This window comes from Coleofasciculus sp. LEGE 07092 (assembly GCF_015207375.1).
In the GTDB taxonomy this organism is placed as follows: Bacteria; Cyanobacteriota; Cyanobacteriia; order Cyanobacteriales; family Coleofasciculaceae; genus LEGE-07092.
In genome coordinates this window covers 1-50,322 of record NZ_JADEWY010000035.1, presented here as the reverse complement: position 1 = coordinate 50,322, position 50,322 = coordinate 1, and the positions used below count along the sequence as shown (strand labels likewise).

37 protein-coding genes are annotated in these 50,322 nt (G+C 43.4%); 27 read left to right on the top strand and 10 right to left on the bottom strand.

Annotated features, from left to right (window positions below; all coding sequences use genetic code 11):
* Nucleotides 1-164: 164 nt before the first annotated feature.
* Nucleotides 165-1,265 carry a tocopherol cyclase family protein gene (locus tag IQ257_RS11045; RefSeq protein ID WP_193873426.1) on the bottom strand — a complete coding sequence of 367 codons (1,101 nt, stop codon included), beginning with the start codon at nucleotides 1,263-1,265 and terminating at the stop codon, nucleotides 165-167.
* Nucleotides 1,266-1,665: 400 nt separating this feature from the next.
* On the opposite strand from IQ257_RS11045, the gene IQ257_RS11040 reads away from it, so the two are divergent.
* From IQ257_RS11040 to IQ257_RS10940, 21 genes are all read left to right on the top strand, one after another.
* Nucleotides 1,666-2,307, top strand: coding sequence for an SH3 domain-containing protein (locus IQ257_RS11040; protein ID WP_193873427.1), 642 nt, complete (start codon nucleotides 1,666-1,668; stop codon nucleotides 2,305-2,307).
* Between the two features lie 543 nt (nucleotides 2,308-2,850).
* Nucleotides 2,851-4,692: a fatty acyl-AMP ligase gene (locus IQ257_RS11035; protein ID WP_193873428.1), complete on the top strand. Its 1,842-nt coding sequence runs from the start codon at nucleotides 2,851-2,853 to the stop codon at nucleotides 4,690-4,692.
* Between the two features lie 178 nt (nucleotides 4,693-4,870).
* Entirely contained in the window at nucleotides 4,871-6,679 is a 1,809-nt protein-coding gene (locus tag IQ257_RS11030; protein WP_193873429.1) for an acyl-CoA dehydrogenase, read from the top strand.
* 7 nt (nucleotides 6,680-6,686) lie between these two features.
* Entirely contained in the window at nucleotides 6,687-7,085 is a 399-nt protein-coding gene (locus tag IQ257_RS11025) for an acyl carrier protein (RefSeq protein ID WP_228060618.1), read from the top strand.
* Between the two features lie 151 nt (nucleotides 7,086-7,236).
* The gene (locus IQ257_RS11020) at nucleotides 7,237-8,700 is read left to right on the top strand and encodes an MBOAT family O-acyltransferase (protein ID WP_193873431.1); all 1,464 of its coding nucleotides are present in this window, start codon (nucleotides 7,237-7,239) and stop codon (nucleotides 8,698-8,700) included.
* A complete protein-coding gene (locus tag IQ257_RS11015) occupies nucleotides 8,700-9,662 on the top strand; it encodes a hypothetical protein (RefSeq protein ID WP_193873432.1) in 963 nt (320 codons plus the stop codon). The genes IQ257_RS11020 and IQ257_RS11015 overlap by 1 nt, the downstream gene beginning before the upstream one ends.
* A 121-nt stretch (nucleotides 9,663-9,783) precedes the next feature.
* Nucleotides 9,784-10,809 (top strand): hypothetical protein, encoded by a 1,026-nt coding sequence (locus tag IQ257_RS11010; protein ID WP_193873433.1) that lies wholly within the window; start codon nucleotides 9,784-9,786, stop codon nucleotides 10,807-10,809.
* A 38-nt stretch (nucleotides 10,810-10,847) separates the two neighbouring features.
* Nucleotides 10,848-12,164: an NAD(P)/FAD-dependent oxidoreductase gene (locus tag IQ257_RS11005; protein ID WP_193873434.1), complete on the top strand. Its 1,317-nt coding sequence runs from the start codon at nucleotides 10,848-10,850 to the stop codon at nucleotides 12,162-12,164.
* Between the two features lie 48 nt (nucleotides 12,165-12,212).
* Nucleotides 12,213-14,078 carry a DCC1-like thiol-disulfide oxidoreductase family protein gene (locus IQ257_RS11000; protein WP_193873435.1) on the top strand — a complete coding sequence of 622 codons (1,866 nt, stop codon included), beginning with the start codon at nucleotides 12,213-12,215 and terminating at the stop codon, nucleotides 14,076-14,078.
* Nucleotides 14,079-14,105: 27 nt separating this feature from the next.
* Nucleotides 14,106-15,587 carry an MBOAT family O-acyltransferase gene (locus IQ257_RS10995; protein ID WP_193873436.1) on the top strand — a complete coding sequence of 494 codons (1,482 nt, stop codon included), beginning with the start codon at nucleotides 14,106-14,108 and terminating at the stop codon, nucleotides 15,585-15,587.
* Nucleotides 15,588-15,602: 15 nt separating this feature from the next.
* Complete coding sequence (locus tag IQ257_RS10990) at nucleotides 15,603-16,832, top strand: hypothetical protein (RefSeq protein ID WP_228060617.1); 1,230 nt, start codon at nucleotides 15,603-15,605, stop codon at nucleotides 16,830-16,832.
* Between the two features lie 16 nt (nucleotides 16,833-16,848).
* Nucleotides 16,849-18,048 (top strand): hypothetical protein, encoded by a 1,200-nt coding sequence (locus IQ257_RS10985; RefSeq protein ID WP_193873437.1) that lies wholly within the window; start codon nucleotides 16,849-16,851, stop codon nucleotides 18,046-18,048.
* Nucleotides 18,049-18,065: 17 nt separating this feature from the next.
* Nucleotides 18,066-19,745, top strand: coding sequence for a hypothetical protein (locus tag IQ257_RS10980; RefSeq protein WP_193873438.1), 1,680 nt, complete (start codon nucleotides 18,066-18,068; stop codon nucleotides 19,743-19,745).
* Nucleotides 19,746-19,827: 82 nt separating this feature from the next.
* On the top strand, nucleotides 19,828-20,799 hold the full coding sequence (locus tag IQ257_RS10975) for a glycosyltransferase family 2 protein (protein ID WP_193873439.1): 972 nt from the start codon (nucleotides 19,828-19,830) through the stop codon (nucleotides 20,797-20,799).
* Between the two features lie 85 nt (nucleotides 20,800-20,884).
* Nucleotides 20,885-21,880 carry a glycosyltransferase gene (locus IQ257_RS10970; RefSeq protein WP_193873440.1) on the top strand — a complete coding sequence of 332 codons (996 nt, stop codon included), beginning with the start codon at nucleotides 20,885-20,887 and terminating at the stop codon, nucleotides 21,878-21,880.
* Between the two features lie 2 nt (nucleotides 21,881-21,882).
* The gene (locus tag IQ257_RS10965) at nucleotides 21,883-22,593 is read left to right on the top strand and encodes a class I SAM-dependent methyltransferase (RefSeq protein WP_193873441.1); all 711 of its coding nucleotides are present in this window, start codon (nucleotides 21,883-21,885) and stop codon (nucleotides 22,591-22,593) included.
* Nucleotide 22,594: 1 nt separating this feature from the next.
* On the top strand, nucleotides 22,595-23,125 hold the full coding sequence (locus IQ257_RS10960; protein ID WP_193873442.1) for a hypothetical protein: 531 nt from the start codon (nucleotides 22,595-22,597) through the stop codon (nucleotides 23,123-23,125).
* Nucleotides 23,126-23,385: 260 nt separating this feature from the next.
* Complete coding sequence (locus tag IQ257_RS10955) at nucleotides 23,386-24,228, top strand: hypothetical protein (protein WP_193873443.1); 843 nt, start codon at nucleotides 23,386-23,388, stop codon at nucleotides 24,226-24,228.
* A 39-nt stretch (nucleotides 24,229-24,267) separates the two neighbouring features.
* Nucleotides 24,268-25,932: a hypothetical protein gene (locus IQ257_RS10950; protein ID WP_193873444.1), complete on the top strand. Its 1,665-nt coding sequence runs from the start codon at nucleotides 24,268-24,270 to the stop codon at nucleotides 25,930-25,932.
* A 91-nt stretch (nucleotides 25,933-26,023) separates the two neighbouring features.
* On the top strand, nucleotides 26,024-27,583 hold the full coding sequence (locus IQ257_RS10945) for a hypothetical protein (RefSeq protein WP_193873445.1): 1,560 nt from the start codon (nucleotides 26,024-26,026) through the stop codon (nucleotides 27,581-27,583).
* Nucleotides 27,584-27,675: 92 nt separating this feature from the next.
* Nucleotides 27,676-28,014 carry an SMR family transporter gene (locus IQ257_RS10940; protein WP_193873446.1) on the top strand — a complete coding sequence of 113 codons (339 nt, stop codon included), beginning with the start codon at nucleotides 27,676-27,678 and terminating at the stop codon, nucleotides 28,012-28,014.
* A gap of 28 nt (nucleotides 28,015-28,042) precedes the next feature.
* On the opposite strand, the gene IQ257_RS10935 is transcribed toward IQ257_RS10940, so the two are convergent.
* Nucleotides 28,043-28,960, bottom strand: a complete 918-nt coding sequence (locus IQ257_RS10935) for a lysylphosphatidylglycerol synthase transmembrane domain-containing protein (protein WP_193873447.1) — start codon at nucleotides 28,958-28,960, stop codon at nucleotides 28,043-28,045.
* A gap of 365 nt (nucleotides 28,961-29,325) precedes the next feature.
* Here IQ257_RS10935 and IQ257_RS10930 point away from each other — a divergent pair, with 365 nt between their 5' ends.
* The 4 genes from IQ257_RS10930 to IQ257_RS10915 all read left to right on the top strand — a co-directional run bounded on the left by IQ257_RS10930 (nucleotide 29,326) and on the right by IQ257_RS10915 (nucleotide 35,944).
* Complete coding sequence (locus IQ257_RS10930) at nucleotides 29,326-30,243, top strand: glycosyltransferase family 2 protein (RefSeq protein ID WP_193873448.1); 918 nt, start codon at nucleotides 29,326-29,328, stop codon at nucleotides 30,241-30,243.
* A gap of 113 nt (nucleotides 30,244-30,356) precedes the next feature.
* A complete protein-coding gene (locus tag IQ257_RS10925; protein WP_193873449.1) occupies nucleotides 30,357-32,291 on the top strand; it encodes a hypothetical protein in 1,935 nt (644 codons plus the stop codon).
* Nucleotides 32,292-32,422: 131 nt separating this feature from the next.
* On the top strand, nucleotides 32,423-33,913 hold the full coding sequence (locus IQ257_RS10920) for a hypothetical protein (RefSeq protein WP_193873450.1): 1,491 nt from the start codon (nucleotides 32,423-32,425) through the stop codon (nucleotides 33,911-33,913).
* A gap of 345 nt (nucleotides 33,914-34,258) precedes the next feature.
* The gene (locus IQ257_RS10915) at nucleotides 34,259-35,944 is read left to right on the top strand and encodes a glycosyltransferase family 39 protein (RefSeq protein WP_228060616.1); all 1,686 of its coding nucleotides are present in this window, start codon (nucleotides 34,259-34,261) and stop codon (nucleotides 35,942-35,944) included.
* 517 nt (nucleotides 35,945-36,461) lie between these two features.
* Here the strand turns inward: IQ257_RS10915 and IQ257_RS10910 are convergent.
* A complete protein-coding gene (locus IQ257_RS10910) occupies nucleotides 36,462-38,537 on the bottom strand; it encodes a cation:proton antiporter (protein WP_193873451.1) in 2,076 nt (691 codons plus the stop codon).
* A 261-nt stretch (nucleotides 38,538-38,798) separates the two neighbouring features.
* On the opposite strand from IQ257_RS10910, the gene IQ257_RS10905 reads away from it, so the two are divergent.
* The gene (locus IQ257_RS10905; protein ID WP_193873452.1) at nucleotides 38,799-38,999 is read left to right on the top strand and encodes a hypothetical protein; all 201 of its coding nucleotides are present in this window, start codon (nucleotides 38,799-38,801) and stop codon (nucleotides 38,997-38,999) included.
* 105 nt (nucleotides 39,000-39,104) lie between these two features.
* On the opposite strand, the gene IQ257_RS10900 is transcribed toward IQ257_RS10905, so the two are convergent.
* The gene (locus IQ257_RS10900; protein WP_193873453.1) at nucleotides 39,105-40,157 is read right to left on the bottom strand and encodes a GDSL-type esterase/lipase family protein; all 1,053 of its coding nucleotides are present in this window, start codon (nucleotides 40,155-40,157) and stop codon (nucleotides 39,105-39,107) included.
* A 132-nt stretch (nucleotides 40,158-40,289) separates the two neighbouring features.
* Nucleotides 40,290-41,789, bottom strand: a complete 1,500-nt coding sequence (locus IQ257_RS10895; RefSeq protein WP_193873454.1) for a glycosyltransferase — start codon at nucleotides 41,787-41,789, stop codon at nucleotides 40,290-40,292.
* Between the two features lie 151 nt (nucleotides 41,790-41,940).
* Between IQ257_RS10895 and galT the strand changes: the two genes are divergently transcribed.
* A complete protein-coding gene (gene galT / locus IQ257_RS10890) occupies nucleotides 41,941-42,942 on the top strand; it encodes a galactose-1-phosphate uridylyltransferase (RefSeq protein ID WP_193873455.1) in 1,002 nt (333 codons plus the stop codon).
* A 93-nt stretch (nucleotides 42,943-43,035) separates the two neighbouring features.
* On the opposite strand, the gene IQ257_RS10885 is transcribed toward galT, so the two are convergent.
* The 5 genes from IQ257_RS10885 to IQ257_RS10865 all read right to left on the bottom strand — a co-directional run bounded on the left by IQ257_RS10885 (nucleotide 43,036) and on the right by IQ257_RS10865 (nucleotide 49,943).
* A complete protein-coding gene (locus IQ257_RS10885) occupies nucleotides 43,036-44,511 on the bottom strand; it encodes a sensor histidine kinase (RefSeq protein ID WP_193873456.1) in 1,476 nt (491 codons plus the stop codon).
* A gap of 209 nt (nucleotides 44,512-44,720) precedes the next feature.
* On the bottom strand, nucleotides 44,721-45,677 hold the full coding sequence (locus IQ257_RS10880) for a lysylphosphatidylglycerol synthase transmembrane domain-containing protein (protein ID WP_193873457.1): 957 nt from the start codon (nucleotides 45,675-45,677) through the stop codon (nucleotides 44,721-44,723).
* 41 nt (nucleotides 45,678-45,718) lie between these two features.
* A complete protein-coding gene (locus IQ257_RS10875; RefSeq protein WP_193873458.1) occupies nucleotides 45,719-47,311 on the bottom strand; it encodes a hypothetical protein in 1,593 nt (530 codons plus the stop codon).
* Nucleotides 47,312-47,379: 68 nt separating this feature from the next.
* Nucleotides 47,380-48,339, bottom strand: a complete 960-nt coding sequence (locus IQ257_RS10870; protein ID WP_193873459.1) for a glycosyltransferase family 2 protein — start codon at nucleotides 48,337-48,339, stop codon at nucleotides 47,380-47,382.
* A 71-nt stretch (nucleotides 48,340-48,410) separates the two neighbouring features.
* Complete coding sequence (locus IQ257_RS10865; protein WP_193933038.1) at nucleotides 48,411-49,943, bottom strand: hypothetical protein; 1,533 nt, start codon at nucleotides 49,941-49,943, stop codon at nucleotides 48,411-48,413.
* Nucleotides 49,944-50,322: the final 379 nt, after the last annotated feature.

Here is a 50,322-nt window from a genome sequence, read left to right as displayed (position 1 = left end):
GAGTAACACCTCAAAAATTTTCTTGTCTCCTTGTCTCCTTGTCTCCTTGTCTCCTTGTCTCCTTGTCTCCTTGTCTCCTTGTCTCCTTGTCTCCTTGTCTCCTTGTCTCCTTGTCTCCTTGTCTCCTTGTCTCCTTGTCTCCTTGTCTCCCTATTCCCTAAATGTCAACACACAACCCAAGGAAACTTAGCGCTAGAGTACCAAGGTTCTGACCAGGGTTCACCGCCAACTTCCAATCCACAAACAGAACTATTTGCTTTCAAAATTGTTTGAGCTCTTTGCCCGTGTCGCTCTCGCAGTTCCAGGGTAAGCTGACCATGCATAGTATCGCGGCAAATGAAGATTAAACCCTGTTCGGTTGGAGCGCGGAGGGGTGTACCTGGTCGATCCGTTGTGCCAGTTAACTCCACTTCATATTGGGAATTTCGGGCTTGCATCTGCCAGCCTCCCCAAGGTTGAATCTGCCAACTCACTTGTGAATTCCAAGGAACAAATTCATAGAACTTTCCTCGGTAGTGAATGCCAATCAAAGCGGCTGATTCCATCCACCACAGCACACCTCGCCTACCACCGCCAGCCGTGAGAGCCAAGTCGGGTTCGCCATCAAAGCTGTTGCAATTGAGCCAGAACCACTTCTGAGGAAAGGAACGACCCCAATTTTTTTCGCCGTAGGCAGGAGCATCGGTAAATTCGTACAGCTTGCCATTCCACTCAATCGAGCCACTTGCCAAACCGTGTGCCATCAAAATCTGCCATCCCGGTTCAAAGATTTCAAACGAAGAAAGCAAACCTGCCGTTGATTGCTGGGGTGCATCCTGATTTGCCCAACCATAGACTGGCGCGATCGCATACTGCCAGCGACAATACTCGTTGGTGCCGGGATCACGAATCATGCCTTGATGCCAAGTTGCTGTAGCTTGATACCCTTCTCGGATATGAGCCTCGAATTTGGCAGGAGGCAGGTATTGAGGGGGTATGTCCAAGTCAGTTCTGCCCCAATGTCCCAAGGCTAAAGAGTTTGAAGACGCCCAAAACTGCTCGACGTTTGGAAAAGTACGGCAAAGATAACCATCATTAGGACCAAGAATTTGGGCAGCGCCACCGCTATGAAGTCTGCCACCGATGGGATCTTCAATGGAATACATGAAAGCAAAGGTTTGACCCCTATTGGGCAGAGTGACGCGGTAGTACCATCCTTCAAAGAAGCGATCGCTACTACCATCCCAGTGATAACCGCTGTGAGGGGTTTGCCGAGAATTTGCCATTTTTCCTTAAGAGTGTGAAACCACAAGCACATTCTCTCAATGTGCGTCATAACGAGTGATTCGGCTACTCATACTGTTTGATCCCTCCTCTTGTGACGCTGGGCATGAAGAGCATGAAACCGTCTTAGCTAGACGTCCGGATTCGACAGTGCGATCGCCAATTCACTGATAAATTCTTCTTTTGTCGGTGATTTGCATTCCTCTTTTCTGTATGCTATGGGCTAGGAGAATTCCACGAGATTCAGTCTCTCACTTCAACGCCATGTCTTGTAGAGTCGGGCTATCAATATCTTTGAGTCTAGTGCCAGGGATCTTTTAAAAACCCGAACCTGGCAGTTGAAGGTTTGAGTTGGTGGAAGTCTCTCGCACAAATTTGTTGGTCAGATGAGGAGTTTATCCAATGAAAACAATGAATTACTGGGGTAAATCTGCCGCCGTATTAGCGTTTGTATTTAGTGCTGTAGGGGGTCTAAACGCTCCTGTCAGTGCCGTTAACAGCAATCCCACAGATAATGCCATTCAAGCATCAGAACCTGCTTTATTTGAGACTCAGGGCAACGTTCAACTTGCACAGGCGGGACTTATCGGACAGTGTCGTGCTGTTAAAAAACGGATTTTTATTTACACAGAGCGTTCCACCTCCAGTCGAACGATTACAACCTTAGCGTCCAATGAAGAGGTGACGCTGGCTGGTAATGGCAATGGTGGATGGATCGCGATCAGTTCGCCAGAGACAGGGTATGTTCAGACAATGGATCTCAAACTCTGCCAAAACGCCAACCAACCCGACACCAACACAATGGCAGACATTTGCCGCCGAGTGGCTATTCCACAAGGTTTGGCTGTGCGCCGAAATCCCTCCCTTTCTGCTGCAAGGGTTGGGGGAGTCTTCGTCGGAAAAACCGTCCAACTGGCTACGCCTCGGCGCTCTGAAAAAGATAACCAAGGACGTACATGGATTCAGATCACCGAACCTATTGACGGGTGGATTTCTAGCGGTTTTCCGGAGGGGAATCTTACTGCTCCCTCTGCTTGTCCTTAGGGCAAGCTGGTCTAGGTTTATACTCAGATCTTGCACCCTTCTCTTCTCAACAAGCTACACAACCCGCCCAGAGTTAAAACTCTTGTCCAGTCCTAGGCAGACGAATGCAAGCGATGAGACCGTGGTTTTAACCACTGGCAGATTGGTGCAAGATCTCAGTTTATAGCGCTTTTGCATCTATGCCCCCTTTCTGGGGGCGTATTCGGTAGGGAAACTGCCGAAACTTTATCAAAACTTCATATAATAACAGTTTTAGTCAAAAATATTACGCCATAATGATGATGATGTACAGCAGCTAAAAAAGAAGAATCATGTTGCTATTCACTATCAATTTTTAAGTTTAGTTAAGAGTTTGTTGGATAAGGCAGCAGTGAGAGTACTAGCTATTCCTGAAAAGAATATGTCAAGATGCGGTCAATAAAGGGCTAGCCATTCCCCAAAAGAATATGCCAAGATGCAGCCAATCACTTTTTCTTTTTAAAGAGCGATCGCAGCATCGTCTGTCTTAACCTCCGGTTAAAAATCTATAAAAACACTATAAAGATGCTTCAAACCCCTGCTAATTCAACTGTTCCAACAGGTGAATCTTCTACCCTAATCGAGCTGCTACGCTGGCGAGCCATCCATCAAGCCGAGCGGGGAGCTTATACCTTTCTGATTGATGGCAAGACCGAAGGTTCATCCCTAACCTATGCTGAACTGGATCATCAAGCCAGAGCAATCGGAGCTTGGCTGCAACACCACAGCGCCCCCGGAGAACGAGCATTGCTGCTCTATCCCCAAGGATTGGAAGTAATCGCCGCATTTTGCGGTTGTTTCTACAGTGGGGTTATTGCTATCCCCGTGCCGCCTCCTGACGGTGGGCGAATGAAGCGCACATTACCGAGATTGCGCTCCATTGTCAAAGATGCTCAAGCCTCTGTAGTGCTGACTAACGCTCGCATTCTTTCCCTCTTAGAAGACGTTCGCGACGAGTTTCCAGAATTCGAGGAGATGCGCTGGCTCGATACCGAACAGATGGATCTGCAATTGGCAGAGGAATGGCAAGATCCTAAAGTTAACAGCGAACAAATCGCTTATCTTCAATACACCTCAGGTTCGACCTCCACCCCCAAGGGCGTGATGCTCACCCACAAAAACCTGATGGTCCATTCAGGCTATCTCCAGAAAGCCTGTGGGTATGATTCAGACAGCGTTACAGTAAGCTGGATGCCTTACTTCCACGATTACGGGCTGGTGGAAGGACTGATGCAACCACTCTACAACGGGACGCCCTGCTATGTGATGTCACCCTTTGCCTTTATCAAGCAACCCATTCGCTGGTTGGCTGCCATTTCGCGCTACAGGGCAACCCATAGCCAAGCCCCTAACTTTGCTTACGATTTGTGCGTTCGCCGAGCTAAACCCAAACAACTCGAAGCATTAGATCTGAGTAATTGGCAGGCAGCAGGCAATGCCGCCGAACCCATTAATCCCAAGGTAATGGAGAGTTTCTTTGAAACCTTTCAACCCTGCGGCTTCCGTTGGAATGCCTTTGCTCCCGCTTACGGATTGGCTGAAGATACCCTATTAGTTTCCACCAGTCCGTTGCTAGAACCCCCAGTACTCTGCTTCGTTGAGGCAGCAGCGCTGGAAAGAAACCGAGTGGTAGCAGTTAGTCAACCTCGAGAGGGAGTGCGCGCAATAGCTGGGTGCGGTCGTTTGGTCTGCGATACTCAGGTAGCCATTGCCGATCCTGAAAAGCACACCCGCTGCGCTCCCGATGAAATCGGCGAGATTTGGGTGAAAGATCCCAGTGTTGCTCAAGGCTATTGGCAGCGTCCCGAAGAGACAAAAGAAACCTTCCAAGCTTACCTAACAGATACAGGAGAAGGTGCTTTTCTACGCACAGGCGACCTGGGATTTCTCAAAGAGGGTGAGTTGTTTATCGTCGGTCGGATCAAAGATTTGATCATCATCCGAGGCACGAATCACTATCCTCAAGATATTGAATGGACGGTGCAGCAAGTTCACTCAGCGCTGCGTCCCGACTACGGTGCCGCATTTTCTGTCGATGCCAGCGGTGAGGAACGATTGATTATTCTTCAAGAGGTGGAACGCCGCACCCAAGATGTAAACTTCGATGCAATCCTTACTGACATTCGTCAGGCAGTGGCAGAAGAACACGAACTCCATGCCTATGCTGTGGTATTGGTCAAACCCGGAAACATCCTAAAAACCTCAAGTGGCAAGATTCAGCGCCGTGCGGCTCGAGGAAACTTCTTAGCAGGAGAACTCGGAGTACTAGCAGATTGGAGCGAGAATCCCAAATTCACAGCTAAATTCCGCAATCTCCAAGGAGAAGTAGACTCTTTAGCACAACAAGTGCAAACAATCAAACCTTAGTTGCTAGTCATATAGCATTTCCGAGTCTGGAGAGGTACACCCTGATGAAGGCAGGGAGTAGGGAGTGGGGAGTAGGGAATGGGACTGTACCTCCTGTAAATGAGAACCGCTATAAACTATCTGTTAGTAGTAACGAACCCATGACTAATGACTAAGTAACGAATAACTGGAGAAATCAATGCATCAACTCAAGCAGTATCGCCTCGCTGAATCCCTAGAGCATGATTTGGGATCTCCTGATAATCCAGAGAGTATCATGTCCTTCAAACGGGTGGTTGAACTGGATGAACGGGAAGAGTTTCCGGAAGCGGAAGTGAACTGGCTCTACAACTGGAAGCTACAGCATTATTACATCCCCGTTGATTGTGGCGGAGAGTTTACCTCCTTTGAGGAATTCGTCGCCTTTGTGCGGGTGCTGTCGCGGCGTGACCAAAATTCGGCGATCGCATTTACCACCATGTTTTGGTCGTTCCTAACCTGGATGGCAGGCACAGAGGAACAAAAGCAGAAACTAGCCAGTTTCATGAAAAACCACAATGGAACCATGTGCCTTGCCTATTCCGAACGGGAACATGGCAGCGATTTGATTGCTGGTAATGTCACAGCTACCAAAGTTCCTGGCGGTTATCTCCTCAACGGGGAAAAGTGGCCCATCAACCGCGCCACGCGCTCAGGAGTTACCTTTGTGCTGGCTAAAACCAGCGAAGAGGAGGGAGCGCGGTGTCTATCATTATTTATGGTGGATAAAAGCCAACTCGACTCGGCAACTTATTACAATCTGCCCAAGATTCTCACCCACGGAATTCGCGGTGCGGATATGAGTGGGATTGGGTTTAAAGATTGCTTTATTCCCGAAGAGATGCGGTTGAAGGAAGAAGGAGCGGGTTTGGAACTAGCCCTTAAGGGCTTTCAAATCACGCGGATGTTGTGTTCGGCTTTTTCTCACGGTGCCGCCGATACCGCCTTGAGAACGACCCTGAAATTTGCCCTGAATCGCGTCATTTATAACAAAACTGTTTTCGATATTCCCCAGCCTCGCCAAACCTTAGTAGATGCGTTCTTAGATCTTTTAATCTGCGATTGTGAAACCATTGGGTCAGCTAGAGGATTTCACATTATCCCAGAGCAGTTTTCCGTCTGGGCAGCCGTAGTGAAATACTTTGTCACCATCCAGTTAGAAACAGTAGTTAATAACGTTTCGGTGGTGCTGGGTGCTCGTTTCTATATGCGGGAGGAACATGATTGGGGTATTTTCCAAAAGATGCTCCGGGATAATTCCATCATCAGTATGTTTGATGGCAGCAGCGTTGTTAACCTGCATGCCCTGCTCCTCCAGTTTCGCCAAATCACTAAATATCGGGCGAAACGAACTGATAAAACGATGGAAGGCATCCAATCCCGTCTAGAAACTATCTTTTCCCTAGAACAATCCGTGCCACCTTTTGAGCCAGAGAAACTCCAGCTATTCGGACGGGGAGTTGATGATGTGTTGCAAGGGCTAGAAATTGCCCTAGGGCAACTGCAAGACTTAACAACAGCGTCTGATGTCGATGCGGAAGTCTTGGATAAGATTGGGATGCTAACCAGCGCTATCCTTGAAGAACTCAACGCCCACGACCAACTCATTGCCAATTCAGGCTTTGAATATGGTCACGACCAATCCCCTGAGTTATTTGAGGTAGCAAAGAAATACTGCACCCTACATACAGCCGCTGCTTGCGTTCATATGTGGATTTACAACCGGAAAGTGTTAGGTGACTTTTTTGCCAAAGGCGAATGGTTGGTACTCAGTCTCCATCGGCTGCTAAGTCCTTGGCGGACTTTGCCAGAGGTCGTTTCTCCGGCTTACATTGAAAATGTTGCCCAACAATTAATCAAGCTGTACCAGGAAAACAAGATGTTTTCCATCGTCCCCTTTCAACTCGCTCAAACTGAAACACAAGAGGATAAGATTGATGCAACTTCAGAACTCCAGCTCCAAGCCTGATGAGGTTATGCTTGAAAATTCCGTAGAAAATAACGGCACAAATCTAAAAACGGCGTCCGTTGAAGCGATTCAAACCTGGCTAGTTAATCAACTCGCCGAGCAACTGTCTCTCGACACCAAAACGATTGATGTCCGTGAACCCCTGACCCGCTACGGTCTGGACTCCATTGATGCGGTGACAATGGTTGGTGATATGGAAGATTGGCTCGAACTAGAGTTACCTTCAACGCTATTTTGGGACTACCCCACCATTGAAAAATCCGCTCAATACTTGGTTGAAGAATTCGATGTCTCAGCCGCATTGAATAAAACCGAACCCGTGGTAGCAGCAGACACACCCAAAGAAACCGCCGACAAATCCGCTAAAGGTTGGGGTGGATTTTGGAAAGGGGTTGGCGGCAAATAAATCCTACCCGTGGGAAAGTCTGGAGGAAATTAACTCGCTTACCTCCAAGACTTCCCTCTCTATTTTCAAAGCGACTGGAAGGCAATTACTCATCCGTTACATCCGCTAGCAAATCCGCTGCCACGCTTAAAACAGGGGAGGAAACTGTTAATTGAATTTTTCTGATTTTTCCTTCTGGTGGGTGCTGCTCCTTTACTGCATTCCCTTCTTTACGATTCGCTACATCGGCAAGTCCCTGAAGCTGTGGCGAGACTACTTTGACACCGTCGGGCTGACGGTCATGTCGCTGCTGCTGTTTGTCAATGCCAGTCGCTCTAGCTTTCTTATCTTTGCCGCTGAACTGGTTTTTAACTACTTCATGGTGCGGCAGATGCAACAGCGTCGTGGTGCGCAAGCCAAGCTGATTGCTGCTGTCGTAATTATCATCGATATTGGTATTCTTGCCTACCTGAAGTACTTGACATTTTTCGTAGAAGATGTAATAGGACTGGCGGTAGGAAGTCCAATGAACAATTGGCACGACAATTTTCCCCTACCAATTTTTCCGCAGATTCCGCCGGGAGTCTCCTTCTACACCTTCCAGATGGTGGCATTTGTCGTCGATTCCCTCAAACCCAAGTATAAAAAACCGATTGGATTCATCGATTACATTAACTTTATTTCGTTCTTCCCCCAGATTGTTGCCGGTCCTATCGAGCGTCGTGCCGATTTGCTGCCACAAATTCAAGCCTTCCGCTTCAAATTTACGGTAGAAAATTTTGAGGAAGGGTTGAGGTGGTTGTCGTTGGGATTTTTCATGAAGTTGGTGCTAGCGGATAACTTAGCCCCCTATATCAACTTACAAGAAACCGCCAATGCCTGGATGGTCTGGTTCTTTGCCTATTTGTTCACCCTCCGGATCTATTTTGATTTTGCTGGCTACAGCTTTATGGCGCTTGGTGTAGCCAGAATCCTAGGTATACGGCTAACCATTAACTTCCTCGCCCCCTATACTTCAGTGAGCATCCAGGAATTTTGGCGGCGCTGGCACATTACCCTGAATAACTGGTTTCGGGATTATGTTTTCTTGCCCCTGATGGGTTCTAAGAAGCAATGGGCTGCCTTTTTCCTATTTATTACCTTTACACTCTCTGGCTTCTGGCACGGTGCTGCTTGGAATTTCATCATTTGGGGTGCTTACCACGGCGCTTTGCTATTGCTGCTGCGATACACGGGCAGACCGTTTCAACGCTTGATGGGGAACTATGCGTCCCGTTCTCAGTTTATATCTTGGGCGCTGACGTTTGGGGCGGTGACGCTGGGTTGTCTGTTCTTTATGGAAATCAATATCAGCCGACTGCTGCTGAAGATACAAACAATTGTTACTCCTTGGGCTTATTCCTTCTCTAACTTGGGCGATTTCTTGAGTTCTTATAGCTTCAATGAAGGGGCTGCCCTAATTTTTACCCTGGTTCTTGCCAATGGGGTGTTATTTATGGAACATCTCGCCGTCTGGCAAAAACGGAAGCTTGAATATGAATTGCTGCTATCCCCGTGGGTATCGCGGATTTTATTGGGTTTAACCATCTTATTAGCAGCGAATGAGCCTTCTAAGTTCATCTACTTTGAATTCTGATGTGGAAACCTTTAAAGCTAACAAGTTGGTTGGCGGTAGCGGCGGTAGCTTGGTCTATTGGTTACGTTTACAACGTGCGCTACGGTGGCGAGTTGAGCTGGCTGCGGATGATGTACGAAGAAAAAATAGCGCTGGCTGACCAAATCGAAGCCCCAAGACGCCTGCTGATTACTGGCGGTTCGGGAGCGCACTATACGATTAATTCAGAGTTGCTTGAGCAGGAATTGGGTATTCCTGTCTTGAATCTAGGAATTGATGGACCAGTGGGTTTAGATGTTATCCTCCCTAGCATTCTGGATAAAGTTCGCCCTGGTGATATTGTTCTGCTGATTCCTGAGTACTTGATTTTGTGGTCTGAAGATGGATTGGGCGATCGCTCTGCTCAGTTTGGTATGGCAATTGGACGCCCCGGTTTGGGAGGTATACCGCCGAAGCAGTTAGCACAACAAGCTCTGCTGCTCGGAACACCGACGCTGAGAGCAGCAACGAAGTCCGCCTTTGAAGTCATCCAAACCGGAAAAATGACCGGCTATTACTCCGATCCGGTGGATGAGCGGGGAGACCCCACGGTGACGAAAGAACGCACGGGTAAATGGTGGGAATTGCCGATTAACGAACCCGCATCAAAGCACACCATACAACGAATTGCTAAATTCCGGGAAGAGGTAGAAGCAAAAGGGGCAACCTTAGTTCTGTCACTGCCTTGGGTCTACGCTCGTACCGATGAGAAATCGGTTAATAATGTTAAAAAGACGGCAGAGGAACTCGCCAAAATTGCGCCGTTAATTTATGACAAAGAGTCACTAAACATGAAGACAGACTCCAGTTTGTTTGCCGACACTCACTATCACCTCTTGCCTGAATCTAGGGAAATTAGGGCAGAGGAGATAGCTAAACAGTTAAGAGCAGTTATCGGCATGCAACGAGAGGCACCGGATTCGTCAAAGAAACTGCCGCAATAATACACGAGCACTAATTCCAAGTTGGGATTGGGTGACTTGTAGTGATTGATTAGCTTTTACGTTTTCATTATCAAAGTGTCAAAATAGAATGTTGAAACTTTTAAAGTTTACGACTTGGATAATGGTTGTGGTTTTAGCTTGGTCTTTTGGGTATCTGGGCAAAATTAACGATGGTGGAGAATTAAGCTGGGCTCGTTCGATCTATAAGCTAAAGGCTCAAAAAGCTAATAAAGCTAAAGGATCAAGACGGGTGCTAATCCTTGGTGGTTCTGGAACCCACTTTGGTGTTAATGCACAGCAAATAGAGCAAGAACTCGGCATTCCAGTATTTAATATGGGTGTGCATGGTTCTCTGGGAATAAACATCATTCTTGATAGTATTTCTGGTCAAATTCACCGTGGCGACTTCATCGTTGTTATTCCAGAATACGCTATTCTCGAAGATGAGGATGGGATTGATAGAATGGCTAGCCCGTTTGGAATAGCGATTGGACGCCCTGGTTTGGGAGGCGTACCTTATGAAGAGTTAGCTGAAGATCTTTTGAATGCAGGTAATCCAGGTCTAAAATATGTCACGAAATCAAGTTTAGATTTTATTCGACAAATCAAAAACCCGCGTTACTACTCAGATCGGCTTAATGCCAATGGAGATCCTGTTGATCTGAAACGACGAATCGTTGAGCCAGCAGTACTTAATATTCACTTATCCGCCTATGCTTGTCTGCGTCTTAAGAAATTTCGTGACCAATTGGATCGTTCGGAAGCAACTCTGATATTGGCATTACCATGGGTGTACACTAATATTGATGAGAATACGCTTGTTAATGCTAAAAAAATTACAGAGAAATTGCTCGAAATTTCTCCAGTTATCTATGACAAAAAATCATTCAATTTGAAAAATGACTCTACCTTGTTTGGTGATACAGTCTATCACCTGAATGATAAAGGGATAAAAATCAGGTCATTGGAACTGGCACAACAGTTAAAGCAAGTCCTTAAAGCGGAACTAGGTGTACCTAATTCTAAAAGTGGACGGAGTGGACGGAACTTTCAAAAGCAGTTCCTACCCCAACAATCGACTAGCGCTGACATCCATGTCGATTTAGTGCAAAGCAGACGAGCGATCGCGGATTGCGAATGCTTGTAAATTTAACAGGGTGGAAACAGGGTGGAAGTTAGGCAATCATGAACTACAAGCTAGACAACCAAAGGTTCGGTCAACCGTTCCGCTCTAATTCTGCCCTGAATAACAATGAAGCTCCTACGCGCATCTGCATCCTCGGTGGCGGTTTTGGGGGACTTTATACGGCGTTGTACCTGCAACGCTTTCACGCTTTATCAAATCGTTGTCAAATTACCCTGATTGATCGCAAAGACCATTTAGTATTCACCCCGTTGCTCTACGAAGTGATTACCAACGAACTCCAACCTTGGGAAATCGCCCCCACATTTAAAAAACTGCTCATTAACACAAATGTAGCTATTTGTAAAGGCGTGGTTCGGGGTGTCGATCTAGAAAATCGCCAAGTCACGTTCCAGCACGAGGAAGTTGGGGAACTTGACCCAAACCCAACGCTGCTAACCTACGACTACCTGGTGTTGGCAGTGGGAGCTGAGATGCGGTTGGATAGCGTTCCTGGTGCTGCCACCTACGCCTATCTCTTCCGTACCGTCACGGATGCCGAACGTCTGAAAGAACGGTTGCGAGTTTTAGAATGTTCCGATCAACCCATTATTCGGGTTGCTGTTGTGGGTGGAGGTCCGAGTGGGGTAGAGTTAGCCTGTAAACTTGCCGATCGCTTGCCGAAACGGGGACAGGTACGACTGATTGAGAGAGGAACAGAGCTACTCAAATCCTTTTCCCCCTACAGTCGGGCAGCCGCTTGCCGCGCCTTGCACAAGCGACGGGTTCAGCTTGACTTTGAAACTAGCGTTGAAGCTATAGAATCAGACCAAATCACCGTAGTCGATAACAAGGGTAAGACTCAGACGCCCGTTGATCTCGTGCTGTGGACGGTGGGGACTCGCTCGATCGATTGGGTACGCTATCTACCTTGCGAACACAATAGCCAAGGTCAGCTCATCGTTCTTCCTACTTTACAGTTAGCTGATTATCCAGAGGTATTTGCTTTAGGAGATATCGCAGAAGTTCAAAATGCCAGAGGCAAGCGCATACCAGCAACGGCGCAAGCAGCTTACCAACAAGCTGATTGTACAGCGCGAAACCTCTATCGGGCGATCGCAGGCAAACCGCAAGTCCGCTTCCGCTATCTGCATCTGGGAGAGATGCTGACATTGGGAAAAGGTGCAGCCGTTGTCTCTAGCTTTGCACTTAAGGTAGACGGTCGATTGGCAAGCATCATCAGACAATTTGTCTACCTCCAGCGCCTACCAACCCTGCGCCATCGCCTCCAAGTCTTGAGGTATTGGATTGGCAAGTGGTTGACAAAACTCATCTTTCCTCGTCGAAGGTCTAGGAATCACCGACGGCACAATCGGTAATCTCTCTTTCCCCTAACTTCTAACTCCTATTTGCCCATCTACCCTCTTATGAATGCTAGTAAACAAAAACCTAAAACTAAGTTAGCGACCAAACTGAAGGAACTATTTGGGTTCGATTTGCGATCGCTAGCTGCCTTTCGTATTGGTATAGCCCTAATCCTAATTGCCGATTTGATTATTCGTTCCTCGGATATTAATACACTTTATTCAGATACGGGAGTGCTACCCCGGACTGCCCTGAACGATATCATCAAGCCCTGGTATTGGTCAGTGTATTCGCTCAGTGGTCAACCATTGGTTCAAACCCTTGTATTTTTACTAGCGGGATTAATTGCGGTAGCCTTGTTGGTAGGGTATCGCACTCGGCTGGCTGCGATCGCGTCGTGGGCAATGCTGATTTCCTTGCACAACCGCAATCCGGCAGTGCTGTTTGCTGGGGATGATATGCTTCGCGCCCTAATGTTCTGGGCGATGTTTTTGCCCTTGGGAGCCTGTTACTCAATCGATAGCGCCCTCAATACATCTACCAAACCGTTACCCAAACGCATCCTCTCCGGTGCAACCTTCGCACTAACTCTGCAAATTTGCTACGTCTACATATTTTCCGCCGCCTTTAAGACGACTAGCCCGACTTGGTGGCCCGATGGGAGTGCAGTTTACTACGCTTTGAGTTTCGACCAGTACGCTGTTCCATTGGGTCAATTCCTACTGAACTTTCCCCCCCTGTTAACCGCTTTCACCTTTGCTACGTTGGTTCTAGAGTGGCTCGGACCGCTGTTTCTGTTTGTTCCCTTCCGCACTACCTTTTTCCGTTGCGCGACGATTGTCACCTTTATCCTCTTACATCTGGGGTTCGGATTAACGCTTCATATTGGTTTGTTTGCAGCCCTTGGTATGTTTACTTGGCTGGTGTTTATTCCTACTGAGGTTTGGGATGGTTTAGCCAAAAGGGTGCGTACTCCTCAAAGAGCTGGGCTGGCGATTTACTATGATGCAGACTGCGGCTTTTGTAAAAAGGTCGTTTACCTGATTCGCACGTTCCTGATTTTGCCGAAAACCCCCCTGCTGATGGCTCAGGAGCAGGAAGACGCTTCAATTTATGCTGATATGCAGGAGAAAAATTCCTGGGTGGTTGTAGATTGGCAGGGGAACAGGCGTTTTAAATGGGAAGCGATCGCTTATGTCGTTAGTCTCTCACCTATGTTTGGGTTTCTTGCATCTGTTCTCAGATGGAAACCGTTCATGTCAGTGGGGACGAAATTTTACGAGACTATTGCTTCTAACCGTAGGGCTGCTGGCACATTCACCAAACCGTTAAAATTCCGTCCCCTTGAGGTGCATTCTTCAGGACTTCTGAATGCAGTAACGTTGCTCTTGCTCGTTTACACTACCGTTTGGAATGTCAGGATTTTATCTGAGAGAGCTTTAAGTAAAGAAAGTTTTGCCTATAAAACGCTGCATCGAAGGACGTTTAATTCTATTGACTGGATTAGTCGCCTGACTCGGTTAGACCAGTCTTGGAGTATTTTCGCTCCGGGTCCTCCCAGAGATGATGGCTGGTATGTAATGTCTGGCAGGCTTGAGGATGGCACGGAGGTGAACCTTCTCGACGAGGGCAAGCCCGTAAATTGGAATAAGCCGACGATTCGGAGGCGAAATGTCACCTATCGGAATATGCAATGGCGCACCTACTTTATCAACCTCAATCGCGGTCTGGGGCAGAAACTTATCCCCTCTTATGGGCAATATCTATGCCGCGACTGGAATGCTCGGCACCCAGAATCAAAACAGCTCAAGAGCCTTGAGATTTACTTTATGAGTGAGAGGACAGTGCCACCGGGGGAAACTCAGGATGTGGAGAAGACTAATCCCTGGCAGCAGCCTTGCTCCCAGGATTCTCTAGAAAATGAGTGAGGACTGTACAACACTTTTTAGAAAATAATGCTATTCAATTCCTACGTCTTCATTTTTATCTTTTTACCCATTACCTTAATCCTCTTCTTTGGTTTAGTCAGATTTCGTTTAACCAAAGCTGCTACAATTTGGTTAACGGTAAGTTCTCTAATTTTTTACGGATACTGGAATATTGCCTATCTCCCCCTTCTACTCATTTCGATCCTCTTCAACCATCAAATGGGCAAAGCTATCGAAAGTGCTAAACCCAGGGAGAGGCAAGCAAAAAATTTACTTTGGATAGGAATTATTGTTAATATAGCTATTATTGCTTATTATAAATATGCCAATTTTTTACTATCCTCTGTTAACGGTGTTTTCAATACCAATCTAACAAGGCTTGAAATAATACTGCCTCTGGGCATTTCATTTTACACTTTTACTCAAATTGCTTATTTAGTTGACGCTTATCGGGGTGAAACAAAAGACTCCAACTATGATATTCTAACCTACAGCTTATTTATCAGCTACTTTCCCCAACTCATTGCGGGACCAATTCTGCGTCATGATGAACTCATCAATCAGTTCCGTCAGAAGCGACATTTCATTTTTTCTCAAAAAAATATGGCTCTAGGCTTAACTATGTTTAGTCTAGGACTGTCAAAAAAAGTCTTGATAGCGGATAACATATCGCCTTGGGTAGCACCCGTTTTCGATAACCCTGATGCAGTTAGTTTCATTGAAGCCTGGGTAGGGGCTTTAAGCTATACCTTTCAACTTTATTTTGATTTTTCGGGTTACTCCGATATGGCTATTGGCTTGGGGTTGATGTTCAATATCCGTCTGCCGATTAATTTTGACTCTCCCTATAAATCTACTTCCATTATTGAGTTTTGGCGGCGCTGGCATATTACTCTATCCAATTTCCTGCGGGATTACCTATATATTCCCCTCGGTGGTAGTCGTCGGGGAGAAGTCCGGCGCTATACGAACCTCTTTATCACTATGCTACTAGGCGGGTTGTGGCATGGTGCTGGTTGGACTTATGTGGTGTGGGGTGGGTTACATGGAATATATCTATCGGTTAATCATTGGTGGCGTAAGTTGAACATTCCGTTGCCGAAGCTAGTAGGATGGGCTATGACATTCTTTGCAGTTGTTGCCGGGTGGGTATTATTTAGATCCAAAAGCTTGCCTGCTGCCACGGAAATTCTCCAAGCAATGGTTGGCATGAAAGGGATTGTACTGCCCGGTGAAGCTCAAGGTAAGTTATCGATACTGACGCAATTTGGATTGCAGCTTAAGTCTTGGAATGATTTAGTTTACCTACCAGAGGTAAATGGCAGCAAGCTCGTGAGTATACTTGTTTTAGTTGGACTAACGCTATGTGTTACTTTACTCCCCAATACACAGCAAATCCTGCGGAGATTGAAGCCAACGTGGTGGTGGGCAGCTTGGGTGGGTGTCCTTGCTAGCTTTTCTTTACTGTCACTCAACCGTGTATCTGAGTTTCTTTACTTCCAGTTTTAATCTATCTCAGCCTCTATGAGTACATCCCGTCAGTTGAAGTCAGGTTCCTCAAAAGTTTGGTCGGAACCCAGAAAACCAACTTCTTGGGTTAAAAAATATCGCCGATTTAATGTAAGCTTTCTGATAACTGCCTTTGTTCCTCTGCTTTCTGCTGGCTTATTCAATATTGCTATCGATCCCTATGGGGTTTTTAACAGTCCCAAATTGGTGGGTTTGAATCAGCTAAAGCCAAAAAAAGACAACAATGACCGAGTGTATAAAGCTACTGATATCATCAAGTTAAAACCTGTGACAGTTCTTTTAGGTTCCTCCAGAGCTAAACAGGGTCTAGATCCAAAATATTCGGCTTTAGCCAATAGTCAAACTGCTTATAATATTGGACTTAATGGTGTAAATATTTACGAAGAATTACGCTATCTACAACACGCAATTGCTAATCAACCTAATTTAAAATTAGTAATTGTCGGTGCTGATTTTTTCTCCTTCAATTCTCACCTTGCCAATCCACCTGTTTTTTCTGAAAGTCGATTAGAGAAACAGCATATTACTCTCCAAGATGCTGTCAAATTTGGATTCTCAATAGATGCTTTATCTGCAAGCGTAGAAACCGTGACAGCCAGCAACAAAACTCCAAATCAAAAAAGTAGTGACTATCTAGGATTTAGTCCTTATAGCGATGTTAATAAAGCAGAAAACGAGTGGAGATTTAAAGTAGGTATTAATGACTATTTTCAAAATCACGATAACTATGATTTATCGAATCAATACCTAGATGATTTTAAAAAAATTGTTGATTTATGCCAGCAAAATAATATAAAGTTAAAAATTTTTATATCCCCATCCCATGCTACCCAATGGGAAGCGATTCGCGCTACGGGACATTGGCAAACATTTGAAGAATGGAAACGCCAACTTGTCAAAATTGCTCCAGTTTGGGATTTTTCTGGTTATAACAGTGTCACCACAGAACCCATTGGCTATGACATAGAAAACTATACCGATAATTCTCATTACACTTCAAAAGTTGGCACTTGGGTTCTCAACCGCTTGTTATCTTACCAAACTGAGCAGGTTCCGAAAGATTTTGGTGTTCTTATCACGCCCAATAATATTGAAGCTCATTTAGCTAAAATCCGGGTTAATCGTGATCTATGGGCAAGGAAGTATCCTGACGAAGTCCAGCTAGTTCAAGATATAAAGCAAGAGTACGATGCTAATCCGTTGTCAGGACTAAATAAGCAATAAAAAAGAAGGGTTATTCATGAAGTTTTCCTTAAGTTACCCGAAAAAGCTATCTAGAAAAGCTTTGTGTACGCACTCTAAATTTTTAAGTTATGGAAAATTTAACTTTCTTGTTATTACTATTGCTTTATTTCCAGGATTTTTTGTAGGTATATTCAATATCATCATTGACCCCTACGGTGTTCTGAATAGTCCAACTGTATCTGGTATAAATCGATTAAAACCTGAGCAAGATACGCATAATGGGTTATTTAAGTCTGTTGAAGTTATGCGTCTTAAGCCAACAACAGTTTTACTAGGATCATCTAGAGTGGTACTTGGTTTAAATCCAAAGTACCTAGCTTTACTAGCTAACCAACCTGCCTACAATCTGGGAATACCAGGAGTCCATATCTATGAAGCAAAACATTATTTTGAACACGCACTCATTAATCAACCTAAATTAAAGCAAGTTATCATAGGAATTGATTTTTTCATGTTCAATAACACTAATTTTAGTGATAATTTATCTATTTATGATAAAAATTTAGTTGGCAAGTCTCAAATACCCTTACAAAGATTATTAGATGTAGTTTTTTCCATTCAAGTTTTTCAATCAAGCCTTATCACACTAGAAGTTAACCGTGAAGATTTAGCTAGTCTGCCATACTATTCAAATGGAATGCGTAATGTTAGCCCTAAATCCAACCCCAAACCGATGATAGATAATTTTAAAATAGATATCGGCAATTATTTAAACAACGAAAATTATTATAAAAATTACAGTTTAACTCAGTCTTCAATCAAAGAGTTTAAAAAAATAATTGATATATGTAAGCAACGAAATATACAAGTCAAAGTATTTATATCTCCCGAACATACTGCTCAATTAGAAGCTATTCGCGTTGCTGGACTGTGGACAGTTTTTGAGGAATGGAAACGTCAAGTCAGTAGCATCACACCTGTATGGGATTTTTCAAATCTCAATAAGATAACAACTGAAGCCATTGGTAATGATATGAAATATTTTTTAGATGGTACTCATTATAGTAAAGAAGTTGGTGATTTGATTCTCAACGACGTGCTATCTTATCAACAAGAGAAGGTTCCCAAGGGATTCGGTGTTCTCATCACATCAGAAAATATTGAACTCCACCTCGCTAAAACTCGTGCCGACCATGAAATATGGGTAAAAAACAACCCTGATGTGGTGAAGCTAGTGCAAGACCTAAAGCAGTAATTTTAAACACAGGAAAGATGGATAGAAAATATCAAAAGCAACATTATTTAATTAAGGCTGTTTTTTGGGCGATCGCTGTAGTTTTTGGTAGCCTGCAAGCTTGGTCTAATCGTTACAACCTGTCATCAGGAGATGTCATTTCTTATTTGGACATTGGCGATGCTTACTTACGGAGAGATTGGGATATTGCCATCAATGAATATTTTAGTCCTGTTTATTCGTGGATTCTAAGCTTTTTCATATCTATTTTAAACCCGTCTTCTTATTGGGAATTCTTTGCGATTAAGTTTGCGAACTTTGTTATTTATCTAGTTAGTTTAGTTTGCTTCGATTTTTTTCTTTCTGAATTCCTTTTGTACTACAAAGAAAAAGTATCCAAAGCTCCAAGCGATCGCAACTTGATCATTCCATACTGGGCGTGGATAGCATCCGGTTACACTTTATATCTTTGGTCGGCTCTACAATGGATAGGGATAGGCAATGATACTCCTGATATGTTTGTAGCTGCCTTAATCTACTTAGCGGCAGCTATAGTGCTGCGTGTCCACACGCGGTCAGATAGTTGGTGGAATTTTATTGCATTAGGAGCTGTTGTTGGACTTGGTTATCTGACCAAAACATTCATGTTTCCCATGGGTTTTATATTTATAGGAACTTGCTTTTTTTCTGTTGGAAATATCCGACGAGCATTTCCGAGAGTATTAGTGGCTGTGTTAGTTTTCGCTCTTCTATCAACTCCTTTCATTGTTGCCATTTCCACAACTAAAGGGTATTTTACCTTTGGAACGACTGGAAAATTGAACTATGCCTGGAAAATCGGCGGAATACCTCCTATTTATTGGCAAGGTGATCCTCCTGATAGTGGCATTCCCAAGCATCCTGTTAATCAAATTTTCAAGAATCCGGATATCTATCAGTTCGAGACTCCTTTCGAGGGTGTAACTCTGCCGATAGGCTATGACCCATCTTACTGGTATGAAGGGGTAAAGCCTAAAATTAACCTGCAAAAGCAGGTGGAAATTATCTGGAGTCATGCTATTGAGTATTACCGTATATTTTTGGGATTTTTAATATTTGGCTACCTCATTCTTGTTTTTGTGGGGGGTAGGCTCGGGTTGGCAATTAAATCTCTGATAGAAAACTGGAGATTACTCATTCCTGCCTGTGCAGGTTTAGGTAGCCTGATGCTGGTACACGTCAGACCCAGGCTTATTGCTGGACTGGTTGTACTCTTATTTGCTGGAGTCTTTTCCAGCGTGCGTCTGCCTAATTCTCAAGAGTCGAAACGATTAGTTGCTGGTATGACCGTTGGTATCCTGTTTATGCTTGGAGGACAGTTTACCGATCTGTGGCAACATCCTGGAGAACCTATTGACTGGAAGATTGCTCAAGGCTTGAATCAATTAGGAATTCATGCCGGAAACAAAGTTGCCGCGATCGCGCTGAGGGGAGAGAACGGAACGAAAGACTATTGGGCAAGATTAGCAAGAGTGACGATTGTCGCGGAATTGCCTGATGCTAAGAGCTTCTGGAAAACAGACACGGCGACTAGAGCTGAAGTTTACAAAGTTTTAGAAAGGACGGGAGCTAAGGCGATTATTCAAAAGCGAGGAGTGAATACGCCAGAGTATATGTCTGCCAATGGCTGGCAAGAAATTGGTAACACTGGCTACTATGCCTATTTGTTTCCAAAGTAAGTAAATTTGCCCTCTATCAGAAAGCAAAAATCATGCTATATTCTGTTGGTAAAGCGAATCTAATATAAAAGAAGGTAATGATATGCTAGAGTATTTATCTAAAAAAAAGATACCCTCTCTTAAGAGCTATAGCATTGCTGTTCTGCTTCCGTGCCACAACGAAGCCCTAACCGTCGCCCAAGTCGTCACTGATTTTCAGGCTACACTTCCAGAAGCAAAGATCTACGTCTACGATAATCGATCGACCGACAGTACGGCAGAACAGGCAGCGGCGGCTGGTGCTGTGGTTCGGCGTGAACCTAGGTTAGGAAAAGGTAACGTGATCCGGCGGATGTTTGCGGATATTGAAGCAGACATCTACATCATGGCTGACGGTGACAATACCTATGAGGTGGGAGCAGTGCGGCGGTTGGTGGAACACTTGTTAGTTGAGCGGCTGGATATGGTTGTAGGCGTGCGTCGCACAGCAGCAGGTGAGAGTGCTGCTTATCGTCGTGGTCATCGGAGCGGTAATGTGTTTCTTACTGGCTTCGCTAAATTCTTGTTTGGAGCGCGGCTGTTGGATATGCTTTCGGGCTATCGAATCTTTTCGCGCCGATTTGTCAAATCGTTTCCAGCACTTTCCAGTGGCTTTGAGATTGAAACGGAGTTCACAATACACACGCTAGAACTGAAAATGCCGTTTGCCGAAGAGCCGACGTTATATATTTCCCGACCACCCGGTTCACAAAGCAAACTAAAAACTTTTAAAGACGGCTGGCGAGTTTTAGGCACTGCATTGTTATTGTTTAAGGAAATCCGACCGTTCCTTTTCTTTGGCATCATTTTCTTGATGCTTTCGCTCACCTCCCTAGCTCTAGGCATTCCCATCGTGGAAACTTTTCTAGAGACAGGATTAGTCCCCCGATTTCCCTCCGCCATCCTAGCAGCTTCCATTATGTTGCTAGCTTTTCTGAGCCTCACCTGCGGTCTGATCCTGGATTCAGTAGCCCGTGGACGGCGAGAGGCAAAACGTATTGCCTACCTTGCCTATCCCCTACCTGAACTTGACTGAATCCATTAAAGAAGGTGCCGTTGTAGAGTGCTGAGTTTGTAAAGTTTGGATTTATTAACCCACCTTATTTTTATTCAAATAGGTAATGGAAAAAATCAAGCAGAAAGATTTACCAGGTTGTTCGATTGTAATTATGATTCCAGTTTTTAACGACTGGGATTCATTAGAACTTTTGTTAAATCATCTCGATCAAGTCTTTGAGTATACAGACATAGAGGCTCAAATTTTTGTGGTAGATGATGCATCAAGTATTTCTGTTAGAAAAAATTTTCCAGACTCAAAACTCCAAATCATTAAAAAACTTGATGTTTTGAAGCTAAAGAGAAATCTGGGGCATCAAAGAGCCATTGCTGTAGGATTAGCTTACATCGAAGCTCATATAAACTGCCAAGCGGTTGTTGTGATGGATGGAGATGGTGAAGATGCTCCTAGTGATGTAATCAAACTGATTGGAAAATGTCAAGTTGAAGGATACAAAAAGGTCGTTTTTGCTAAAAGAAGCCAACGCTCTGAAAGTTGGTTGTTTAAATTTTTTTATTTATGTTATAAATCGCTTTATAGATGGCTAACAGGTTCCCAAATTAGTGTAGGTAATTTCAGTATTATCCCCTATGAACTGTTACGCCGACTTGTTATCGTTTCAGAGCTTTGGAACCACTATTCTGCTGCTGTGTTTAAAGCCAGAATTCCCCACACAGAAATCTCTACCAGACGCAGTCGCCGTTTAGCAGGAGAGCCAAAGATGAACTTTGTATCACTTGTTATGCATGGTTTAAGCGCTATTTCAGTCTACGGAGATATAGTTGGAGTCAGGTTACTGGTTGCAACTTGTCTACTTATAGGACTTTCTTTTATTGGAATTCTGACTATTATCTTTATCAGGCTTGCCACTACTTTAGCAATTCCGGGTTGGGCATCTTACATGGTATCACTATTTTTTGTGATCCTCATGCAAGCCATTATGGTATCCTTAGTTTTTGTCTTCATAATTCTTAGTACTAGGAATTCTTTAAGCTTTATACCCCAGCGGGATTATCACTATTTCGTTTTGGAGTTACAGGAAGTTTTTTCTATCCAATGAAAATGACTGGTTATTCTTATCATGGCTCAGAACTTGCTCTATTTAAAGAAGCTCGAAACTGGAAAGCTTATTATCGACAGTTCATTAAAAACTATCTAGGTACTGAGGTTCTAGAAGTGGGTTCCGGAATTGGTTCGACAACTGAGTTACTCTGCCAAGGAAGCCATAAACGTTGGGTTTGTCTTGAACCCGATCCGATATTAGCAGGACAATTAAAGCAGTCGATTGAAACTGGTCGTTTACCAGAATACTGTGAGCTAAAACCAGGTACTCTCCTAAATATCAGTCATTATGAAAGATTTAATACTGTTATTTATATTGATGTATTAGAACATATTAAAGATGACCACGCTGAAGTTAAACTTGCCTTAAATTACTTGAAAGATGGTGGATTTTTAGTAATTTTAGCTCCAGCTCATCAATGGCTTTTTACTCCCTTTGATGAAGCTATCGGTCATTATCGTCGATATAGTCGCAATAGGTTATCGGCACTCGTTCCGAAAAATCTCAAATGCATCAGTATCAGGTATCTAGACTCTGGGGGACTAATCGCTTCAACAGGCAATCGTTTTTTACTTAAAAGCAGGATGCCTAACAAGAATCACATAGTTTTGTGGGATAAAGCAATGATACCTCTGTCTAAGGTACTCGATCCCTTGTTTCACTATTTAATGGGTAAATCCCTACTGGGTATATGGCAAAAGAAGGTTTAATATGCAGCTAATTATTAGTTATAGCCTCAGTTTAATTATTTTATTTTCACTCTGCATGGTAATTTTCAAATGCTTGTCAAATTGGACAATTGTAGACAGACTTATTGCTTCTTTTTTTTCAGTCTTATTTTTGGCGTTAATCAGCTCAGTAGTGATAGAAATTTTGTCTCTTCCGTTTGATATCTGGAATAACAATCGTCTGACACCAGCCTTTGCACTAGCCTATGGTTATAAATTTTTTAATGCTCTGGAAAGTGAGCCTATCCTGAGTTGGATGTATGGCCCTATTGCAGCAATTTCTTATTTACCAGCCACGCTAGCTAATTCACCTACAGTTGCTATTAGGTGGGCTGGACTCATTTCTACACTATTTTTCTTTCTTCCCATACTTTGTTTTTCTATTGGCACTGTTACTCAGGTGAAGATTATTAAACATCCTTGTTTATCTGCAAGAATTTTTATTACTTCTTTCTTACTGGTCACTATTATTCCGCTTTTAGCATTCACGCAGATGCAGCATCTTTGGGAATAGCGGGTATGGCTTGTGCAGTCCTATACTGTAGAAACTCTAAAGAGGATAAATGGCTATTATTATTTTCAGCTACGTTAGCTGCATTATCAATTTGGACAAAGCAAAATTTATTACCTTTACCCTTTGCTTTATGAACTTATGTTCTAATAACTGATGGATACAAAAATTTTAAAAAATATAAAATATATTTTTTGATTATATTCACAGCTATATCAATTGTTTTCATTTATTTATTTGGAGGAAAATATTTATATTTTACTATGATTAAATTTCCCAGCCTTTGGCCCTGGATAAGCTCATTAGGACAATATGGAAATCCTGAAATTTTAACTGGAATTCAATTAGTTCAACGAATAAAGGTTTTGTGCCTAGCAGCTTACGAATTAATTCAGTTTTGCCTACCATTTATATTTATAATAGTTTTATGTATTGGGTTGAAACTTGTAAGCTGTAAAACTAAAAATAGTATGTCTATTGGAGAATGGTTTTGTTCTAATCGCTGGTCAATATTGATTTTAGTAACTATGTACATGATTCCAATTTCATTGCTTAGTCGAGTGAAGTTTGGTGGAGCCACTAACTCGCAAGCTTCGACCGTATATTTTCTAGTCTGCACTGTTACAGCTCTTATCAATGATTCTGTATTCAAGTTTAGCTATAATCGTTTGGATTTTTTCCACATCTTAAAAGGACTAAAAATTTCAGTTTTATCTATAGCTGTATTACTGGCGACTACAGTTTATCTTCATGCACCTAACAAAATCTATCGTGAGTTGAATAGATATTCAAAGAATCCAGTAGAATTAGCATACAGATATACCTTAAAGCATCCTCATCAAATCTACTTTCCACAAATACCCTTGTCCATCCTTATGGCAGATGGTAGACTCTACCATTCTTTTAACGGCTTGTGGGATAGAGAAAAAGCCGGATTAAAATTAAGCAATGATCATTTCCAAGCGTACATCCCGTCCAAGCTACAGGTAGTTGCTTTCTATCATCCAAAAGATATTGAAGTAGTCATGGGTTATCTTCCAAACTTTTCAAAACAAACTACTGTTGATACACTGCCTAAATGGGTTATCTTCACTAAAGAAGAATGACTATTAAGGTTTTTAAACCAAGAAGAACAAATAGAACCTATGTCAGCTATGCAAACCAATTTAGTGAAACTTATTTCTAAAATAACTGTTTATAAAAACGTAGTTTTAAAAAATCCATTACTGAAAACAGTACTTATCATTTTTTTAATCGCTACGATAGGGATATCGACAGTCGGTCATTATGGTATATCCTGGGACGAGCCTCTGTATATAAAACACGTACTGTGGAATTATGAATCCATTCGGAAAAAGCAACCCCTTCAAACTAATCCAAGTAACTTAAAATACTACGGTGTGGTATTGGATGTTGCGGCAGAATCACTCTTTCAACTCAAGCATGGTTTGAGCAGCCACATACAAGTTAATGCAGAGAGAGTTTTTTTCAAGCACTTATTAACCTTTTTATTTTCTCTTTTTGCTTATGTGTCAGTTGCTGGTATAGTGGGTATACTCTGCGGTTCAAACTACGCTTGGATTGGGCCTCTTGTTCTAGCACTTTTACCTCGTTTTTGGGGACATAGCTTCTTTAATCCCAAAGATATTCCATTTGCTACTCTCTTTGCTCTCTCTACCTGGCTAAGTGCTTATATAGTTAGTCAATACTCGAAACTCCATAGAGTAATCAAATTTGGCTTTAATCGCATTTGTATAACTACCATTCTCTTTGGTATTCTGGTCGGTTTACTAACAAGTGCTAGAATTGGAGGATTTGTCTTTTTAGCTTTTGTTCCGTTTACCTATATACTCCTAAAACTAGAGGAGAGACAAATAACTCGATATACATTCAAAAATATTGCAATTGGCTGGATATTAATAGTTATACCTTGGGCAATTGTAACTACTGTATGTCATCCGGCATCTTGGTCAAATCCTGTGAGATGGTTTTTTGAGAATGTAAAATACAATTCTCAACATGCTTGGGGAGGAACAGTTTTATTTGATGGTCAGTTTATACCAGGTCATCAATTGCCTTGGTTTTATCTTCCTCGCTGGATTACGATGACTGTTCCCGAAATGTTGCAAATCCTTTTCCTTCTTGGTTTAGGTTTAAGTTTATACAAATACTCAAAATTTTCCGTTCTGCAAAAATCCTGCTTTATCTTAGTATTTCTTCAAGTTTTCTCTCTACCGCTTTATGCAATTCTGAAGGGTTCAACCCTGTATGATGGTGTGCGTCAATTCCTTTTTATTCTGCCTGGAATTGCCGCGATTGCTGCTAGTTCAATAGGATGGCTATATCAACATTTATTTAATTCAAAAATTATTCGACTGTTTTTCGTAGCTTTGATATTTAGTTTATTTTTACAAGTTTCTTCAGATATGGCAAAAATTCATCCTTACGAATATATTTATTTCAATCGTTTATCTGGAGGTTTAACAGGCGCAGTTGGTCGATACGAAACCGATTATTGGGGATTAAGTATCCGTGAAGCAATGGAGTGGATTAATAAAAATTCCCAGGCTGGTACACAGGTTTTAGTGGCTGGTCCTGTAGAGTCAGCCAGGGTGTTCGCTAAATCGGATTCTCCCGTAATTGGGATACTTAACCCTAAAGGTAAAATCGAAATTCCCAATATTCCTAAGCCCTACTACTACTTGGCAGTTCCCAAGTGGGAACTTCAAGAAGCTTTTCCGGAATGTCAGGACGCTTATAAAGTTGTGAAGCAAGGTGTACCGCTGACGATAGTTAAACTATGTAACTGAAAAAGAGCCAAAGTTGTATATTTCGGTATATCTATTGGTTGGAGACGTAAAAATATCTACGTGAGCATAGTAAGTAACCGTAAATTAACAGATGAAGACTCTTACAAAGATAACCCTGATTGCATTATTATGGATTACTGCAATCAACTCAGGGACACTCGGCACCCTCGATACTGACATCCGATTGCAGATGGCTCATGCTTGGTGGACAGGTACTGAAGAAGTACAAATATCTCCAAATTATAAACTCAAGGTACGGGGCGACATTCAGGCTGGAGTGATTGGGACTGGAGGAAAGCGTTATATAGCTTACGAACAGGGACAGTCTTTGTTGATGCTCCCTGGAGATTGGTTGGGAACTCAGCTTCATCAATGGTTCCCTAACATACCGTCAAAAACGCTGCGGGATTTGACCGTTAACTTCCTAATTTTTATCCCGTTAAATGTTGCAACTGTAGTCGCTTGTTTCTGGTTGCTCAGACTTTTTGACTTTGAAGAACGGATTGCAGGGTTAGCGAGTCTTGCCTGGTTGCTTGGTACTACGGTCTTGCACTATGCCCAAGTGCATCAGCATAACAACCAAGTGTTGCTTTTTGTCATCATTGGTTACGCGGCTGCTTTAGCTTATGTGCGAAGTGGGCGTCCTCGCTTTGCCCTAATCAGTGGGCTAGCCTTGGGGGGTACTATGCTTATTCGCATTACCAGTCTTATTCATGTCTTGACTGTCGTACTCTTTTTGATTGGCTGTATCGCCTATCAAAATCGCGATAAGCTTAAAGTTATAAAAACAGCCGGATTATGGATAGTTGGTTTTATTCCCTTTTCTCTGGTAGGACGAATTTTTGATTACCACCGTTACGGTAGCTTTTTAGCAACTGGCAAGAGTGTAGAGAAAAAGCAATTGTTTACCGATCCTATGTGGGAAGGACTACCCAAGCTCCCGGATAATTATCCCTTAATCAATGAACCCTATATTGGTATTTTAGGGTCGCTCTTTTCACCCGAAAAAAGCATTTTTATTTACGACCCATTACTGTTGCCTTGTTTGGCATTAGGAATACTTCTTTGGAAAAAGCTTTCTCCATTCATGCAATGGTATCTGATTACTGGACTTTTAAACCTGGGCTTACATTTAGCTGCCTACAGTCGGTTTTTTTTCTGGCACGGAGATTCTGCCTGGGGTGCCAGATATCAAGTTACCTCTATTCATCTGTTACTCATTCCGCTGTTAGGTTTGTTTGTAGAGCGTCTTCTATCGGCTAGAAAGTTAACAACATGGCTAATGCAGGGAATACTGGCACTAGCTATCCTTGTGCAGATCGCTTCAGTTACAATGCCAATGAATTTGGAGATTTATCAGAAACAGTTAGGGGTTCCAGGGACTCGATTTGACTTTCGTTTAGGTCAACGCTTTAACAATATAATTTGTCTAGTTAACGGTTCATTTTCTCAAGGGTGTGTAGATAGAAATCCTGCAAAGAAGCGTTATCTGGAACACTTGAATCACTTATTCTTTCTACCCTTTAATTTTAGTCAAAAGGCAGCATTAAATTCTAGATTAACTAAATTTCTACAGGTTTTATTGATAGTATGGGTGTTAGTCATAGCTTTAGCGATTGGCAGTACTTTAAGATACTTGTATTGGGAATAATAGTTCTAGTCTAGGGTGAAAATAGCGTTTTGGTAATAAGTAAAAATTTTGCAATTTAATCATAATTAAGAAAATTCAGGTAATACTTGGTAATGAAGAATAATTTGTTTTTGCTCCTTCTAATTTTAATATCAGTATTTCTAAACACAGCGGGGCAGAGCCTGCTGAAATTGGGATCAGGTCAAAATCCCCTCAACCTCTATTTGTTTGGTGGTCTTCTCGCCTATGCTTTAAGTACAGTTTTCTATATCCTTATTTTAGGAAAATTAAACTTATCCTTAGTTTACCCAGTTGTTATCGGTTTAACGATTACTTTTACTACCCTATCGGGCGTATTTCTTTTAAAAGAACAAGTTACTCATATCCACTGGGTCGGGATTGGTTTAATGTTGAGTGGAATTGCCGCGATCGCTTTTGGAAAAGTTTCCTGACTTCATCCCAATAATAACCCTGTAAGCTCTAAAACCGTTCGCTTAACATTGCCATCCCAGCCGCTGCTACTTCTGCCAGAATGCTGACTATCCGAAACAGGGCAACAACAATCAGAATCAAACCAGCAGAAAATTCTTGATCTAAAAGAGCGATCGCTGTAGCTTCAAAGACTCCCAGACCTCCAGGTGCTCCTGGAACAATCAATCCCAGCAGCCATGCAAGGCTAAATGCACTCAGCAACTGAGGAATTTGACCGGGACTCACCGATGTCAGTGCCATGATGGTAACTACGAATCCAGTCCCTCGCAGTCCCAAAAAGCCCATTTCACCTAGCAACGGCAACAGGGGATAACGTTCGATTTGAAGCGTGTCAATGTCGCTCAACTTTCCCTTCACTCGGTTTAAAGTTTTAATCACTGGGTTGAGAACTCTCGGATGAATTCCCACCAAAACTACAGCTAAACTCAGAATTTTCAATACCGACATCCAGGCATTAGAAACTTCCATCCACCCCAATCCACTGCTAATCAAAGCGATCATTAATGCAGCAGCAGCCATCAATAGCGGTTCTAGCAATACGCTGAGACTTGCACCTCCTAAAAAACCTCCCGCACGGGTGACTGCTGAAATGCGTCCGTAGTAGTGCCAGACATTGCCAGGTAAATACTTGGCAATGTTGGTTTTCAGGTAAACTTGGAGTGCCCACCGTTGTCCGACAGGTTGCTTGAACGCTTTCAATATCCACGTCCAAACCCAACCCGACCAGACGTGTGCTAGTAGAGTAACTACCCCAGCGATCGCCAGCATTGCCCAACCATTGGCATCAATCCGAACCTGGGCAACGTCTTGCCAATTATCTTTGAAGGCTTTGAGCAAAAAAAACAGCGTCCCACCAAGAATTACCCAGCGCAAGTAGGGCTTTATAGATAACCAGATTTTTTTCATAAGCTGGGCGATTTAAGGTTTAATTGGACATGAGCTATAGAAAATCAAAACTGCAGCCATATCTCCAATGGTATAGTTGGCTGTATTCTTGCACCCTACTATGCTGTCTGCAAAGCCTGAAGCCTAGCTGTTTGTGACAAGTCCCAACTTTAGCAGATCCCTGGAAAAACCTCTGTATATCTGCTTGCTGTCATATCTTCATTTAACCAGGAGCAATAAATGCGGCTGAAATCAACTGCTCACAGTACGTTTACAATTTTTACACAAAAATTTACAGCAAAATTAAAAATAGACCTTTCCAAACTCTAGCAAGTGCTGGTAATTTTTTGGCATACTTAAGCGAAATCGGAGGTATAAACCTAATAATGCAAGAAAGCAGTCAATTTGGTAAAGGATCGTTCTCAACAAGCAAGACTTCAGGGGCAAACTGTCCAGCATTCTCTCTTGTCCTCCCCGTCTACAACGAAGAGAAAGGCATCGAACCAACCCTAGAGCATTTACAAGAAAATCTGAAATTGATTAGCTCCGAATACGAGATTATCGCTGTCAATGACGGTTCTACAGATAACACGGGCGAAATTCTCCGTTCCCGTAGCGATATCAGAGTCATCGAACACCGTCGAAATCGCGGATATGGTGCAGCACTCAAGACAGGCATTCGACAAGCAAACTATCCCTTGATCGTGATTACCGATGCCGATGGCACCTATCCTAACGAGATGATTCCCTACCTAGCTTCCCTAACGAGTAATGCTGATATGGTTGTTGGGGCGAGAATCGGTGCCAATGTTCGCTATTCTAACCTGCGTAAAATTCCCAAGTGGTTCCTGATTCGCTTTGCTGAGTGGATAACTAGAAGTCGCATCCCCGATCTTAATAGTGGGCTGCGAGTGTTTCATAAAAATGTGGTGGAACGGTTTCTAAATATTCTGCCCGATACGTTTAGTTTTACAACGACTATTACAGTGGCAATGTTAACCAACGGGTATGTCGTGCATTACGAACCGATTGACTTTCACCATCGCCAAGGTAAAAGCAAGATTAAGCCTATACGGGATACCTTGCGTTTTATTCAGTTAATTCTGCGAACGGGCGTCTATTTTGCCCCTTTGAGAGTATTTATGCCAATTGCTGGCTTATTTTTTGCTAGCTTTTTGTTCACCTTCATCCAAGATATTTTTGTCCGTGAAAATTTAACGGAAAGAACACTCATTCTCTTGATTGCGGCGACCCAAATCGGGATGTTTGCACTTCTTGCCGATATGTTTGATAAGCGCACTTAATCGCTTATCAAACATATATATAATTGTCAAAAAACATTCAGTACTTTAGCAAAAACTATTCCACATGGATTTTATTTTTTTAGAAAATTAAAGTCGTAAAAAATAAACTGATTATGCTAATCAAGTATTTACACCGATGGCTCACTAGCCCAATCGACAAGCCTTTCAGTCCCCAGGGGAAATTTTGGTTCTGTTTGAGCCTAACTTTTGCTGCCATCTGCGGCATTCAAGGATTGCAGGAAGCCTTCAGTAGTCAGTATGTGATTCAAGATGATGCAAGGCAGCATTTATTTTGGATGTATAGGTTTTTAGATCCAGAGTTGTTTCCCAACGATCTAATTACCGAGTATTATCAGTCTACTGCGCCATTAGCCTATAAAACATTCTATCGGTTATTTGCAGTGGTAGGTATCGACCCAATTGTACTTAGCAAACTGTTGCCCGTCGTTCTGGGACTGATTACAACTGGCTACGGTTTTGCTCTGTGTATGCAGATTTTGCCAGTGCCAACGTCAGGATTTATCGCTACGCTACTGTTAAACTATATGCTCTGGAGTGGAGCTACTCTAGTCACCGCTACATCTAGAGCTTTTTTATGGCCCTTTTTTATAGCATTTTTGTACTATCTGCTGCGGCGTTCGTGGCTTCCCTGCCTAATCGCGATCGCCTTACAAGGACTGTTTTATCCTCCCGTTATACTCGTAACGGCTGGAATACTCATCCTGCGGTTATTGCGTTGGCAGGGAGGATTTCCCCGTTTTTCTCTGGATCTGAACAATTATAGGTTGTGTCTTGCTGGATTGGGAATTGTTTTTCTAGTACTGTTGCCCCAAGTGTTTGGTTCGTCGGAATTTGGTCCAATTATTACAGTAGCTGAAGCTAGGGCGTTAGCAGAGTTTGGACCCGAAGGACGAACCAGCTTTTTTGTTAACAATACTTGGGATTTTTGGTTCAATTCCCATCGCAGTGCTTTGATGGGATGGCCCTGGAAGCCTCCAATTTTGTACACATCTTTAATATTGCCATTTTTGTTACGAGATCCGTCTCGTTTTCCCTTAACTAGATACATTACTTCCAGTATCACTATTTTACTTCAAATGGTGCTGGTATCGGTAGGCTTATTTTTTGCTGCCCATGCCTTATTATTCAAGCTCTACCTTCCCAGCAGGTATGCATTAGGACTTGGAATTGCGATCTATTTAGCGACGGGAATTGCATTAGTTTTGGTGTTAGATGCCGTCTTGAGGGTTTGCGAACAGCCTAAAAAGATTTCACTAAAAGATCTAAGCCTATTTTTTACCGTCTACGTCCTTCTATTAGCTATCCATTGGTTCATTTTTTATTATCCTGGACACAAAAAACTTTTCATTGTTTTGCTAGCTTTAGGAGTTGGAACGGCAGTTATTTTATTCCTTCTCGATTGGGTTTGGCTCCGAACTAAACAGAACAACGATCTTTACCTAGGAAGTCAGGGTTTGGCGCTAGTGTCATCGGCGGTATTTGCAGTAGCACTTCTTGTTTATCCCAGCCTTGCAGGAAGGTTTCCCAGTAACGATTATGTAGTGGGTACAGTACCCCAACTTTATGAGTTCTTTGGTAAGCAACCGAAGGATATTCTTATTGCTTCTTTGGCACCAGAAGCAGATAACTTACCAAGTTTTGCCAAACGCTCAATTTTAGTGGGGCGAGAATATGCTCTGCCTTACGAGGTAGGATACTACAAACAGATCCGTCAGCGAGCTATTGACCTGATTAATGCTCAATATAGCCCTGAGCTAGAACAAGTAAAGAGTTTTATAGAAAAGTACGGCGTGGATTTTTGGCTATTAGAGCGTAACGCTTTTACACCTGAGTATATAGCTAATCCTGGCTCTTGGACTAGTCGCTGGATTAGGCAGTATCAACCCGCAGCGACAGAAGCCTTAGAGAGGTTAGAGGAGGGGACGGTTCCCGCGTTGGCAAAAGTTATGCCGCGTTGTTCTGTACTGGAAACTGAGAATTTTGTCGTGGTGGATACAGACTGCATTAGGAAAGCGTACTCAAAATAATTTACTGTTTAGAATAACTAGGAGTGAATGGCACTGACTTAAAGGGAAAGTCGGTGTGCTGAACTATCAATTGACAAGGGTTTCACGCTCCGACTTGTACCTAATTCAGTAACATTCAATGATGAGTAACCATGAAATTAAATAATTGTTTAAAAAAATTGGTTGATAAAAATAAATTTATTGCGATTTTAATAATTTACTTAATAGCAATATCTATAGCTTATTTTCTTGTTTTATATCCAATTATTGAATCTATTTATAATGGTGAAGCTATTTATCCGTTAAATAAATTTGTATTAGAAAGTGGCGAAAATACTCTTGATTTTTACTTAAAAAAAGTAGATAAAATTTTCTTTGCATTTAATTTGTTACTGGCATTTATAGCAATAACATTAAACTTAGTTTTCCGTCTTTTTAGAAATACTAAAGTTGCTTTTATGGGTTTTGGTATCTTTTTTATATTTTACAGTATCTATTTAGTAATAGGGATTTTACTTTTAAAGAATTTAACTCTAAGCAAGTATGTGTTTTTTGGTGCAGATTATTGGGAATGGACTCTACTTAAATGGGAAGCTTACCATAAAGGCTCTCATCCTTTAATACTACTAATAGTTGTTCCTCTTGGCTATCTCATCAATTCCTTAATTAAATCTACGGAAGTTTCAGGAATTATTTTGAATTCTTTTTTCGGCGCTTTAGCTGTTCTATTATCATCTGTATTTTTTTGGAATCTCACGAAAAAATACCTTGAAACGATACTTTTATCGATTGTGTTTGGTCTGAGTATGAGTCAGTTAGTTTTTAGTGTAGTTCCAGAAAGTTATACTTTAGCTGGCTGTAGCATTATCACCACATACATTTTATTTCTGCTTTCTCTTCAAAGAAAAAAATTATACTTTCAATACTGGATTATTATCGGCATATTTTCTTTTGGAGTGACAATCACTAACTTTATTCAGACACTAATTTGTTTTATTGGAGTTAGATATACTCTAACAAAAAGAAAAATTGCAACAAATACACTAAGTTATATAGCCTTTGTAATAATTTTATGTTTTTGTCTCACCCTACTCCAAAAAAAACTCTTTCCCCTAGCCAAGTACTTTTTCCTGACTTCAACAGCTAGCACCCAACTAGAGTATGTGAAGACTAACTTATTGAATCAGCCATTATCAGTTATCTGGGAGTTAATAAAGCATTTTTTATTAGTCAATTTTTGGGGTTCGTCTCCGTTTACGGGAGTTGTTAATTTAGGAAATTCCAACCGTTTAGTATTAGGCTTTTTTCAACAACCTTTAGACTACAGTTTTGTTGGATATATAGGATTAAGTATGTGGATAGCCTTGTTAATTATAGGATTTTATAAAAATTTTCTGACTGGAAGAAAGAGTATCTATATAGTTGTTCTTTCTAGTGCAGTTTTTTATAACATGGTTTTGCATTCATTTTTTGGAGTGGAAGAAATGTTTCTTTACACCTGTCATTTTACTTTTCCAGTTTTGCTGTTAGCAGTCAACCACTCAGTTTTGGAGAAAAATTACATCAAGCTAGGTTTAATATTACTTATTATTTTGATGGGAATAAATAATCTAAGTTGTATGGCACAGATACTGACTAACTAAAAAGATAATTGGTTCTCAACAAGCTCAACTTTTTGCTATGAGCATTTAGTTTTGGAGTTTGAAAAACTACCACTTGGTTTTATGAATGATTTGGAAACGCTATATTTGCTTCTGTGGTAGGTCTACTAGTTTTCACACCTTGAATCTTAGTTATTGCGAACAGATGGAGTAAGATACAAACTGTAACAACTTGGGCTGCGTCTTATATCTGATGGTTTTAGTGATGTGTTTTTCTACAAACCACAGTTAGACTTCGTAAATGAATTTAAAGTGCTTGTTTCTCAACCTGATCAAAGATAGAATTTGGTTAAGCAAGCTTATAAAATAAAAGGAATCTGTACTTGTATGAATAATTTAAAAAGTACGATCATGAAAATTAAAAGAAAATATATCGTTGCTCAAAATCATAAATTTTTATTGATAATAGTTATATTGGTTTTAATCTTATTTTTTCGATTCACTAATCTAGAAAAAAAAGTCTACTGGGGCGATGAAACCTATACATCATTGCGGATAGCTGGATACAAATGGGCAGAATACTCTCAGATATTCGATGGGAAAGAATACACTATCGAAGATATCCAAAAGTATCAACGCCTAACGCCTGAAAAAGACTTATTCGATACCATTGATTCCTTAGCTGTCGAAGACCCTCATCATCCACCCCTTTATTATGTACTAGGACGATTTTGGGGACAATGGTTTGGTGATTCAGTTGCAGCAAGACGCAGCTTACCTGCCTTGATTAGTCTGCTAGCATTCCCATCTACCTATTGGCTGTGCCTGGAATTATTTCAGTCATCGTTAACGGGATGGGTAGCGATCGCACTCATCGCTGTCTCACCTTTTCACCTCCTCTATGCCCAAGAAATGCGAGAGTTTAGTTTGTGGACTGTAACAATTTTGCTCTCAAGTGCTGCTCTCCTGCGAGCCATGCGACAACAAACAAAATTTAGCTGGGGAATTTATTCAGTCACTCTCGCACTAAGTTTTTACACATTTCTATTTTCTGTATTAGTGGCAATTGGACATGGTATTTATGTTCTGGCAGTAGAACGTTTCCAATCGAGTAAAAAAATTTTGAATTATTTGTTGGCATCAGTAGGGGGGCTTATACTGTTTTTTCCGTGGATTTTTATTGTTATTAGTAACTTATCTCAAATTCAAGCCACAAATTCCGACAAGATTGATAGAGTTCCATTACTATATTTGATTAAAACTTGGGCTTTAAATATGACCCATGTCTTTGTTGATTTACAGTTTGGCTATCGTGATCCTTTTGACGTGCAATTTGGCTATAATAACCCTGTGACTTATTTTATTATTCCTACTTTAATTTTGATAGGATATGCTATCTATTTTCTCTGTTGTCAAACCTCAAAACAAGTCTGGTTATTTATACTGACGTTGATTGGCATGACAGCTCTAGCTTTAATGCTACCTGATGTAGTAATCGGAGGAACTCGTTCAATCAATGCTCGATATCTAACTCCTTCTTACTTGGGGATTGAGTTAGCTGTTGCCTATTTACTCGCTCATAAAATTTTTGCTATATCTCTAAAAAAACAGCAGCAAAAACTTTGGCAAATTATAGCAGTTGTACTGATTTCGTGTTCAGTTATATCTTGCGTACTAATTTCCCATGCAGATACTTGGTGGACAAAGTATACAGATTATTATGCAGCTCGATTAGGCTACTTTATTAATCAAGCCGAACGCCCACTTGTGGTTATTGATAATCCTTGGAGAGTATTGCCTCTAAGTTATTCACTCGATCCACAAGTTCGGGTTCAGGTTGCTTTCGATTCGGAAAATTTACCAGAAATTTCTGGAAAGTTTAGTGATATATTTGTTTACAACAGCTATGGAGGACGCTCTCAGAAGTTTCGAGAAAGCTTTGAGAAGGTTCATAGAAGCCAGCTAGATCTGGTTTACAAAGCTGAATTAACTTTCAAAGGACGCGAAATTTCGCTCTGGAAATTAAGAAAAACAACAGGGAATCCAACTCCTTCTCAGATAACCAGCCCTTGATTAGTAAAAGGAGATACTAGCCCTGCACTACCAGTCGAATAGATGCCCACCCCTCCCTATGTAAAGTTTTAATACAGCTTCTCTTCCTCAGAATTTCCTCAGATTTGTATCATACGCTCTAACTATAGCTTCAAAGCTGAGACGCGAACCTGCATCGGATAAAGGTTCCGCCCTACTGAAAAATACTGGAAAGAGTACTTGCAGCTAAGCTTAAAGAGGAGCTGAGATCATGTCAAGCCATACGTGCCTTTGTTGTTCAAATACCTTACTCCGTCACATTCGCTCTAGCAAACGTTACTGGTTTTGCCCTCATTGTTACCAAGAAATGCCTGAATGTAGGGAAGGGATTTCCTTAAATAGGCATTCAGAATTATTAAATCTTTCTCTCTTCGCTAGTTCAACTCGTTTTGTTCCTAAAAGAGAGACATTGATTCAGCCCCAAAAACTGAAAGTCGTAGCTTAACTAAACGATAAAAAATAACAATCAAAATAGAAAACATTGTAAAATAACTAACTATCAAGAGTGAGGTTCTCCAAACAACACCATTGAACAGGTAATTTCCTGAATCACCTGAGTTGTGACATCACTCACCGTCAAGCCCCCAGCCGTGCGACGGCGTACCGAACGCAAAATCACTAAGTCAAAAGATTGAGCGGCTTTAAGGATTACCCGCGCCACATCATCGTGGGCAACCGCTTTAATTTTGGTCTTAACCTGAAGTCCAGCTTGAGAGAGAATGTTTAACAGTTCAGTCTTAAACTGGGCAATCTGCTCCGGTGGAGTGCGGCGATCGCAAACGTGCAATAAAGTTATTTGCCCCTGATTGGTATCGGCAACTAGTTGAGCAAACCGCACCGTCCGCACCGTCTGAGGTGTTAAGTTCTTCACTGGCACTAAAATACGCCGAATTTCAATCGGCTCCTTCAGCAGGCGCATAACGGCTACCGGACAGTGGGACGCCCAAAAGACACTATCAATCACATTGCCAAACAAGCGAGCTCGTAAGCCCATAGTTTCGCTCCACCCCATTACAATTAAACCTGCATTTTCTTCTCGAGCGGTGCGGCTAATTCCCTGAGCAATATCATCGTCAATGCGGATTTTTGGTCTGGCGTCAGCCTTAAACTCTTTACTGACATCTAAAGCCCGATTAAGTAACTGCTGACTCTGCCGGAGCGCTACATTAATCTGAGGTTCATCCATGTGAACGTTAGCCGTTGCGATCGATAACGGCACGATTACACCGGACTCGTGGTGAGCCAACAGCGCTGCAATTTCAATTAAATACCGTTCCGTGAGAGGATTAGAAATGGGGACGACTACTGTAAACTGATGAACACCTTTCTCCAGCGCCAGTTCTTCCTCTTGGGCTTCCCACCAAATCAAACTCCTGTCCGTCTCAATATTCGACTTGGGTAGAGGTAGCTTCGCTGCATAACGAGCTGTCAGAACTGGACCCACCAGAGAAGTCACCAACATCAAAACAATTACACTGTTAAAAACTGCCTCTGTCAGTAGCCCTACCTGGAAACCCACCAGCGTTGCTGCCAATGTTGCTGCCACTTGGGGCATGGAAAGAGACCACATCGTGATAGTTTCGTTCCAGTTGTAGCGGTAGATCACTTTGATGATCAACGCCGCCAAAAACTTACTAACAATCAACCCGACAACAATGGATAGCGTTAGCCCAAAATCCGAACTGAGGGTTTGTATAAAGACTGGAATATCTAGCAACAAACCCATACCCACAAAGAAGCAGGGAATAAACAGCGTACTACCAACGAACACAACTTTTTCCTTAACCGGACCATGCCCTACCACATTATTCACCGCTAACCCCGCTAGGAATGCGCCGACAATTTCTTCGATCTGAATAACCTGCGCTCCCACTGATGCCAGGAAAACAGCTAAAAGCACAAACAAAAACTGATTGCTCTGTTCGTCACCCGTGCGGCGGAAGTATTCTTTTCCCGCCCAACCAAAGCCAAACAGCACCAGGAGCGAATACAGTCCCAAAGCTCCCAACCGCACGATCAAACTGGCTAGCGAGAACTCGCCAGCATGAATCGAGACGCAAATCGCCAGCACCAAAAGCGCCGCGATATCCGTAAAAATAGTTGCCCCAATTGTGACGGTAACGGCTTCATTGGCAACCAACCCCAACCGATTGACGATGGGATAGCCCAAAAGGGTATGGGAAGCAAACAGGGAACCGATTAAAATTGAGGCGTTCCAACCAAAACCGAAGATTCGCCCTACAATAGTGCCAACAATTAGGGGGACTAAGAATGTAGAAAGACCAAAACCCAAAGAGCGATTTCTGTTCTTGCGAAATTGTACTAAGTCAATTTCTAGCCCAGCAACGAACATTAAGTAGATTTTGCCAATGTCCGATAGCAGCTTCATCGAATCGCTTTTGAGATCGAGAAGTCCTAAGGCATCTGGACCGAGTATTACTCCTGCCACTAGCAATCCCACCAGCCCAGGCAGGCGCAGCCGCTCGAAAAGGGGAGGGATGGTAACAATGACAAACAGGAGAATCGTAAACCCAAAAATCGGACTTTCCGATAAACGTTCCAGCACCTGTTCCATGTGACACCCACCCCGCTAATGTTGGCAATAGCAGCGAGTATAGCAGGGGATTTCCCTCTTCACCTCTGCCGAGAGCTACTCCTATGGGTCAGGTCAAGCCACAGTCTGTCCCTCTGTCAAAATATTTCTTAACATTACCAGGCAAAATATTTAAACTTCATTGCAGATTTATTACAGATTCAGAAGATACCCCCAACAGCGTGCTAACTTCTATGAAGTCTTTGTTGAGCAAAAGCACGGAATTAAGATAAGGAGGACACCTTGGATTTGCATTCTGCTCAAACCCCCAATACTTTTTTTCATGAAGATATTAGTGAGTACGTGGCTCAACTACAGCTTCACATGGCGTTGCAAGCCCGCAACTTAGTGCCGACTCTCACCAAGGCAGCGGATAGTCGAGAGCAGTTCTTGCAGCAAACCCAAGCCAATATCGAAAAGCTTGTCTCGCGGCAAGCTGTCTAGCCAGCGAATGGGAACAGCATACCCTAGGGATTTGGATGGGAATACACGGATTAACTCATTTGTCAATCCGTGTATCCGTAAGTTTTATATCGTGCGGAAGTCCTGTTAAAAGTCAACATTACTATTACTGCCCAATGCCGTTGGAGAGCGATCGCTCTGATTCAGGGCTATCCACGATTGGGTATACTGGAGTGCTTCTTGCCAAACGTTATAGCCCTGTTTGGCTAAATGGATGCCATCGGTGGTAAGTTCCCGTCGTAGTTGACCTTCCTCATTGACAAACAAGCTGTGGAGATTGAGAAATCCCGCTTCTTCTTGTTGAGCGATCGCGCCAATTTGTTGGTTGAGGTTACGGATGCGATCGCTCGGAATTGCCTGCAACCGAGTGGGGAGAATCGACTGAACAACCACTTGAGCTTGGGGGTGATTTTGGCGCAAGCGACGCAGAATCTGACGAGTATTATCGAGAATGACGCGATCGCTCACTCCCTGTCGCAAGTCGTTAGTCCCTGCCATCACGTAAATCGTATCAGGGCGAGTTTGGGAAAAAGCAGAGAGTCGTTGCAGAATTTGGCTGGAGTTCTCACCAGAGATGCCTTGATTAAGCCAAAATTGACCACTTGGAAGGCGTTCTGAGGGAAACCAGAGACTGAGAGAATCCCCCACTAAAATAGCGAGGCGATTATCTCCCTGTCCTTTAGCGATCGCTTTCGCTTCTTGCTCTAGCAGGCGTTTCCACTGTTCATGAGTGGGTTTGGGAAGCGTTCCCTTTGTCCAAGCAGATTGGAAGCTATCGGCTGAGAGGCGCGTATAAAGCTTGCCTGCTTTTAAAGCAGCTAGTCTTTGGTAATAGAGTTGAGTGCCAGAGGTTGGTGAGAATGCCGTTGATTGGGGTTTGGGCTGCATTGGTAAATTAGTCGCCAAAGCTGTTACGGCTCTAGGGGCGGTTGCCTGCGGTTTGCTAAATTCAACCACAGAGGTTTCAACAAGGGGAACCATCTTCTGGTGCGTGACAGCAGATTCCCTAGTTCGAGCAGCAGCAGCAGCGAGCAGCCCAGAAAGGTTATCGAGGAGATTGGGTGCTAGGGTTGATGGAGGTGGGGCGGATACAGGTCCTACTGTTAATAAACTTGCTGCTAGCAAGTAAGGATCGCTCATCGTGTGACTCCATTACTCTCTCCTTTTCCTTTGACAGCGATTAGAGGTAGGAGTCAGGAATTTTAGAGGATTTTTGGAGTTGGGTGACAGGTAGATGGCTATCCTACGGGAAAATATCAAAGAATTAAAAGCTTAACCACCAAAATAAAGGCGACTCAATTCTTCCAGAGAAATCTCATTATCGGGCTGGGGATTGCTGAAGTAGGGAGGGATGGGGAGTAACTCCGTCGAACGGTTTGCCCTTGGTGAAGATAAAATCTGCTCAATTACACTCAAATAGCCTTTGGCAGTGCTTTCCCACGTATGCTTACTTAGTACCTGCTGCTGACCAATTCGGGCAAAATGCTCCCACTCTTGAGGATTGTACAGCAACCGCTCCAAACCCTGGGCAATATCAGCCGGGTCTTCTGGATTAACCATAACACCGTATTCTTCATCCTCGTCTCGTAGGCTTTCGGTAATTCCACCGTTCTGAGTCACCACGACTGGCAATCCGGCTGCCGCCGCTTCTAAGGGGGCAAGACCAAAGGGTTCAAACAGTGAAGTGAGCGCAAAGACTGAACGGCGCTGGGCTAAGAAGCGATAGGTAGCGGCTAATGCGGGTTGATCAGGAACGCAAAAGGCGCTAATCTTGCCCCACAAATTGCTGTCATTCACCACTTGCCGGATCGGAGACAGCACCATTCGTTCCGTTGGTTCGTCTTTCGCTTTCTCGTGCAAGGGGTTATCTAATCCGCCAGTAATCAACACTAAATTAGCCCGCTCCTGAAGTCCTTCGCTATGGGCAAAGGCTTGAACGAGTCCCAAAAGATTCTTTTTGGGATCTAATCGGCTGGATGCCAAGATGACGGGGAAATCTCGCCGCGACTCACTGATGTCTCGCGCCAACTTCTCTTGAACCAACTGGTAGGTAGCGTCTTCGTTGTCGGAGCGAACCTCGGCACTGAACATGGATGGATCGACTCCCGGTGGAATGGCGGCAAAATGAGCATCATTGCTGATATCGACTGCCCCTCGATAGGCGGGATGAGCATATTGTTTGAAGCGTTCTTGTCCCGTATTGGTAATGTTGATAGCCGAGCGATTCATGCTCAGGCGTTCGACCAGTAGGCGGCGTCGGAAGTGATAGTACTCGTTGAGTTCAGTCAGGTTTTCTGGTGTGACGTTGAGTTTATCCATCTTCTGAGCACCAAGGGAATGAGCGGTAAAGGTGAAGGGTATGCCGGTTTCCTCTTCAATTAACACGCCGCCCAATCCCCCATCGGCGTAGTGGGCAGTCATGACATCAGGTAGACGCCCCTGCTCTTGATAGAATTTCAGGATATTGGGTATCCAGTCTCGAACCAGATGGGGCCACAGTAACTCTTTGCGGAGAAAGTCTTTCGGTCCTGCTGGCAACCGCACTATCCGGACGTTTTCCACCCCCGGATAGGCGTCAAAGGGTTCCGCAAACTCGGGCCAGTCTGGGTCAATGATCTGACGGGTGAGAATATCAACTTTATGACCCTGTTTAGCGATCGCCAGAGCAACGTGCTTGACATAAACTAGTTGACCACCAAAATCAGAATGTTCTGTGATATAGCTATCACTTGAGTTGAAGTTGCCCTGAGGGTTAAGAAATCCTATATACATTGAGGGATTTGATACTGCTTGGTTTTTTGTCAGTTAGCTTACTGCTTGGAATGTGGGTTTAGATGACCAATTATCACTATGATACGTGACACTCCTCTATTAACTGTTACAGCTTATAAGAGATAATTAAAACGCTGCCAGAATCGAGACAATGCAATCGGGTCAAATCAGGCTAAACAAGGTGACGAAAGAATGGGTGATTTACGCACCGAGTCGGCGTGAACGCCCTCACGATTTTCAACAAAAAAGTCGAGAAAAGCAATCCTCTTTCCTCCCACCACCAGATTGTCCCTTTTGCCCTGCTAATGAACACAAGTTATCGTCAATTTCCTTGGAGATACCTAGCAAACATCATGAGGGTTGGCAGACGAGGGTTGTTCCCAACAAGTTTCCTGCCTTAACATCAAACGAGAATACGGAGCGATCGCAGGACGGCATTTATGTGGCGATGCCGGGATACGGTCAACATGACGTGGTTATTGAAAGTCCCGATCACTATCAAGATATCGCCACGATGTCAACTCCAGAAGTGGAGACTGTTGTTGAAACCTATCACAAGCGTTACGTTGAGTTAATGCAAGTCCATCAAAATATGATGGCAATTATCTTTCGCAATCATGGAGAACGAGCCGGTGCGTCTTTAACCCATCCTCATTCTCAGATTATCGTAACCGGTATGGTTCCCCAAAACGTTCGGTGGCGAGAGCAAGAGGTTCAACGATACTACGATCTTCGGGGGCGGTGTGTGTACTGCGACATCTTGGAGTTTGAAAGGCACCATCGCCGACGAGTGGTTCAGGAACATGAATTGTTTCTAGCATTTGTTCCCTTCGCTGCTGATGTTCCGTTTGAAGTTTGGATTATGCCTAAAAAGCATCAGGCGGACTTTGGCAATATTTCAGATTTAGATAAAGAAGGTTTTGCTTTAATCCTAAAGAGCGTCCTCACCAAGCTGTACGAAAAATTACACGATCCCGATTACAATTACGTCATCAACACGGCTCCTCGCTACAAAGCCGATGAACCCCAAGTTCACTGGTATTGCCAAATTAAACCCAGGCTGACGACTCCAGCCGGATTTGAAATGGGTTCTGGTATCAACGTGAATCCCTCTATCCCAGAAGCGGATGCCGATTTCTTAAATGCTGAATGAGTAGAGATGTTGTCTATAATATTTCTACAACAAGGTCATGGATTTTAGGGAGTAGGGAGTAGAGAGTAGGCAAGAAAACTAGATATATTTCACTTAAATAGGAATTGCTATAGGAACTTCAACCACAAACTCCGTTCCCTGTCCAGGTGTAGAAATACAGTTTAGTTTACCGCCGTGTTTTTCAACGACAATTTTATAGCTAATCGACAAACCTAAGCCAGTCCCTTTATCTGAGGGTTTAGTGGTAAAAAAAGGTTCATACACTCGTTGTCTAACGTCGTCTTTCATTCCCAATCCATTATCGGTAATTCTGATAACTGCCCATGGATGGGAATTATCGTCATTTTTGACTTCGGTACGAATCCAAATCGAGGGCGTTATAGAGTGCTGATCAGAATCTTTACTATTCAATCGTTGAGCCTTTAATTCTTCCAAGGCGTCAATAGCATTACAAAGCAAATTCATGAACACCTGGTTCAACGCACAGGGATAGCAAGTCACGGGTGGCAATTTTCCATAGTCTTTAAAAACGGAAATTCCCCCATCGTCCCCTTTCGCTTTCAAGCGATAGTGGAGAATTAACAGGGTACTATCAATGCCGGCGTGAATATCTACCGACTGCTGCTCGTCAGTTCCTGCCGATACGCTCTTTAGGGAGTGAACGATTTGGTAAATACGGTTAGCTCCCATCTGCATGGAGAATAAAGTTTTAGGAAAATCTTTAATCAGGAAATCTAGCTCGATTGCCTCAGCTTGCTGTTGAATTTCTGGTGCGGGTTCGGGATAGTATTTGGCGTAGAGCCGTAGGAGTTTTATCATTTCCTCCGTGTACTGCTGCGCGTGGGGAAAATTATTGCACAGAAAGTTGACAGGATTGTTAATTTCGTGGGCAACACCAGCGAGTAACTGTCCTAAGGTAGAGAGGTGTTCTTTTTCGAGCAACTGCTTTTGAATTTCTTGCAGTTGAATCAAAGCTCCTTCGAGTTCCTGCCCTTGGGCTTTAGATTTAGCTTCCGATTGCTGTAACGATTCTTCAGCTCGTTTTTCCTGGGTAATATCAGTGACAAAGCCCTCATAGTAGAGTAACTTACCATTGCGATCGCGAACTGCCCTAGCATTCTCAGAAATCCAAATAATACTGCCATCTTGGCGATAAACCTGAGATTCAAAGCCAGATACAGAGTCACAGATGCGCAATTGCTCAATGAACTCACGGCGTCGATTCTCATCGACGTAAAGCTGCTGCTCGATATTCGTCAAATTTTCGAGGAGTTGAGCGGCAGATTCGTAGCCGTAGATTCTTGCCAATGCTGGATTGCAAGCTTGATAGCGTCCGTCGGGAGTTGTTTGAAAAATGCCCTCAACAGCGTTCTCAAAGATACGGCGATACTTCATTTCCGCTTGCTGTAGAACTGCTTCTATCCGTTGACGTTCAGCAACTTCGTTCACTAATTTTTCATTCGCTGCTTGCAACTGCCTTGTCCGCTTTATAAGGTTTTTGTAAATAGTTTTGTAGCACTCCACCCATACGGGAAAATTAGCTGGCAAACTATCACGGCTTAGAATCATGGATGGTTGCTGAATTTATATAGCCACTATTGTCCAATTTTTAATCTTTTTGCCATCCGATCAGTGATGCAGTGCTGAGGCAAGTTGTGATATTTAACACATCCAGAATGTGATTTGTATCAACTTAACCCGTGACTAAAATCCTCAATTCGTTCATCGGCTTGTCCGAAAGGCTTTTCCCAGCAGTTATTCCGTCACCCCAGCTCCCCCTACTCCTCTCTCTCCAACTTCATCATGCGCACCGTTGACAAAAATTGTCCCAAAAAGGGCAAACCACCAATAGCCGGTAACAAGTAACGAGACGTACAGAGCAATCCTAAAGCTGCCGCTGTTGCTGCGTCAAAATAAGGTTGATAAAATATCACTAAAGCGGCATCACGAGTACCAACTCCAGCAAAAGTTAGGGGCAACAATCCTGCCAAGATTGCTAGGGGCGAAAGCGCCAAATTTGCAACAAACGGCGTCCAAGCGTTGAGTGCTAGGATAAAAAACCAAATTTGCAACAAGTGCAAAAACCAAATAAAAATTGACGTAGAAGTAATTTTTAATAGCTGATTTTTATCGCGCCAAAAGTAGTCATGCATTTCTCCCCAAGACTCTTGCATTTTGACCAACTTTGAGCGTATCTTTTTCGGTGCAAATCGCTTGCCAACCAAAAAGAAAAAATAAGCAAATTTCCGAGACGCCAGGAGAAATATCCCCATAACCAGACCAATTCCTACCGCAGTAGTCATGATCCAAAACAACCAATCCTTCTGTTCATAGAGCAGCAACCCAAAGGCACACCACAGCAGCAGTGACAGCATATCGCACGCCTTCTCAAAAATCACCAGCGACAACGATAGTGACCCTGCCAAATGACCCCGCTGCTTCATAAAATATGCTTTAGCAATATCACCCATCTTAGACGGCAGCACCATATTCAAGACACTAGCTGCCAAAATCAAACGATTTGCCTCAAAAAATCCTAGACGAGAACCACTAGGCATCAGTTGTTGCAATCGCCACGAGGTAATTAACGTCAAGGGGATTACCATTCCCAAACTAATAACCATCCAAAGGCGATCGCAATCTTTAAAAACCTCGATAAGTTTTGGAAAATCAATCTTGGAGTAGATTATCGCTAGAATAATAAGACTGACACCAATAGAAATAAGTCGTTTCATAGATTAGTTATTAGTTATTAGTTATTAGTCTAATGACACATTTAAAAATTACGTTCTAATTTCAGCCACTCATAGCCATCCAGTTTTTTAACTTCATCCGTCAAGTCAAGCCAAGGTTGCAACTGACCCTTTTGAAACGTGCGACTCATCACCACGTAGATCGACGTTTGGTCGCCACCCATTCCAGCCGCAATGACTTCCTGCCAAGATTTAGCTTGTAACTCATCGCTGACATACCAGTGTCCGTCTTGCCACTCCAAACGGCGACGGAAGTGAAAGGGAGCCTTATTTTTTCCCGTAATTAGCATTTTTTGCAAGAGTTTGCGGATTAAATTAGGAAAGAACCGCCCCACTGTCAGCATTACTAGTCGTAAAATCATCAAATTAAGGGGAGTCATTTGCTTCTGTTTTGCCCATCCCAATTCCCCCTCAATCATAATTTCATCGTCATCGACCTTAACGGCATAAGAGTCCACTAGATGACCAACCGCGTTTTTTACCTTACTTCCCGCTTTTACCTGTAGGGAAAATTGAGTGTCGGATGCTACTAATTGGTTGCCCCGAAATACCTTGAATACCCCTCCTTTGTTTAATGCCAGATAAAGTTCCGTATCCTGACGGCGATCGATTAGGACTTGTGCCTCTTTAAACCAAACCCGACCTGTTAGACGGGGGGTTGGTGCGGGTCTATCTGGGACAAAATCTCGCCAAGTTAGTAGATAATTCCAAGTATGATGTCCGATAATGTGGTCGTCGGCATAGCAAGGAGCCAAACCGTTCGCCAGTCCTACCAAAAAGCGATCATTAATTTGGAGAGCATCTGAAAACCACTCTCCTACTAATTCAAATCCGTGGGGAAAGAAATTGTAAGTATTGCGACTGGTATATTCCCCCCCATAAGACCCATCGGGATGGACGAATTCTGCTGCTAGCTCAACTGCCTTAATTAGCGCTTCTTTTAGTCTGGGATCAGGTCTGAGCTTATAAATCCGCGCCAGACAAGAAATAGTCAGAGTGTGATAACCGGGGTCGCAGCCTTCATATTCAACAAACCAGCCTTCAGGATTTTGCCAAGACAACACTTGTTCTAGACGATGTACCCTTGCTCTATCCCACTTGGTAGTCTGCAACAGGTTAGAGAGCAAATCCAAACACAGCACAATTAAGGCTTGATGGTTGGTGAGGCGTCCGCTTTCTTGGTGATGTGCTAACCAGTCGGCTCGTTTCTCGAAAAATTTCAAGGCAACGGGATTATTCAGCCCAAGTTCGCTGTAACTTTCGATACAGGCGAGCAGAGAAAATGCTGCCGCTCCTCCCGCTCGCTCGAAAGGAAAATAATCATCGCAAGACCCATCTGGGTGAGCGCTAGCAGCAGCGTAGAGAATGCCAGCCTCTACCCAGTTCCGAATTGCTGGCTCTTGGTAGAAGGAATTGTCCGGTAAGGGAGTATTGTACGCCAATGCTAGGGGCAAGACAAACTCCTGCGCCATACCGCTAGGAAAGTCGATAATTTTGTACTGCCAGAAGTTGCGGTCAAAGCAACCATAGGTGGGACTGTGGGGGTTGCGGTCTAGCAGGGTGAGGAGTTTAGGGATTTGGGCTAAAGCTTCGTGGGCAAATAAGTCTCTAGTCATTAGTTGTTAGTCATTGGTCATTAGTTATTGGTCAATCCGTTACCTAATCCGCTGCCACAAAGGATAATTCATAATAGCTGCTTGTTTTTGTTATGTGCATCAATTTCAGAGCGCCGCTGTCGCAGTTGAATATCCTCTAAGAGCTTGCGATTCACTGCCATGAGGTCGGCAACCAAGCCAAACATCCACAGTTGAAAGCCAATCAGAATCAGAACTGCCGCCACAATTAAGCTGGGAGAACGGCTTCGATCAGGATCGTATAGCACTAACCAGCGCACGCACAGGATAAAGCCTAAGCTGAAAGGAACCGTCCCCAGAACTGTAAAAAACCGGAGCGGCTGATAGGTCATGAAGATGCGCACAATGGTCAGAATTGATCGCTGGATGTAGGCAGAAATGCTCTTGACAAGACGGGAGGGACGTAGGTACCCGTTGGTTCTAATCGGTACAGAAGCGATCGCTATTCCCTTCTGTCCGGCTTGAATGATAGTTTCTAAAGTGTAGGTGTATTCATTAAAGACATTGAATTGTATGGCGGCATGGCGGCTCATGGCGCGGAAACCACTTGGCGCGTCGGGCACATTGGTTTTACTAGCAATCCGTACCACCCAACTCCCTAATCGTTGCAGAAACTTTTTGGCAGGAGAGAAATGTTGGATTTGTTGGATCGGTCTGGCACCAATCACAATTTCCGCCTCACCTCTTAAGATGGGTTCAATCAGTTTGGGAATATCTTCAGCACAATACTGATTGTCGGCATCAGTATTAACAATAATATCCGCTCCTGCCTTTAAGGAAGCCTCTATACCAGCCATGAAAGCCTTAGCCAAACCTTGATTGTGGTCAAAGCTGACGATATGATCCACACCACAAGCTTTTGCCACGTCCACCGTGCGATCAAGGCTGCCATCATTGATAATCAGCCACTCTACTGTATCGACCCCAGGCACTTCACGGGGCAGCTCCGAGAGGGTTAGCCCTAGAGTTGCCTCTTCGTTATAACAAGGGAGTTGAATAATCAGTTTCATTGTCGTTAGTGTTGACCTACAAGGATAAGCAACGATGAAACGGTGCTTTTCAGTGATGCCCTCAGGTCTGCTTAGAGGTTAACGGATTCCTGGATATTACCATTGGGTTTTGGTATTTGATCAGCTTGCCCCCACCCCCAGCGCAACACCCACACTCCAACTCCCACCATTAACGCTGCAAACAGTCCCCCCACCCATATGGGAATACCAGCAGCAGGCAAAACCCACCACCACACCGCCACAATCCTTAGTAACTCGGCACTCGCCATCTGACCGGGTTCTGGTGGTACACCGGATTCACGGAGTACATCCCGAACATCTGTCGTCAAAGCCGTACTCATTTGTCGGAAAGCAGCTCCCCAAGCGTTAAACAGAGGAGCATCGGCAGGTGAACCCCACAGTGCCCTAGCTTGCTTGATATAGCCGCCATCCAAGGCTTCGGCATAGTAGCCCTGGAAGTACGATACCAGGGTGGGGGCATTTGCCAGGAATCCCAGTACTGTCAGGGCAATCAACCACTTCCACCATTTCTTCTCAATCAGTGCTGTCAAAGCCATCAGTCCTGGCAATGCAGGCACTAGAAATCGAGGTCCCCAACTCCACCCGCCAAATTCCCAAAAGGAATGAAGTACCAGATAGCCTAAAAATATTCCCGCCACTGCCAATGCTTCTAGGGGCTTGGACTTTAGCACTTTGCGAAAACCGATAATTGCCAGAATAGTTGGCGGACAGTACCAAATCAAGCCTCCTCCTGCTCCCGGACTGAACAGCAAGCCCAAGAAGCGTGGCAGCACCCCGTCCAAGCCAAATTTTGAGGCATTTTGTCCAGTAGAGAGCAGACTGCCAAACCTCAGGTAGTTATAAGCCATGTACAGCATAAAGCCCATGACTGTACCAAGCATCGGACCGAGAGCATTGCGCAGGGGATACCGCTTAAGCAGCAAATAGGCAGATAGCACAGGTCCAATTACGATGCCTGCGGGTTTGGCAGTGAGTGCCAGACCCGCCAATATACTAGCCCCTGCATGGGCGCGATTGGTTTTGCCAAACGCTAAGTACAGGCTAGACACTGTGATGAAAGAGAGCAGGGGTTCGGCAAAGAACTCTCTGGAATAGACTAAGGCTGTTGTGCCAAAAGCAAAGCACAATGCGGCTAAATAAGCTCCAGTTGTGCTGCTGCCTAGACGCAGGGCTACAAGGGCAACTAATGACGCAGTCAAGGCAGTCAGCAGCACGCATAAAACCAAGGCACAAACTGCTGCCACGTAGTCAGCAGGTAAGTTTAACCCCTCACCGAGTGCCAGTCCAATGGCTACGAAAGGCGTTGCTAGAATCGGCAGTAAAGGATAGCGGATTGAGTAATACTGACCGTCACGACCCAATGCACCCGAACCAGGCGGAACGGTAAAATTTAGCTGGGTGACTAATGACTTAGAGACACTAAGCATATCATTGCCATCGAATCCCCAGATGCCAGGTTTTAAGAATGCTAGGTAAATCAGCGCGATGCCCACTGATAGCGCGAACGTCATCTTCAAAATATGCCGATGGCTGCGTTGGCTATCCGAAATTGCTGGCTGTTGCACCTTGCTCTGACCTGCCATAAACTTTTTGTATTTCTATTGTATTTTTTATAGGGAGATTTTTAGTTCGCTTTCCGTTTTTAAGTGTTCGTCTGCTTTCCTAACGAAAAACCTGAATCTTTAACTCCTAGGCGGTGCGATCGCAAAGTAGGGAACCCTGCTACTGTATTACTCCTACAGCAGAATTCTTCTTGCCCTATAGACACAAGTAGAGTCGGTTTTCCGGCGATCGCTTCTTCAACTTTTTATAGAAATTCTTTATAAAGATTGCCAAGTTTATATCAAAGAACCCTACCATCTTATTTCAAGAAGTTGTGCTGTGGCAAGGTGATGATTATTCTGGCTGCAATCAGAAAACTTGGAACACCAATGAAGGCAGGGGAGGCAGGGGAGTGGGGAG

Excerpts from the sequence above, each read along its gene's own strand:
- IQ257_RS11045 (WP_193873426.1), bottom strand. The coding sequence starts at position 1,265 with ATGGCAAATTCTCGGCAAACCCCTCACAGCGGTTATCACTGGGATGGT.
- IQ257_RS11040 (WP_193873427.1), top strand. The coding sequence starts at position 1,666 with ATGAAAACAATGAATTACTGGGGTAAATCTGCCGCCGTATTAGCGTTT.
- IQ257_RS11035 (WP_193873428.1), top strand. The coding sequence starts at position 2,851 with ATGCTTCAAACCCCTGCTAATTCAACTGTTCCAACAGGTGAATCTTCT.
- IQ257_RS11030 (WP_193873429.1), top strand. The coding sequence starts at position 4,871 with ATGCATCAACTCAAGCAGTATCGCCTCGCTGAATCCCTAGAGCATGAT.
- IQ257_RS11025 (WP_228060618.1), top strand. The coding sequence starts at position 6,687 with ATGCTTGAAAATTCCGTAGAAAATAACGGCACAAATCTAAAAACGGCG.
- IQ257_RS11015 (WP_193873432.1), top strand. The coding sequence starts at position 8,700 with ATGTGGAAACCTTTAAAGCTAACAAGTTGGTTGGCGGTAGCGGCGGTA.
- IQ257_RS11010 (WP_193873433.1), top strand. The coding sequence starts at position 9,784 with ATGGTTGTGGTTTTAGCTTGGTCTTTTGGGTATCTGGGCAAAATTAAC.
- IQ257_RS11005 (WP_193873434.1), top strand. The coding sequence starts at position 10,848 with ATGAACTACAAGCTAGACAACCAAAGGTTCGGTCAACCGTTCCGCTCT.
- IQ257_RS11000 (WP_193873435.1), top strand. The coding sequence starts at position 12,213 with ATGAATGCTAGTAAACAAAAACCTAAAACTAAGTTAGCGACCAAACTG.
- IQ257_RS10995 (WP_193873436.1), top strand. The coding sequence starts at position 14,106 with ATGCTATTCAATTCCTACGTCTTCATTTTTATCTTTTTACCCATTACC.
- IQ257_RS10990 (WP_228060617.1), top strand. The coding sequence starts at position 15,603 with ATGAGTACATCCCGTCAGTTGAAGTCAGGTTCCTCAAAAGTTTGGTCG.
- IQ257_RS10985 (WP_193873437.1), top strand. The coding sequence starts at position 16,849 with ATGAAGTTTTCCTTAAGTTACCCGAAAAAGCTATCTAGAAAAGCTTTG.
- IQ257_RS10980 (WP_193873438.1), top strand. The coding sequence starts at position 18,066 with ATGGATAGAAAATATCAAAAGCAACATTATTTAATTAAGGCTGTTTTT.
- IQ257_RS10975 (WP_193873439.1), top strand. The coding sequence starts at position 19,828 with ATGCTAGAGTATTTATCTAAAAAAAAGATACCCTCTCTTAAGAGCTAT.
- IQ257_RS10970 (WP_193873440.1), top strand. The coding sequence starts at position 20,885 with ATGGAAAAAATCAAGCAGAAAGATTTACCAGGTTGTTCGATTGTAATT.
- IQ257_RS10965 (WP_193873441.1), top strand. The coding sequence starts at position 21,883 with ATGACTGGTTATTCTTATCATGGCTCAGAACTTGCTCTATTTAAAGAA.
- IQ257_RS10960 (WP_193873442.1), top strand. The coding sequence starts at position 22,595 with ATGCAGCTAATTATTAGTTATAGCCTCAGTTTAATTATTTTATTTTCA.
- IQ257_RS10955 (WP_193873443.1), top strand. The coding sequence starts at position 23,386 with ATGATTAAATTTCCCAGCCTTTGGCCCTGGATAAGCTCATTAGGACAA.
- IQ257_RS10950 (WP_193873444.1), top strand. The coding sequence starts at position 24,268 with ATGTCAGCTATGCAAACCAATTTAGTGAAACTTATTTCTAAAATAACT.
- IQ257_RS10945 (WP_193873445.1), top strand. The coding sequence starts at position 26,024 with ATGAAGACTCTTACAAAGATAACCCTGATTGCATTATTATGGATTACT.
- IQ257_RS10940 (WP_193873446.1), top strand. The coding sequence starts at position 27,676 with ATGAAGAATAATTTGTTTTTGCTCCTTCTAATTTTAATATCAGTATTT.
- IQ257_RS10935 (WP_193873447.1), bottom strand. The coding sequence starts at position 28,960 with ATGAAAAAAATCTGGTTATCTATAAAGCCCTACTTGCGCTGGGTAATT.
- IQ257_RS10930 (WP_193873448.1), top strand. The coding sequence starts at position 29,326 with ATGCAAGAAAGCAGTCAATTTGGTAAAGGATCGTTCTCAACAAGCAAG.
- IQ257_RS10925 (WP_193873449.1), top strand. The coding sequence starts at position 30,357 with ATGCTAATCAAGTATTTACACCGATGGCTCACTAGCCCAATCGACAAG.
- IQ257_RS10920 (WP_193873450.1), top strand. The coding sequence starts at position 32,423 with ATGAAATTAAATAATTGTTTAAAAAAATTGGTTGATAAAAATAAATTT.
- IQ257_RS10915 (WP_228060616.1), top strand. The coding sequence starts at position 34,259 with ATGAATAATTTAAAAAGTACGATCATGAAAATTAAAAGAAAATATATC.
- IQ257_RS10910 (WP_193873451.1), bottom strand. The coding sequence starts at position 38,537 with ATGGAACAGGTGCTGGAACGTTTATCGGAAAGTCCGATTTTTGGGTTT.
- IQ257_RS10900 (WP_193873453.1), bottom strand. The coding sequence starts at position 40,157 with ATGAGCGATCCTTACTTGCTAGCAGCAAGTTTATTAACAGTAGGACCT.
- IQ257_RS10895 (WP_193873454.1), bottom strand. The coding sequence starts at position 41,789 with ATGTATATAGGATTTCTTAACCCTCAGGGCAACTTCAACTCAAGTGAT.
- galT (WP_193873455.1), top strand. The coding sequence starts at position 41,941 with ATGCAATCGGGTCAAATCAGGCTAAACAAGGTGACGAAAGAATGGGTG.
- IQ257_RS10885 (WP_193873456.1), bottom strand. The coding sequence starts at position 44,511 with ATGATTCTAAGCCGTGATAGTTTGCCAGCTAATTTTCCCGTATGGGTG.
- IQ257_RS10880 (WP_193873457.1), bottom strand. The coding sequence starts at position 45,677 with ATGAAACGACTTATTTCTATTGGTGTCAGTCTTATTATTCTAGCGATA.
- IQ257_RS10875 (WP_193873458.1), bottom strand. The coding sequence starts at position 47,311 with ATGACTAGAGACTTATTTGCCCACGAAGCTTTAGCCCAAATCCCTAAA.
- IQ257_RS10870 (WP_193873459.1), bottom strand. The coding sequence starts at position 48,339 with ATGAAACTGATTATTCAACTCCCTTGTTATAACGAAGAGGCAACTCTA.
- IQ257_RS10865 (WP_193933038.1), bottom strand. The coding sequence starts at position 49,943 with ATGGCAGGTCAGAGCAAGGTGCAACAGCCAGCAATTTCGGATAGCCAA.